We start from the raw sequence: 52,913 nt of genomic DNA, 5'->3' as shown, positions 1-52,913 counted from the left end.
GGGGGATGCCGTCCGTGAGCGTGAGGCCGCGGCGGACCTGCGGCACGGCGTCGTCCGCGAGCTCGATGCCGAAGAAGCCCACGCGGGAGGCGTAGCGCTTGGCGAGGGCGTAGACCACGTCGAGGATGCGCTCGCGCGGGACGTGGCAGTCAGCGTTGTCGGGGGCCATGCCGTCGTCCGCGTGCGGGCCGCCGGGATTGATCGCGAGGGCAAAGACCACGTTGAGGCCTATCTCCTCCGCCCACTCGAGCGCCTGGTCCACGAGCTCGATGCAGCCCACGTAGGGCCCGGGCTCCGGTCCCTCGTCACCGTAGACGTACCAGGGTATGGGAAGGCGCACGGCGTTGAAGCCGCGGGCGGCGATCTTGACGAAGTCGTCCCGCGTCACGAACTCCTCGCGGTGGGCGCGCACGAACTCGGCGTAGCGGTCCGGCCCGAGGGCGCTCACGAGGGCGTGCTCGTCCAGGGCGCCCGCCTCGGCAAAGAGTTCGGGAGTGACCCACGACTCAAGCGTGAGCCAGCCCGTCAGATTGACTCCGTGCAGGGGATGGTTGGCCATGGCGCACCTCCGCTCTCTCGCTGTGCCCCTCAGAAAGAGTATAGCCACCGGAGGCGCATATCTCTTGCGCAATAACATCGAGGTGGCGGACGGCAACCGGGCGGCGCCCGGCGGCTAGGGGCCAGCGGGGCGTCAGGTTGCTGCAAGCGCGGCGTCAGGCTGGCGCAGGCGGGGCGGGAGCGCGGCGTCGGCCGGGCGTCAGTCCGCCAGGTACGTGGCGCAGTTGAGAGGCGTCTCGTAGACGTCCACCTGCGAGCACGGCATCCCCTGCGCGCGCAGGCGCTCGCAGAAGTGGCGCGCGAGGTTCTCCGCCGTGGTGCGGAAGGGCAGGACGGTGAGGGAGAAGCCCTCGCCCTCGAGCGCGGCCACGGTCTCGGGCCTGAGCGTCCCCCCCTCCACGAGGAAGGTGTGGTCGAACTCCTCCGCGAGCGCCCGGACCGCGCGCTTGAAGACGCCGAAGTCGCAGACCATGTCGCGCTCCGTGCCGGCGGCGCCGAGCTCGTCCGTGCGCAGGTACGCGACCACGCGCCAGCGGTGCCCGTGGAGGTTCTCGCACTTGCCGTGGTAGTCCGCCAGGAAGTGGGCCGAGTCGAAGCTCGCCTCTGTCTTGAGTCCGTACATGCCTTCCCTCTCTCGCGCGGTCGCGCGGGCCGTTCGTGACCACCATGGTAGCGCGACGGCCACGCCGGGGCGAGGCGGCGCCTGCGGGCGCAGCGTGGTGAGGCGGAGCCGGGGGATAGTATGCCCTCTGCGCCACGTTCTTCTCGCCAACTGCGGCTTTTCGATCGAACGCGGACGGCGGGCATGCTACGGGCGCCCGCGAGCCCCGGCAGCGGCCGCGAGCCCCGACTACGCGGTGAGGTACACCATCGCGATGATCAGGACAAACCCCAGGATGTCCGCGGGCGAGAAGGACGTGCCCAGCCACACGACCGTGGCCACGGTGGCGGTGACGGGCTCGATGGTCCCGAGCAGGCTCGCACGCATGGAGCCGGCGTCCTTCACGCCCTGGAGGTAGAGCGCGTACGCGCCGAAGGTCCCCACCACCACGCAGGCGGCGAGCACCGCCACCGCCACGCCGTCGAGCGCGGGCATGTGCTCCCAGGGCCGGTAGACCGCCGTGAGGATGATGCCGGAGAAGAGGAACGCGAGGCCGTTGACCGTGAAGTTGCCCCACTTTGCCATGGGCGCCGCGGGCAGGATCGAGAGGCAGGCGGCCGCCCCCGCGCAGGCGAGCCCCCAGAAGAGGCCCTGGGGCGGCAGGCTGAGCTGCCCCGGGTTGCCGCCCGTGGCCACGAGGTAGGTCCCGGCGAGCGCCAGGACGACGCCGAGCGCCTCGCGTCGGCGCGGGCGGCGGCGCATCTTGAGGCACACGTAGGCCAGCACGAGCACCATGCCCAGGCTCTGCATGATCGTGGCCGTGGCGGAGTTGGTCCAGTCGATGGCCTCGAGGTAGGCCACCTGGGAGAAGAGGATGGCGCCCAGGCTCACCCCCAGGATGGCCAGGAGGTCGCGCGGGCTTCTCCACACGCCCGCCAGCTGCTCGCGCCCGCGGGACGTGACGGCGGCGGCCGCCAGAAAGAGCCAGCAGGCGGCGAGCTCGCGCAGGCACACGAGCCAGAGCGGGTCGATGGCGTACGTGTCCATGAGCCACTTGGAGACGGTGCCGTTGAGGCCCCAGAACGTGCCTCCCACGAGGGTGGCCATGATGCCGCGCCGGATGCGCCGACGACGCTCGAGGTCCCGCTCGGACGGCGCGCCCCCCTCGGCGCCCGTGCCGCTCTCGACGTTCTTCTCGACCACGAAACCTCCCCCTGCTCGAACGTGCCCGCGATAGCCTACCACCTTCCGGCAAGCGGAGCGAAAGCGCCGAGAAAGAGTTCTTGCCAACAATCCGCCCAAAGAAGGGCCAAATAGTGGCAGAAGCTCTTTCTCGCCGACCGCGCCACGCCTCGCCGCGCGGCGGCGCCCAGCGGAGGGAGGCGGCGGCAGAAACATGCCCGGGCAGGCGACGGGGTAAACTGTCACAGAACTAGTCCGCAAGGAGGAGACCAATGACCCAGCAGAACCGCTTTGCCACCCCCGACCCCGCGCTCGCGGCGGGCACCGTCCACGAGGGCTTCACCGTCATACGCGTGGAGGCGCTCCCCGAGCTCTCCGGCCAGGCGTACCTCATGCGCCACGACGCCACCGGCGCCCGCGCGCTCTGGCTCGCCTGCGCGGACACCAACCGCTCGTTCGCCATCTCCTTCAAGACCCCGCCCGCGGACGACACGGGCGTCTTCCACATCCTGGAGCACTCGGTCCTCTGCGGGTCCGACCGCTACCCCGTGAAGGAGCCCTTCGTCAACCTGCTCAAGACGAGCATGCAGACGTTCCTCAACGCGATGACCTTCCCGGACAAGACCATGTACCCGGTGGCCTCCACCAACGTGGCGGACCTCGAGAACCTCATGGGCGTCTACCTGGACGCCGTGCTCCACCCGGCCATCTACCAACGCCCCCGCATCTTCGAGCAGGAGGGCTGGCACCTGGAGGCCAGCGCCGAGGGCGAGCTCTCCTACAACGGCGTGGTCTTCAACGAGATGAAGGGCGCGCTCTCCGACCCGGACGACGTCCTCTACCAGGAGCTCTCCCGCGCGCTCTTCCCCGACACCTGCTACGGCAAGGAGTCGGGCGGCAACCCGCGCGCGATCCCGCAGCTCACGTACGAGGCCTTCCTGGACACCCACGCGCGCCACTACGCGCTCTCCAACAGCTACACCGTGCTCTACGGGGACCTGGACATAGACCGCGAGCTCGCCTTCATCGACGAGCGCTTCCGCGGGGCCGCCGAGCGCGGTGCAGGCGCGCCCAACGAGCTTGGGCTCCAGGCGCCCGTGAGGCCGGGCCGCCGCGAGGTCACCATGGCCACCGCGCCGAGCAACTCCTCGATCGGCCTCTCCTACGTGCTGGGCACGGCGGCGGACCGCACGCGCGTGCTCGCCGTTGACGTGCTGCTGGACGCCCTCTGCGGCTCCAACGAGGCCCCGCTCAAGCGGCGCGTCCTGGACGCCGGGCTCGCGGACGACTTCTCCGCCATGCTCGTGGACGGCGTGCTCCAGCCCCAGGCGATGTTCGTCCTGCGCGGCCTGCGTGAGGGCGCGGGCGAGAGGTTCCGCGAGCTCGTGGAGGCAACGTGCGCGGAGCTCGCCGAGGGCGGCATCCCGCGCGACAAGCTCGCGGCGGCGCTCGCCCAGGCGGAGTTCAACCTGCGCGAGGGAGACTGGGGCGGCTACCCGGACGGCGTGGCCCTCTCCATGATGGCCATGTCCAGCTGGCTCTACGACGAGGACCGCCCCCTCGACTACCTGCGCTACGAGGACGCCCTCGCCGAGCTCAAGGCCGGCCTCGAGGGGGACTACTTCGAGCGCCTGCTGCGCGAGCTCGTGTGCGAGAGCGCCCACTGCGCCGAGGTCGAGATCGTGCCCGTCGAGGAGGGCGACGCCGCCGAGGAGGAGGCCGAGCTCGCACGCCTGCGCGAGGGCATGACCGAGAAGGACCTCGAGGCCGTGCGCGAGGAGGTCGCCGCGCTGCGCGCGGAGCAGGAGGCGCCGGACGCCCCCGAGGACCTCGCGCGGCTGCCGCGCCTCTCCGTGGCGGACGTGGAGCCGCCCGCGCCGGAGGGCGAGCCCGCGGACGTGGAGGCGCCGCTCCCCTGCATCGCCCACGAGCTGGACACCCACGGCATCGACTACGTCTACCACTACTTTGACCTGCGCCGCCTCGACTTTGCGGACCTCCCCTACGTGGGCGTGCTCACAGACCTCCTGGGCAAGCTCGACACCGACCTCCACGCGGCCTCCGACCTCGACACCCTGGTGGAGACCAACCTCGGCGGGCTCGACTTCTTCACCGAGACCTACGCCCGCGACGCTGACCCCACCTACGCCGCGCCCGCGCTCGTGGTGGGCGCCTCCGCGCTCGGCGAGAAGGTCGGCGCGCTCGCCACGATCCCGCCCGAGGTCTGGGGCAGGACCCGCTTCGACGACCTCGCCCGCATCCGGGACATCCTCACGCAGCGCAGGGTGGCGCTCGAGCAGTACTTTGTGAGCTCGGGCCACACCGCGGCGGCGTCGCGGGCCAACGCGTACTTCTCGTCCGCCGCCGTGGCGTCGAGCGCGATGGCCGGCCTCGAGTACTACCTCTTCCTCCGCGACCTCCTCACCGCGTGGGACGAGCGCTCGCCCGAGCTCCCGGGGCGCCTCTCCGCCCTCGCGGCGCGCGTCTTCACCGCCGACGCCGTGACCGTGAGCTTCACCGGCTCCGCCGAGGACCGCGCGCGCTTCTGGGAGGAGGGCGGCTCGCTCGGGCTCGCGCCGGCGGGAGACGCCGCGCGGCGCCTGGAGGTGCCGGCCCCGACGCCGAGGAACGAGGCCTTCCTCATCCCCTCGGACGTGAGCTACGTGGTCCGCGGCAACGGGAGGAGCGAGGCCGACCACGGGACCATCGGCGCCTGGCAGGTGGCCACGAGGGCCCTCTCCTACGACTACCTCTGGAACGAGGTGCGCGTGAAGGGCGGCGCCTACGGCTGCGGCTTCAGGCGCACGAGCGAGGGGCTGAGCGCCTTCTGGAGCTTCCGCGACCCCGCCGTTGACGCCACGCTCGAGCGCTACGACGGCGCCGCGGCCTGGCTCGCGGCGTGGGACGGCTCGCCCGAGGAGCTCGAGGGCTACGTGGTGGCCACCGTGGCCGCGCACGACGCGCCGGTGAAGCCCCGCCAGATGGCCCGGCGCCAGGACGTGGCGCGCTTCGGCGGCAAGGAGCCCGGCTGGCGCGACGTCGTGCGCGCCCAGGAGCTCGCCACCACGGCCGACGACCTGCGCTCCCTCGCCGCGGCGCTCGCGGACGAGACCGCCGAGCGCGGAATCTGCGTCTTTGGCGGGCGCGACGCCGTCGATGAGTCCGGTGTGCCCTTCGACGCCGTCGTCGAGCTCGTCAGATGATGATGAGGAGGGACGGCCCCCTCGCGTCGCTGCTCGTGACCGCGGGGGTGCTCGCCGCGGCAACGGCCGCGGGGATGCTGCTGCGCGCGGCGGGCCTCCAGGAGGCCACCGTGGTCGTCACCTACGTGCTCGCCGTCATCGGGGTGGCGCTTGCCACCCCGGGCGGCCCGTGGTGCCTCATCGCAGCCGCGCTCTCCGTCCTCTCCTTCAACTTCTTCTTCGCCGCGCCCACGCTCTCGCTCGCCGCGCTCGACCCCGCGATGCCGGGCACCTTTGCGGTGATGTTTGTCGTGGCGCTCGTCGCGGGCCACCTTGCCGCCCGCCTGCGCCTCCAGGCGCGCGAGGCGGAGGCCGCCCGCGCCCGCACGCAGGCGCTGCTCGACCTGAGCGGAAGGCTCCAGGGCTGCCCCGGCCTCGACGCCGTTGTGGGCGTCATGGCGGCCGAGGCGACAGGGCTCGGCCGCTCGCTCGCATGGTACGCCACCCTTCCTGGGGGCGCCTCGCTCGCGCCGCCGCGCACCTACCCGCTCTCGCCCGGAACCAGCGTGGTCGAGGAGCGCGCGGTTGCCGTGCGCGCCCTTGTCAACCGCACCGCGGCGGGTGCCGCGACCTCGTCCTTCTCGTCTGCCTCGGGCCTCTACCTCCCTATCGGAGGCGGCGAGCCGCCCGTCGGCGTGATGGGGCTGGTGCCTGCCGAGGGGGTGGCGGACGACGACCTCGAGCTCTGGCGCTCGGCGTGCGGCCTCGCCGGACTCGCGGCAGATCGCCTGCGTGCGCTCGCCGAGCGCGAGGAGGCCGCCGTGCGCGCCCGCAACGAGCAGACCCGCGCCGACCTGCTCCGCTCCATCTCCCACGACCTGCGCACGCCGCTCACCTCCATCTCGGGCAACGCCGACGTCCTCCTTGCCGCCGGGGACGTCCTCGACTCCGAGCGTCGCAGCACCCTCACGCGCGCCATCCGCGACGACGCCATCTGGCTGCGGGGCACCGTGGAGAACCTCCTCACGGTCACGCGCCTCGAGGACGGCGGCGTCACGCCCCAGGCGGACTGCGAGCTCGTGGACGACCTCGTGGAGGAGGCGCTGCGCCACGTCCCCGCGGACGCGGACCACGAGGTGCGCTTTGATGCGCCCGCGGAGCCCCTGCTGGTCCACGCGGACCCGTCGCTCACGGTGCAGGCGATCGTGAACCTGGTGGCAAACGCGCTTGCGCACACTCCCGCCGGAAGCCACGTCTGCGTCTCTGCCGCGCGCGTGGCGCAGATGGTCGAGATCTGCGTGGCAGACGACGGCCCCGGCATCCCCGATGCCGAGAAGGACCGCGTCTTCGAGGCGTTCCGCACGACCGGGGGCGCCCTTCCCGACGGCACGCGCAGCGTCGGCCTGGGGCTTGCCGTGTGCCGCGCCATCGCCCGCGCCCACGGGGGTACCATTGCGGTGCGCGACCGCGCGCCCCGCGGCTGCGTCTTCGCGCTCTCGCTGCCCGCAGAGGAGGTCCCCCGTGTCTGACCAGCGCCCCGCCCCGCTCATCCTCGTCGTCGAGGACGACCCCGCCATCGCGAGCCTCGTCTCCACCGCGCTCGAGACGCGCGGGTGGGGCCATGCCGTCGCGCAGACGGGAGCCGCCGCCATCGCGTGCGCGGCGGAGCGCTCGCCGAGCGTGATTCTGCTTGACCTGGGGCTGCCCGACATGGACGGCATCGAGGTCGTGCGGCGCGTGCGCACGTGGTCGGAGACGCCCATCATCGTGGTCTCCGCCCGCGGGGAGGACGCCGACAAGATCGGCGCGCTCGACGCCGGCGCGGACGACTACCTCGTGAAGCCCTTCTCGGTGGGGGAGCTGCTCGCGCGCGTGCGCGTGGCGCTGCGGCGCGTTGCCCAGGAGCCGGCCGGCGCCGCCGAGGGGGCCGCCTTCGAGAACGGGGCGCTCTCCATCGACTACGCCTCGGGAATCGTGCGGCTCTCCGGCGAGGAGGTGCACCTCACCCCGATCGAGCACCGGCTGCTTGCCCTTCTTGCCAGAAACGAGGGCAAGGTCCTCACCCACCAGTACCTGCTCGAGCACGCGTGGGGAGAGGGGCAGGTGGGGGACCTCGCGTCGCTTCGCGTGATCATGGCGTCGCTGCGCAAGAAGGTCGGCGCCGGCCTCATCCAGACGCACGTGGGCGTGGGCTACCGCATGGTGCAGGCGGAGTGACCGGCCGCGACGCCGCAACCTGCGGCCTTAATGCGACCTTAATCTCAAGACACCTCTTCTTAACTGCGTCTTTATGCTCAGCGCGTGACGTTTTGTCCAGCTGCCGGACCCACGCCGCGCCCCTCTTCCGCCCTGCCCTACCCTAGCCGCGTACGAGGGCGCGCCGCAGCACGAGGCGCGCCGGGAACACGGGAAGGAGAGGACTATGGACGAGACTCAGACGGCACCCGTTGCCGTCGAGCGCCTCACACCCGACAGGGTCTTCTCGGCACTGGAGACGTCAAGCGCGGGCCTCACGCAGGCCGAGGCCGAGGCGCGCCAGGCCAGGCAGGGCAAGAACCTCATCCAGACCGAGAAGAAGAAGTCCCCGGTGCTGGCGTTTCTGTCAAACTTCACGCACCTCATGGCCATCCTGCTGTGGGCTGCCGGCATCATCGCCTTCGTGGCGGGGCTTCCGGAGCTGGGCGTGGCGGTGTGGCTCGTGAACGTCATCAACGGGTGCTTCAGCTTCTGGCAGGAGTACCGCGCCGGCAAGGCCACCGACGCGCTCAAGAAGATGCTGCCGTCCTACGCGAGCGTCATCCGCGACGGGCAGGAGCAGAAGATCCTGGCGGAGGACCTCGTCCCCGGCGACGTCATGGTGCTTGCCGAGGGCGACAAGATCTCCGCGGACGCCCGCGTGGTGCGCGCCTCGGACCTGCAGGTGAACCAGTCCACGCTCACGGGCGAGTCCAACCCCGTGCGCAAGACGGCCGACGCCGTGCTCGAGGACGACCTCACCCAGGCCGAGACCCCCAACCTCATCTTTGCGGGCACCTCGGTCTCGGAGGGGAACGGCCGCGCCGTGGTCACGCGCATCGGCATGGACACGGAGTTTGGCAAGATCGCCCACCTCACGCAGAACATGGAGGAGGTCCAGAGCCCGCTGCAGCTGCAGCTCAACCGCACCACCAAGCAGATCACCATCTTCGCGGCGTGCATGGGCGTGGGCTTCTTCCTGCTTGACCAGATGTTCGTGGGCAGCGAGTTCGCCGCGGCGTTCATCTTCTCGCTGGGCATGGTGGTGGCCTTCATCCCGGAGGGGCTGCTGCCCACCGTGACGCTCTCGCTTGCCATGGCGGTGCAGCGCATGAGCAAGAGAAACGCGCTCGTGAAGAGGCTCAACTCCGTGGAGACCCTGGGCTCGACCTCGGTCATCTGCACGGACAAGACGGGCACGCTCACGCAGAACGAGATGACCGTGAACCACCTGTGGACCGTGAGCCACGAGTACGAGGTCACCGGCGTCGGATACGCGCCCGTGGGCGAGGTGCGCCTGGGCGAGAAGAGCGTGGACGCCCACATGGACGACGACCTGCGGCTCCTGGTGGCGGGAGGGGCGCTGTGCTCCAACGCGCGGCTGCTGTCGCCCGAGGAGGAGGGCGGGCGCTACACCGTGCTGGGCGACCCAACCGAGGCGTGCCTGCTCGTTGCCGCGCAGAAGGCCGGCATCGAGCCCTCCGAGCAGGAGGCGGCGTGGCCCCGCGTGCGCGAGCTTCCCTTTGAGAGCCGCCGCAAGCGCATGACGACGATTCACCAGCTCTCCGAGCCGCTCGACGGAGCCCGGCGCGTGGCATTTGTGAAGGGCGCCCCCAACGAGGTCGTGCGCCTCTCAACCCGCGTGCGCGCCGACGGCGAGCCCGAGGCCATGACCGACGAGCTCAGAAACAAGATCATGGCGGCCAACGACGCCTACGCCGCCGACGGCCTGCGCGTGCTTGCCGTGGCGTACCGCCCCCTTGCCGCGGACGACCCGAGCGTGCCGCGCTCCATGAGCGAGTACTCGCCCGAGACCATCGAGCGCGACCTCACGTTCGTGGGCCTCGAGGTCATGCAGGACCCGCCGCGCCCGGAGGTCGCCGCGGCCGTGGAGCAGTGCCGCCGCGCCGGCATTCGCGTAATCATGGTCACGGGCGACTACGGCCTCACCGCGGTCTCCATCGCCCGCAAGATCGGCATCGTGCGCGGCGAGCACCCGCGGGTGTTCTCTGGCGTGGAGCTCGAGCGCACGAGCGACGACGAGCTCAAGGAGGCCCTGCGCGGCGAGGTGGTCTTTGCCCGCATGGCGCCCGAGCAGAAGCTGCGCGTGGTGGAGAACCTCCAGCAGATGGGCGAGATCGTGGCCGTCACCGGCGACGGCGTGAACGACTCCCCCGCCCTCAAGAAGGCCGACATCGGCGTCGCGATGGGCATAACGGGCACCGACGTCGCCAAGGAGGCCGCGGACATGGTGCTCACCGACGACAACTTCGCCTCGATCGTGCACGCCATCGAGGAGGGCCGCGCGGTCTACGCCAACATCCGCAAGTTCATGCTCTACATCCTGAACTCCAACATGCCCGAGGCCGTTCCCTCGGCCGTCTACCTGCTCTCGGGGGGCGCCGTACCGCTGCCGCTCACCACGATGCAGATCCTCACGATCGACCTGGGCACCGACATGCTGCCGGCGCTGGGCCTGGGCTGCGAGCCGCCCGAGGACGACGTCATGGACCGCCCGCCGCGCGACCCCAAGGAGCCGCTGCTCACCGGCAGGCTCATGCGCAAGGCCTTCCTCTGGTACGGCCTCATGGGCGGCATCGTCTCCATGGCCGCCTACCTCTTCGCGCAGATCGAGGCCGGCTGGGCACCGGGGCTGGAGATGTTTGGCGTGGGCGCGGACCTCGACCCTGTCTACGTGCGCGCCACGACCATGTGCCTCGCGGCCATCGTGTTTGCCCAGATAGGACAGGTCCTGAACTGCCGCACCGAGACCGCATCGGTCTTCTCGCGAGGGCTCTTCTCCAACCGCCACATCAACGTGGGCATCGTCTTCGAAATCTGCCTTATCGTGTTCATCACGCTCTTCCCGCCGTTCCAGGCGGTCTTCCACACCAGCCCGCTCGGGGTCTGGGACTACGTCTTCCTCTGCTGCCTGCCGCCGCTCGTGCTGGCAGTCGAGGAGGCCCGCAAGGCCCTGTTCCGTCAGATCAGGCGTCGCCGCGCGCCGCGCGCGGTCGCCGAGGGAAGGTAGGTCATCATGAACGTCATCGTTGTGGGCGCCGGCCACATGGGGCGAGGCCTCGCCGAGAGGCTCTGCCGCCAGGGACACGAGGTAACCGTCATCGACCGCGACCCCGAGGAGCTCGAGGCGCTGGGCGAGGACTTTGCCGGGAGGCGCGTGACGGGCGTCGGCTTTGACCGCGACGTCCTCGCGGACGCGGGCATCGACCGCGCGAGCGCCGTCATCGCCTGCACCTCGTCCGACGAGGCCAACATCGTCATCGCCCGCGTGGCGCGCGACACCTACCGCGTCCCCCGCGTCATCGCCCGCCTCTACGACATCAGCAAGGCCGAGGCCTACCGCCGCCTGGGCATCCAGACCATCTCGACCACCGACTGGGGCATCCGCCACGCCTGCGAGTTGCTCACCTACCAGGAGATGGACACGGTCCTAGAGGTGGGCTCCGGGGACGTGCAGCTCGTGCGCAGCGACGTGCCTGCCCTCCTGGAGGGCCGCCCCGTGCGGGAGGTCACGGCCATCGGCGAGGTCGAGGTCGTGGCGGTCTCGCGCAACAACGAGACCTTCATCCCCACGCTGGGGACCGTGCTCGAGCACGGCGACGTGATCTATGCCGCCGTGGCATCGAGCGCCTCGGCCAAGTTCCGCTATATGATCGGCAAGAGCGAGTAGGAGGTCACCATGGACATCATCATAGTTGGCGGCGGCAAGACCGGCACCTACCTCGCGTCTCTGCTCGCCGAGGACGGCTACCGCATCCGCATCATCGAGAGCCGAAAGGACCACGTGGCGCGGCTGCGCGCGCAGTTTGGCGAGCGCGACGTGATCCTGGGCAACGGCGCGGACCCCATCATGCTGGAGCGCGCCGGAATCCTCCACGCAGACGTCGTCGTTGCGGCGACGGGCTCCGACGAGGTCAACCTCGTGGTCTCCACGCTGGCCAAGATGGAGTACAGCGTCGGCCGCGTGGTGGCGCGCGTGAACAACCCGGTCAACGCCTGGATGTTCAACGAGGGCATGGGCGTGGACGTGGGCATCAACCAGGCCGAGCTTCTGGCCCGCTCCGTGCAGGAGGGGCTCGATCTGCGCGACGTCTTCACGATTCTGCGCCTGGGCAAGGACGGCCACGCCGTCGTGCGCGTGGAGGTGCGCCCCGGGTCGCGCGTGGTGGGCGAGGCCCTGCGCGACGTCGAGCTGCCCGGATCGACCATCCTCGTGGCCGTAGACAGGGACGGGGACATCATCGTCCCCAAGGGCGACACACGCTTTGTCGCGGGCGACAAGATCATCGCCTTCACGGACGCCGAGGGGCGCTCGCGCCTGCACCGCGCGTTCGCGTAAGGGCGCACGCCGAGATGATGCGAAGGGGCTGTCCCTTCGCATCACTAGACGAGCAGGTCCTCCAGCCGCAGCTTGGGCACGCAGTGGGTGCCGTCGGCCTCGCGCCAGTACGCGAGGCCGTGCTCGGTGTCGGGCCCCTCCAGGCAGACGCGCTCGCCGCGCCCGCCCACGGCGAGCACGAGCGCGGGGACGAGCCCCTCGGGCAGCGCGAGCTCGGCCGCGAGACCCTCGTCGAAGCTCCTCAGCATGCAGCACCCGAGCCCGCGCGCGCAGGCGGCGAGCGCCATGGTCTGCGCGGCGATGCCAACGTCGATGAGGCGGATGGGGTTGTCGGCCAGGTTGTCGGGAACGCAGATCACCACGTAGCCGTGCGGGCGCTCGCCCTCGGTCGGGCCGTCCCAGTCCTTGTAGAGGGCCGCCCAGCGCAGGTGGCCGAAGACGGCGTCGCACTCGTCCTTCTCGCCCACCACGCGGAAGCGCAGGAGCTGCATGTTGTTGCCGCACGGCGCCAGGCGCGCCGCGTCAACGAGGCCCGTGAGGACGGTGCTCCCCACGCGCTTGTCGCTGAAGCGCCGGTAGGTCCTCGACGCGGCCACCAGGTCCTGGAACTCCATCCCGTTCATGTGACTCCCCTTTCCGGTAGTTAGGCAGTCTGTGAATTGGGGACAGTCCCCAATTTACAGAAGGCCGAGACGGACGCAGGCGTTCCAGACACCGTCCTCGTCTATGTGGTCGGTGACGTAGGTCGCCGCCGCCTTTGCCTCGGCACCTCCGTTGCCCATGGCGACGGAGGTGCCCACCACGCCGAACATGTCGACGTCGTTGCCGCCGTCGCCAAAGGCCACGCACTCCTCGGGCGCGATGCCCAGGGCGTCCAGCAGGATGCGCACGCCCGCGTCCTTCCCGCCCGTGTCCGGCATGACGTCCGCGAAGACGTCGCTCCAGCGGGTCGCCTTGGTGTGGCGCGTGGCGTCGAGGACCACCCGCTCCTCGCCCGGGCCCACCATGACGTTGAGCTGGTAGACGTCGTTCTCGAGCGCCCACGACACGTCGCCGGCCTCGTAGTGGTTGTGCGTGAGGTCCACCATGGCCTGGGCGCGCTCGTCCATCGCGCTCATGTACATGCGGTCGCGCTCCATGAAGAGGCAGGTGTAGAGCCCGGCGCGGACCTGCTCCACCACCGTCTTGACGTCGTCCCTGTCCATGGGGTTGGAGTGGATGACGCGACCGTCTGCCTCGACGAGCTGACCGTTTATGAGCACGGCCCCGCCAAACTCGGAGAGGTCGATCTTCTCCAGCAGGTACGAGGCGCGCCCCGTTGCCAGGAGCGGCACGATCCCCGCCGCCGCGAGCCGGTGGATGGCCTCGCGCGTGGAGGCGGGCTCGCAGTTCTGCGAGAGGCTGAGCGTGGTACCGTCCACGTCAAAGAGGCAGGCGCGCACGCGCGTGGGCGTGGTCCACTCCCCCGGCGTCACGATGCCCGGGACGCGGCCCCTCTCGCCCGTCGCGCCCTTCTCGCCCGTCGCGTTCTTCTCTGCCACGAGCGCCCCCTAGAGCCCGGACGCGGCGATGGCGGCCACGGCCTCGCGCAGGCGCTCCGGCCCCATGACCAGCGCCATGCGCACATAGCCCTCGCCCGAGGGGCCAAAGCTCGCGCCCGGCGTCACGATCACGCCGGCGCGCTCCATGAGCTCGAGCGAGAAGGACACGGAGTCCGTGCGCCCGTGCGGCAGGCGCGCCCAGACGAACATCGAACCGTGCGCGTTGGGGCGCTCCCAGCCTATGGCCTCCAGGCCGTCGCAGAGGGCGTCGCGACGCTCCTGGTAGAGCAGGCGCTGGCGCTCGACGGAGTCGCGCGGGCCCGTGAGCGCGGCGATCGCGGCGTCTTGCTCGGGGTAGAACATGCCAAAGTCCACCTGGCCGCGGAGCTTCCTCGCGGCGGCCACCACGTCCGGGCGGCCCACCAGGAAGGACAGGCGCGCGCCCGTCACGTTGAAGGACTTGGAGAGCGAGAGGAACTCGACGCCCACCTCGAGCGCGCCCGGGTACGAGAGGAACGACCCGCCGGCCTCCCCGTCGAAGACGATGTCCGAGTAGGCGTTGTCGTGGATGACCACGAGGTCGTGCTCGCGGGCGAAGGCGATGGCCTCCTCGTAGACCTCCGGCGTGCCCACCGAGCCCACGGGGTTGGCGGGGAGCGAGAGGATGAGGTACTTGGCCGCGTCCGCCACGTCCGCGGGAACGTCGGCCAGGTGCGGCAGGAAGTCGTGCTCGGCCGTGAGCGGGTAGTAGAACGGCTTGGCCCCGGCGAGCAGCGTCGCGTTCTGGAAGACGGGGTAGCACGGGTCGGGCACGAGGCCCACGTCGCCCGGGTCCGCCAGCGCGGCGCACACGTAGCCCAGGCCCTCCTGGGTGCCGCGGCAGCTCGCCACCATGTCGCGCGTGATGCCGGCCACGCCAAAGCGGCTCTCGTAGTAGCCGCAGACGGCGTCGAGCAGCTCGTCCTTGTCGTGCAGCGAGTACTTCCAGTTGGCCGGGTTCGCCGCGCTCCTGAGCAGCGCGTCCACCACGTGGGCGGGCGGCTCGAAGTCAGGCGTGCCCACCGAGAGGTCAAAGACCTGCCGGCCCGCGGCCTCGAGCTCGCGCCGCTTCACGTTGAGCGCCGCGAACACCTCGTCGCCAAACAGGTCGAGCCGCTTTGAGAAGTCCATGTGCGTCCCCCTTGCATGCCACGCGGCGCGCGGGGCGGCACGCCCCCGCCGCGGTTCTTGTGAGCGACCTCAACTCTACCCCTTGCGGGCGCCGCGCCACCCGCCGAGCCGCTCACGGAAACATCAATGTCAATTTGAGGGAATGCTTTTTCGGACCGCATTTTCCCTACCTGCGGCTATATGGATTATCGACAGCATATCAGCACCTTATCAACAATATCTTGTGTTTTTGTTGACACACGACCACTACCACTTGTGTCATAGTGGTTCTCGCGCACACTATATGGTGTGTGCCGGAACCGCCTTACGAGCAGCTCAGCGCGCCCTTCCGGGCGCTTATTTTACGGGGAGTGAGACAGGCCATGAAGATCATCAAGCGCAACGGCTCGGAGGTCACCTTCGACATCTCCAAAATCGAGAACGCCATCCGCGCCGCCAACGAGGAGGTGCCCCAGAGCGAGCGCCTCACCGAGCGCGAGGTCAAGTTCGCCTCCCTCAACGTCACGGACGAGTGCATGGAGGCCGGCCACACCGTCACGGTGGAGGAGGTCCAGGACCTCGTGGAGGACCAGCTCATGGCCCTCGACCACTTTGAGGTGGCCCGCAAGTACATCATCTACCGCTACGTGCAGAACCAGAAGCGCCACAAGAACACGACGGACGACAAGATCCTCGCGCTCATCGAGTGCAACAACGAGGAGGTCAAGCAGGAGAACTCCAACAAGAACCCCACCGTCGTCTCCGTCCAGCGCGACTACATGGCCGGCGAGGTCTCCAAGGACCTCACCATGCGCGAGCTGCTCCCCGCCGACATCGTGGAGGCCCACAACGAGGGCATCATCCACTTCCACGACTCCGACTACTTCGCGCAGCACATGCACAACTGCGACCTCATCAACCTCGAGGACATGCTGCAGAACGGCACCGTGATCTCCGGCACCCTCATCGAGCGCCCGCACAGCTTCTCCACCGCCTGCAACATCGCCACGCAGATCATCGCCCAGGTGGCCTCCTGCCAGTACGGCGGCCAGTCCATCTCGCTCACGCACCTCGCGCCCTTCGTGGACGTCTCCCGCCAGAAGATCCGCCGCCAGGTGGAGGCCGAGATGGCCGCCATCGACGCCCACCCCGGCGAGGAGAAGATGGCCCAGATCGTCGAGGGGCGCCTGCGCGAGGAGGTCGCCCGCGGCGTGCAGACCATCCAGTACCAGGTGGTCACCCTCATGACCACCAACGGACAGGCCCCCTTCATCACCGTGTTCATGTACCTCAACGAGGCCAAGAACGAGCAGGAGAAGGCCGACCTGGCCATGTGCATCGAGGAGATGCTCAAGCAGCGCTACCAGGGCGTCAAGAACGAGGACGGCGTCTGGATCACCCCCGCCTTCCCCAAGCTCATCTACGTGCTCGAGGAGGACAACGTCCGCGAGGGCACGCCCTACTTCTACCTCACCAAGCTCGCCGCCAAGTGCACGGCCAAGCGCATGGTGCCGGACTACATCTCCGAGAAGAAGATGCGCGAGTACAAGCTCTCCAAGGGCGAGACCGAGGGCAACGGCGACTGCTACACCTGCATGGGCTGCCGCTCCTTCCTCACGCCGGACCGCTCGGGCAACGGCTACGACAACGTGGCCAACGCCGGCAACTACGAGCCGGGCAAGCCCAAGTACTACGGCCGCTTCAACCAGGGCGTCGTGACCATCAACCTCGTTGACGTGGCCCTTTCCGCCAACCGCGACATGGACAAGTTCTGGGAGATCTTCGACGAGCGCCTGGAGCTCTGCCACCGCGGCCTGCGCTGCCGCCACGAGCGCCTGCTCGGCACCACCTCCGACGCCGCGCCGATCCTCTGGCAGTACGGCGCCCTCGCGCGCCTCAAGAAGGGCGAGAAGATCGACAAGCTCCTCTACGGCGGCTACTCCACCATCAGCCTCGGCTACGCCGGCCTCTACGAGTGCGTCAAGGCCATGACCGGCCACAGCCACACGGACAAGGAGGCCACGCCGTTCGCCCTGGCCGTCATGCAGCACATGAACGACAAGTGCGCCGAGTGGAAGGCCGCCGAGAACATCGACTACTCGCTCTACGGCACGCCGATCGAGTCCACCACGTACAAGTTCGCCAAGTGCCTGCAGCGCCGCTTTGGCATCGTCCCGGGCATCACGGACAAGGGCTACATCACCAACAGCTACCACGTCCACGTGACCGAGCCCATCGACGCCTTCACCAAGCTGCGCTTCGAGTCCGAGTTCCAGCGCCTCTCCCCCGGCGGGGCCATCTCCTACGTGGAGGTCCCGGACATGCAGGACAACCTCGAGGCCGTCATCTCCGTCATGCAGTACATCTACGACCACATCATGTACGCCGAGCTCAACACCAAGAGCGACTACTGCCAGGTGTGCGGCTACGACGGCGAGATCCAGATCGTGGAGGACGACGGCAAGCTCGTGTGGGAGTGCCCGCACTGCCACAACCGCGACCAGTCCAAGATGAACGTGGCGAGAAGAACCTGCGGCTACATCGGCACCCAGTTCTGGAACCAGGGCCGCACCGAGGAGATCAAGGACCGCGTGCTGCACCTGTAGGAGCCTTCGCGCGGACCCCAGGCGATGAGGTCCGGCGCTCAGACAGCTTTGCTGCGCAAAGAACTCGCGGCGGACCTCATCGCCTGGGATCCGCCGCGAGTCATCTCAGGGTGCGGCGCGTGGGCCTCGGCCCGGTGGCGGCCCTGCGGTTCTTCTCGGCGTGTCATTACCGGGAAGGGGTATAGTTGGTTGTGCAAGCCCCGTGTGACCGCTGTTCTTCATGTCACCGGGGCATCGTTTTACCTAATCGGTGTGAGGATACGGGGCACACATCGTCAGAGCCCGGAGGCATCCAAATGAACTACGCGAACATCAAGTACTGCGACATCGCAAACGGACCGGGCGTGCGCACCACGCTCTTCGTCTCCGGGTGCCGCCTGCACTGCCCCAACTGCTTCAACGAGGAGGCCTGGGACTTCGAGGCCGGCGAGCCCTTCACCCAGGAGGTGGCCGAGAAGATCATGGACTCGATGGAGGTGCCCTACGTGGGCGGCCTCACCATCCTGGGCGGCGAGCCGATGGAGCCGGAGAACCAGGCCGGGCTCGTGGGCTTTCTCGAGGCGGTGCGCGAGCGCTTTGGGAGCGACAAGTCCATCTGGCTCTTCTCGGGCCACACCTGGGACCAGCTCGCGCCCGGCGGCGCCTGGAACCTGGGGGACGTCACGGACCGGCTGCTGGACACCCTGGACGTCCTCGTGGACGGACCCTTCGTGCAGGACCTCCACGACATCACGCTGCGCTTCCGCGGCTCCTCCAACCAGCGGCTCATCGACGTCCCCGCCACGCTCGAGGCGCCGGGCGACGACGTGGTCTGGTGGGAGGACGATCCGATCTTCTCCACGCACACGATGTAGCGACGGGGCTCGCGTGCGGGAGAGCGACGTTTTTCGGGACGGAAACGTCGCTCTCCCGCACCCCAACGGTTGACGTGCGGCAGAACGACATTCTCGAGCCCGATTGTGTCGCTCAGCCGCACGCCAGCGCGGCTGCGCCCATGACAGTTTGACCTGAGCAAGCTGTCAACCCGTCATCCCTGGTTGTAGAACGCAGGCGAATTGGGCATACTGGCCAGAGAAGAGAGGCGGGCACGCGCCCGGACCGAGGGAGGTGGTTTCCCCATGAGTGACAGTTACAGTCGCACACACGCTACAAGTTGGTCCATGGGAGAGACGCCTGCCGGTCGGGACGGCTGGCGCCGCCGCGCATAGCGCACGCTCAAGAAGCACTCCCACGGGCCGCCACGAGCGGCCCTTTTGTTCCCGGGATTGCGAGGTGGAGCCATGCTGCTGACCACCCTCCTCTCGCGTGCCCTCGCACGCCGCGCCACTGTCACCGCCAACGCGCCCAGGGCGGGCGCCGACTGGCTCCGCCACGTGGCCGCCCTCTCCCCCGACGAGCTCCTCGCGGAGATCGGGACGCGCGCCTCCGGTCTTGCGGAGGACGAGGTCGCGCAGATGCGCGCCTTCTGGGGAGAGAACAGCCTCGGGGGAACCGAGCGCCCGTCGCTCCCGCGGCGCGTGCTCTCCGCGTTCCTCGACCCCTTCACCGGCATCCTCGTGCTCATAGCCATCGTCTCCGTGCTCACGGACTGGGTCTTCGCGCGGCCGGGCGCGCGCGACCTCACCACGCCCGCCATCATCGCCGTCATGGTGGTGGTGTCCGGTACGCTGCGCCTTGTCCAGGACGAGCGGAGCGACAACGCCTCCGCGGCCCTCGCCGAGATGGTCGAGACCACCTGCTGCGTCGAGCGCGCTGGGTCCGGTCGCGTGGAGCTGCCGGTCGACGAGCTCGTCGTGGGCGACGTCGTGCACCTCTCCTCGGGCGACCTCGTCCCGGCGGACCTGCGCCTGATCTTCTCGCGCGACCTCTTTGTGAGCCAGTCCGCGCTCACGGGAGAGTCCGAGAGCGTGGAGAAGCGCCGGGAGCTCGCCGAGGGAGCGGGGGCAGCCGCCAACGTCGCCGTCACCGACCTCGATGACCTCGTCTTCCTGGGCAGCAGCGTTATCTCGGGCGCCGCCACGGGCGTGGTGGTGGCAACGGGCGCCGCAACCCTCATGGGCGAGGCTGCCTCGGGCCTCGCCTCCGCAGAGGGGCGCGGGCGCACGACCGCCTCGGGAGAGGGCGTCGCCCGCACGAGCCGCCTGCTCGTGACCCTCATGCTCGTCATGGTGCCGACGGTGGTCCTCGTGTCCGGCCTCACCAAGGGCAACTGGGTCGACGCCGTGCTCTTCTCGCTCTCCGTGGCCGTGGGGCTCACGCCGGAGATGCTCCCCGTGCTCGTGACGTGCTGCCTCGGCAAGGGCGCGGTCGACCTCTCGCGCGACAGGGTCATCGTGAAGAGGCTCGACGCCGTCTCTGACCTCGGGGCCATCGACGTGCTCTGCTGCGACAAGACGGGGACCCTCACCGAGGACCGCGTGGCCCTCGAGCGCCACCTCGACGTGCGGGGCGCGGAGGACCCGGGCGTGCTTCGCGCCGCCTTCGTGAACAGCTTCTTCGGGACGGGCGTCAAGAACCTCATCGACTCGGCCATCCTGCGCCGGGCGCTCGAGCTCGACCCCTCAGTGGAGGAGCTCTGCGAGCGGTACGACCTCGTCGACGAGCTGCCCTTCGACTTCGAGCGCAGGCGCCTCAGCGTCGTCGTGGGCGACAGGACGGGAGACACGCTCATGATCTGCAAGGGGGCGCTCGAGGAGGTGCTCGACGCCTGCGCGTTCGCCGAGCTCGACGGGCGGACCGTGCCCCTCTCCACGTCGCTGGCAGACGACGTCACCGCCCGCGCCGAGGCCCTTGCGACCCAGGGCATGCGCGTCCTCGGGGTGGCCCTCAGGGAGAACCCGGAGGGCGTCGGCAGGCTCACCGCGGCTGACGAGAAGAACATGACGCTCGTGGGGCTTCTCGCGTTTCTCGACCCGCCCAAGGCGAGCGCGGCCGAGGCGGTGGCGGCACTCGCGGATCACGGCGTCGAGACCAAGGTCCTCACCGGGGACTCCCCGCGCGTGGCGGCACACGTGTGCCGCGCGATCGGCATCCCCGTGGGCGACGTGCTCACGGGCTCCGAGATCGAGGCGCTTGACGATGCGGCGCTCGCACGCCGCCTGAGGGACGTCTCGGTCCTCGCCAAGCTCTCGCCCTCCCAGAAGGCGCGCGTGGTGAGCGCGCTCAGGGGCGAGGGACGCTCCGTGGGCTTCATGGGCGACGGGGTGAACGACGCCGCGGCGATGGCGGCCTCGGACTGCGGCATCTCCGTCGACTCCGCCGTGGACGTGGCCCGCGAGGCGGCCGACCTCATCCTGCTGGAGAAGGACCTTCTCGTGCTCGAGCGCGGAATCGTCTGCGGGCGCCGGACCCTCGCCAACATGACCAAGTACGTGAAGGTGACCGTGAGCTCCAACTTCGGCAACATCTTCTCCGTGCTGGCCGCCTCGCTGCTGCTGCCCTTCCTTCCCATGAGCGCGGTCCAGCTCCTGCTCCTCAACCTGGTGTACGACCTCACCTGCACCGCGATTCCCTGGGACAGCGTCGATGACGAGCTGGTACGCGCCCCGCGCAGGTGGGACAGTGCCTCCATCCGCCGCTTCATGGTTTCCCTGGGCCCCGTGAGCTCGGTCTTCGACCTCCTCACGTTTGCCGCCCTCTTCTTCGTGGTGTGCCCCGGAGCGGCGGGCGGGCCCTGGGGCGCCCTCGACGACGCCGGACGGGCGCTCTTCGTGGCGACGTTTCAGGCGGGCTGGCTCGTCGAGAGCATGTGGACGCAGACGCTGGCGGTCCACCTCGTCCGCACGCAGCGCGCTCCGTTTGTGGAGAGCCGCGCGGCGGCGCCCCTCACAGCGCTCGGCGTCACGGGGGTGGCCCTCGTCACGGCGCTGCCGTTCACGCCGCTTGGCGAGGCGCTCGACCTCGCGCCGCTGCCCCTCCCCTACTTCGCGCTGCTCGCGGGCATCGTGGGACTCTATGCGGCCGTGCTGCTGCTCGCACGCGGGCGCTTCGTCCGTCGCAACGGAACGCTGCTGTAGGGCGCCTGTGTGTGACAATGGGGACAGGGTGAATTGTCATACCTCAAGCGCATGACAATTCACCCTGTCCCCATTGTCATGCGTCACACGAGGAGCCGGACATGACCGTACTCGACACCAGCGTGCCCCACGTCCCCGTGCTCATGGTGCTCGACGACTACGAGCCCGTCGCGGACGTCGAACTGCCGGCGGGCTACCGCTTCGCCGCCTGGGAGCCGCGCTTCTGCGAGCCGTGGGTGCGGCTGCACGTTCTTCTCGGCCAGCTGCCGTCCTACGACGAGGGGCTCGCCTACTTCGAGCGGACCTACGAGTCGGACCCTGCGGCGCTCGAGCGTCAGATGATCCTTGTGGTGGACGAGAAGGACGAGCTCGTCGGCACGAGCTCCCTCTGGCGGGGGGACCACTTTGGGGAGCCGCGCCTGCGCGTGCACTGGGTGGGCGTGAGCCCCGACCACCAGAGGCGGGGCCTCGCCCGCGCGCTCATGCTGGAGACCATCCGCCTCTACGACGAGCTCGTCCCCTCGGGCGAGCCGCCCCTCTACCTCACCACCCAGACGGAGAGCTGGGTTGCCTGCGGCATGTACCTCAAGCTGGGCTTCGTTCCCTACGCTGGCCCCATGCCACCCAGCTTTGACGCGGACCCCGAGACCTTCGAGGAGAAAAACGACGAGGCGTGGGCCATCATCCGCGGCAAGCTCGCCGAGGCACGCCGCTCGCGCTCCTAGAGAAGCCGCTCGCGGATTATTCGCCGGCGGGCGAGAAGGGCGCACGGCCCCTCACCTTGGCCGTCAGCTTCGTGTACGCCTGCATGAAGACAACTCGAGCGCGACTCCTCTAGCCTCCTTCTCACCCGACTGGAGGAGGCAGCATGAGCCCACAGCTCAAGATGGCGCGAGGGACGACGGTGCCCGTTCCCTACTCGCGCATGGACGACGACGATGCAAGGCTGTTCTACACGACGATGAACGCGCTTCTGGTCTACGCCAACGAGCGCTTGGGCATCGTTGACCCCACGACGCTGCGCGAGCGCGAGGGCGCGCCGTGCATGCTCTACGAGCACGGGGGTCAGGTCGCGGACTCCCTCTGGAGAAACCGCGGCCTCGTGGACGACTTCGTGCGCGAGAACCCCCTGCACCTCACGCGGAGGCACCTCGACTGCGCCCGGCCCTGGCGCCACGCCGTTCGTGACATGTTCACGGTGGTGGACGCGGACGCCACGAGCGCGGTCTACATGAACCGGACCCATCTCTTCGTGGTGGGCGCGAGCCAGGACCCGGCGGACAGCCACGTGCACCGCATCCCCTCCCTCATGCTACTCACGCTCCTGCCCTTCAAGGGCGGCATCGTGACGAGCGGCATGACGATCCACCTCTCCCAGGAGCCAGCGCCCTGGGCCGTCCCCCTCATCGCCCAGCAGGCGCGCGAGCTCTCCGAGCGCACGATCATAAGCACCGCCGACCAGCTCGTCTCCTACGGCAGGCGCATCTCCGATGACGAGAACCTCGTGACCCCGCGCTTCCAGAGGGAGGTGGACGAGGCCTTTGCCACGGGCGCGATCGTGTAGGGAGACGCAGCCGCGAAGGCGACACGAGCCTCAGAAGACGTGCTCGGCAAGGCGCCCGAAGGCCTCCTGCACGCGCGCGAGCGGCAGCGCGAGGTTCATGCGGATGTGGCAGGGCCCGTTGAACGCACGGCCGTCCTGCCAGTAGACGCCCACGCGCCAGCCCTCGCGCAGCACCCACTCGATGTCCCGCCCGTTCTTCTCGCACCACTCGGAAAAGTCGAGGAAGAGCATGTAGGTGCCCTGGGGACGGTAGACGCTCACGCCGGGCAGACGGCTCTCGATGAAGTCGCACGCCCAGTCCACGTTGCCGGCGATGACCTGGTTGAGCTCGTCGGCCCAGGCGCGGCCCTCGGGGCCGTAGGCGCCGATCAGCGCGTGCTGGGAGAGGACGTTCATCGAATTGTAGTGCGTCTTCTTGCCCTTGGTGGTCACGCGGTCGCGCAGGTAGTCGCTGTAGATGACGTGGTAGCTTCCGATGAGGCCGGCGAGGTTGAAGGTCTTGCTCGGCGCGTAAAGCGCGATGGTGCGCATGCGCGCGTCCTCGGAGACGGACTGCGTGGGCACGTGCGTGAAGCCGGGGCGCACGATGTCAGACCAGATCTCGTCGGAGATGACCACGCAGTCGTGGGCCGCGTAGAGCTCCATCGCCCGCTCGATCTCCCAGCGCTCCCACACGCGGCCGCACGGGTTGTGCGGGGAGCAGAAGATGGCCACGTGGATGCGCTCCACGGCCAGGCGGCGCTCCATGTCCTCATAGTCCATGCGCCAGATGCCCTCCTCGTCGCGCACGAGCGGCGAGTGGACGATCCTGAAGCCGTTGTCCTCGAGGCTGTGGGTGAAGCCCACGTAGGTGGGGCTGTGCACGAGCACGGGGTCGCCCGGAGCGGCAAAGGAGGTGAGGGCGGAGACCACGCCGCCGAGGAGGCCGTTCTCGTAGCCAATATGGCGGGGCTCGAGGTCGGCCACGCCCTTGCGGTCGCGGTGCCAGTCAATGATTGCCTGGTAATAGGCGTCACTCGCATTGAAGTAGCCGAACGTCGGGTACTTCAGGCGCTCCTGGATGGCGCGCGTGATGGAGGGTGCCACGGGGAAGTTCATGTCCGCGACCCACATGGGAATGGGGTCGAAGCCCTCGTCCGGCGCAGGGTAGCCCGACCCGGGCGCGCCGATGGCGTCGACCGCGATGGCGTCGTGCCCGGCACGGTCGAGAATCGAGGTGAAGTCGTAGGTCATGATTGCCCCTTCCGTCGCGTTTCCACACGCTAGGATACCCGGCAGGGGACAGCGGCGCCAGGGGTCGCGAGCGAGCTGCATGCCACACGAGATCTTCCCCAGATGTCCTGCGTGGGGGAAGCTGCCTCGTCACCAGAAGAGCTCGACCTCCCCCAGCAGGAACTCCTCAAGACCGTGCGAGCCCGCGGCGGAGCCGCCCACGATGATGCGACGCGCCTCTGGATGCCGCTCGAGGAACCTGGCCATGCCGCTCTGTCGTGCCTCCCCGCCGCCTTTTACCTCGATAGCAGCAAGCGCAGAGCCCTTCTGGAGCACGAAATCGACCTCGTCGTTGCCGTCGCGCCACCAGCGCACCTCAAAGCCCTCTTCGGGAGCTCGCGCGAGAAGAAATGCCCCAACCGCCGACTCGACCACGTGCCCGCGAAGGTCCGAATCGCCCATGAGACGATCCCGGCCCTTGTCGGACGGGGCGCACATGAGCGCGGTGTTGTAGACCATCAGACGCGGAGAGCTCTTCCTGCGCTCCAGCTCCTTCGCATGATACTTGGAAAGGGCCGCGATCATTCCCGCCTTGTCCAGCAGCTCAAGATAATGGGCGAGCGTCGTGGTGTTTCCCGCATCCTGCAGCTGCCCGAGCATCTTGTTGTACGAGAGCTCCTGTCCGGAATAAAGCGCGCCGAGCCTAAAGACCGCCCTCATGAGAGCAGGTTTGCGCACGTCCTCGAGGGCAAGCACGTCCTGGGAGATGGTTGGCTCTATCACCGAGTCACGAATGTAGGACGCCCAGCGTCGCTCGTCCCCCGCGAACCGGGCAGCGCCCGGATACCCCCCATAATAGAGGTAGTCGTCAAGCGAGTAGCCAAAGGCGTCGCGGCACTCCCCATACGACCAGTGAGGGGACCGAATGAGCTCAAAGCGCCCCATGAGCGAATCCTCGAGCCCCCTGTGAAGCAACAGGGAAGACGAGCCGCTCAGGAATACCTTGAGCTTCGATCCCGTGCGCCGGTCCTCGTCCCACAGCGATTTCACGGCATTGGGCCAGCTCTTTACCTTTTGGATCTCGTCGATGACGAGAAGAACGGGGCGGGTGTTGCCGCGCGTCATGTTGCGGGCCTGCTGCCACTCCGTGCGCAGCCAAGAGACGGTGGGCTCGATGGGGTCATCGGCACTTACGTAGAGGCTCTCTATCTTTTGGCGTCCGAGAGCCTGACTGATCATGGTGCTCTTCCCCGTCTGGCGCGGCCCAACGACGACCTGCAGGAGCGGATTATCAAACTCCCGCATGCGCTCGTCGATAGTCTCCACCTGGGATCTCTCGTACATGGCTCCCCCTATTGAGTATTTTTACTCAGTATACTGAGTATTCTTACTCAATAGAGCGAGAAAGACAGTAGCGTTACCAGCAGCCCTGCCGGATAGCCGCTACGACGGGAGGCCGAGAAGGTCCGCCGCGAGTTCTTGCCGCAGAGCTCTTTCACCGCCAGCCCTGCCGGATAGCCGCCGCGGCGGGAGGCCCCCGTCCCCGCGCGCAGTTCTGCAGCCGCGCGTCCTTTGCGCGGCGAAGCTGTCTGAGCACGGGGACGGGGGCCTCCCGCCCTAACGAAGCGTCTAGCCCAGGGCCTCCACGATCTTGTCGCCCATCGCGGCGGTGCCGAGGACCTTCTCGGCCGGCGTGCCCTCGTCGGCGATGTCCACGGTGCGCCAGCCCTCGTCGAGCACGCGCGTGACCGCGGCGGCCAGCTTGTCGGCGGCGTCATCCATCCCAAAGCTGTAGCGGAGCATGAGCTCCACGGAAAGGATCTGCGCGATGGGGTTGGCGATGCCCTGTCCCGCGATGTCCGGCGCAGAGCCGTGGCTCGGCTCGTAGAGGGCCGTGCCGTCGCCCAGGCTCGCAGAGGCGAGCATGCCGAGCGAGCCCGTGAGCATGGAGGCCTCGTCGGAGAGGATGTCACCGAAGGTGTTCTCGGTCACGAGGACGTCGAACTGCGCCGGGTTGGCAATGAGCTGCATGGCGGCGTTGTCGACGTACATGTCCTCGAGCTTCACGTCGGGGTACTCGGCGGCGATGTTGTGCGCCACCTCGCGCCACATGCGGGAGGTATCGAGCACGTTGGCCTTGTCCACGGAGTGGACCACGCCGCGACGGCGCCGCGCCGCGTCGAAGGCCCAGCGCACCACGCGGTCGACCTCGTACTCGGAGTACTCCAGGACGTCGCGGGCGTACTCGCCGCGCGTGCCGCCCACGCCCGCGCCCTCGACGCCCATCATGCGCTCGTGGCCGCCAAAGTAGAGGCCGCCCGTGAGCTCGCGCACGATGATGAGGTCGACGCCGTGCAGCACCTCGGGCTTGAGGGAGGAGGCGTCGATCAGCGCGTCGAACATGCGCACCGGGCGCAGGTTGAGGTAGAGGCCGAGCTCCTTGCGGATGGCAAGGAGGCCCTGCTCCGGGCGCACGGCCCCCACCTTGGTGTCGGTCCACTTGGGACCGCCCACCGCGGCGAGAAGAACCGCGTCGGAGGCGCGCGCCGCCTCGAGCGTCTCGGCCGGAAGGGCGGAGACGGGGCCGCCGGCCTCAGTCGTGGCGTCGATGGCGGCGCCGCCGATGAGGTGGTCCTCGCAGACGAACTCGACGTCGTACTTCTCGCCCAGCGCGGCGAGGACCTTCTTGGCCTCGGCGATGATCTCCGGGCCGATGCCGTCACCGGGGAGGGCGCAGATGCGATAGGTCTTGGAGGCCATGGCTAGTTACCGCCCTTCTCCGCCATCACGCGCTTGGTGCGCGCCACCAGGCCGCCGTCGTTGATGATCTCCTGGATGAACGGCGGGAAGGGCTGTGCCTGGAACGTGGCGCCCGTGGTCTCGTCCGTGATGGCGCCGGTGTCCGCGTCAACGGAGACGACGTCGCCGTTGGAGATGGCGTCCACGGCCTCGGGGCACTCGAGGATGGGCAGACCCATGTTGATCGAGTTGCGGTAGAAGATGCGCGCGAAGCTCTTGGCGATCACGCAGGAGACGCCGGCGGCCTTGATGGCCACGGGGGCGTGCTCGCGGGAGGAGCCGCAGCCGAAGTTCTCGTCGGCCACCACGATGTCGCCGGGCTGCACGCGCGTCACGAACGTGGGGTCGAGGTCCTCGAGGCAGTGCTTGGCGAGCTCGGCCGGGTCGGACGTGTTGAGGTAGCGCGCCGGAATGATGACGTCGGTGTCGATGTCGCGCCCGTAGCGGAAGACGGTTCCCTTGAACTGCATCGTGGTCCTTTCTGTACGCAGGGTGGGGCCGGCGGCCATGTCCCGTGCTCAGACAGCTTCGCTGCGCGAAGAACTGCGCGCGGGACATGGCCGCCGGCCCGCGCTGTCGAGAAGAACGTGCTGCCGGGGAGGAGCCGTCTGACGCGGCTCGCGCCATCACGGACCTCCACCGATGGATAGCGTTGGCGCCATTCTAGTCAGTGGGAGGATTGCTGGGAGCTGGGTGTGCGAGCTATTCTCCGAGCCTTAACGTAAGGCCCGGACAGAGGACGCCCCCGACATCGGGGTTGCCGGGGCGCAGGAGACCAAGCGCTCTTGACCATAGGGAGCCTGGCAGTAGTCCTACCCCCCTCATGGGTGTAAGAACGGGACCCAACAGCCCGAAAAACCCGTTTTCGGCCCGATTCTTACACCCCCAGGAGGGTAACAACGACCCCAAGAGGCCCACGCCGGCGACGAGCCGCCGCCGCGGGCCACGCGGCCGAGCGCCCGCCCAAGATGCAGCAGGGAGCCCCCGGTCCTTCTCGCCAAGCGAATCACGAAGTGAGCGAGCGCAGCGAGCGCTGAGCTTGGAGAGAAGGGCCGGGGGCTCCCAGGCAGAACCTACAGGTCGGACGGCAGCGCGATGTGGCCCGCGACGGCCGACGCGGCCGCGACGGCGGGACTCGCCAGGTAGACCTCGGAGGTGGGGTCGCCCATGCGGCCCACGAAGTTGCGGTTGGTGGTGGAGACGCAGCGCTCCCCCGCCGCGAGGATGCCCATGTAGCCGCCCAGGCACGGGCCGCAGGTGGGCGTGGAGACCACGCAGTGGGAGTTGATGAAGATGTCCATCAGGCCCTCGTGGACGCACTGGAGCCAGACGCCCTGGGTGGCCGGGATGACGATGCAGCGCACGCCGTCGGCGACGGTGCGGCCGCACAGGACCTCGGCCGCGGCGCGCATGTCCTCGATGCGGCCGTTGGTGCAGGAGCCGATGACCACCTGGTCAATCTTGATGTCGCGGCTCTCCGCCACGGGGTGCGTGTTGGACGGCAGGTGCGGCCAGGAGACGCACGGGGCGATGTCCGCGGCGTCGATGTGGATGACCTGCTTGTAGTGTGCGTCCTCGTCGGGGTGGTACTCGACGAAGGGGCGCTGGCTGCGGCAGCTCACGTACTCGCGGCACTTGTCGTCGACCTCGAAGAGGCCCGCCTTGCCGCCCGCCTCGATCGCCATGTTGGCGATGGTGAGGCGGCCCTCCACGGAGAGGTCCTCGATCGTGGAGCCGGCGAACTCCATCGCGCAGTAGAGCGCGCCGTCCACGCCGATCTTGCCGATCACGTGGAGGATGATGTCCTTGGCGGAGGCGCCCTCGGGGAGCCTGCCGTCGATGACGATGCGGATGGTCTCGGGCACCTTGAACCAGGCGCGGCCGGTGGCCATGCCCACGCCGGCGTCCGTGGAGCCCACGCCGGTGGAGAAGGCGCCGATGCCACCGTAGGTGCAGGTGTGGGAGTCCGCGCCAATCACCAGGTCGCCGGGGACGACGATGCCGCGCTCGGGGAGAAGGGCGTGCTCGATGCCCATGCAGCCCTGCTCGTAGTAGTGCGTGATCTGGTGCTCGTGGGCAAAGTCGCGCGTGACCTTTGTCTGCTCGGCGCTCTTGATGTCCTTGTTGGGGGCGTAGTGGTCGGGCACGAGGCAGATCTTGTCCTTGTCGAAGACGCCGGCGCCGATCTCGCGGACGGTCTTGATGGCAATGGGCGCCGTGATGTCGTTGGCGAGCACGAGGTCGAGGTCGCACTCGACGAGCTGCCCGGGAACGACCTCCTCGAGCCCGGCGTGGGCCGCGAGGATCTTCTCCGCCATGGTCTGGGCCATGTCTCTCCTTCCGTGAAGCTGGCGGGAGGTTGTCCCCGTGCTCAAACGCTTCGCTTCGCGAAGAACTGCGCGCGGGGACAACCTCCCGGCGGCATCAGATCGATACAGGTTGCCTATGTCTTGATTCTACTTGCAAATCACCGTGGCTCGGACCGTTGTGCCCAGTTGGAAACGCAAGGAGGTCAAGGGTCTCCGGCGTCACCTCTCCTGTGCAGATGGGAATCAGATGAGAGCACTACCTCATGGTAAGATGTACGATATGAGTCATACAAATTGTGATGTGTATCATACGAAAGGGGCGTCCCATGACGAGCTACGCCATTCGCGTCGACGAGGACCTGAAGGCTGGCGCCGCGGAGGTCGCCAAGAGCTTTGGTCTGGACCTCGCCTCGGTGACGCGGGCTTTCTGGACCTACATGGTCCGCACCGGCTCGATCCCCATCACCTTTGACGGCGAGCAGCCCAACGAGGAGTCCCTCGAGGCCATCAGGGAGACCGAGGAGATCTTTGCGGCACACGTGCCCGGGACCGGATACACCTCCGCACACGAACTTCTCGAGGCGGCGATGCGCTGATGTCCCGTCTCGAGGCAAAGTACGACCCGAAGTTCTCCCGCGACCTCAAGCGGCTTGCTAAACGAGATATCGACCCTTCGCCTCTTGAGGAGGTCATCGCGCTCATCCTCGAGAACAGCCTCGAGTCGCGCAGGGAGCTCGTGCGGCACCACAACATGCATCGCCTCGCCGGGGCGTGGGCGGGATCAAACGAGTGCCACGTCTGCAACGTGGGAGACTGGCTGCTCGTCTGGGCGGTGCGAGACGGGCTCGCCGTCCTCCAGCGCACGGGCACGCACCGCGAGATCTTCCGGTAGGCGAAGGCTCGGCCAACGGACCGCCGGCCCCCGGTTCTTCTCGCCCAGCAAGTTCTTGCGAATCAAGCTGCTGGGCTGGCGAGAAGGACCGGGGGCCGGCGGGTCTTTCGAAACGTTACTTGCCCTCGCGCGAACGCGTGGTCTGAATCATGCGGTTGATGGCGTTCACGTACGCCTTGGCGCTGGAGACGATGATGTCGTTGTCCGCGCCGCGGCCGGTGTAGACCTTGCCGTCCTCGGCCGTGATGCGCACCGTGACCTCGCCGATGGCGTCGATGCCGCGGGTGATGGCCTTGACGGAGAACTCCGCGAGGTCGCCGTGGACCGCCACCACCTTGTCGATGGCCTGGTAGGCGGCGTCGACGGGGCCGGTGCCGGTGGCCGCGACAACGTGCTTGACGCCCAGCTCGTCGGTGATGGTGGCCGTGGCCGTGGGGATGAGCGGGTCGCCGCAGGAGACCTGTAGCGCCTCGAGCGTGTAGACCGCCGCGACGTCGCGCTGGCGCTCCTGGACCATGGACTCGAGGTCCTCGTCGTAGACCTCCTTCTTCTGGTCCGCGATCTCGAGGAAGCGCTGGTAGACCTCATCGAACTCGGCGTCCTCGAAGGTGTAGCCGAGCTCAGCCAGGCGGTGGCGCAGCGCGGCGTGGCCGGAGCGGGCGGAGAGGACGATCTCGGAGCCGGCGGCGCCCACGTCCGCGGGGTCGATGATCTCGTAGGTGTTGCGGGCCTTGAGGATGCCGTCCTGGTGGATGCCCGAGGAGTGCGCGAAGGCGTTGGCGCCCACGATGGCCTTGTTGGCCTGGACGCTCATGCCCGTGATGCGGGAGACCAGGTGGCTCGCGCGGGTGAGCTCCTGGGTCACGATGTCGGTGTGGGCGTCCAGCTCCTCGCCGTGCATCTTGATGGCCATGACCACTTCCTCGAGCGCAGTGTTGCCGGCGCGCTCGCCCAGGCCGTTGATCGTGCACTCGATCTGGCGGGCGCCGTTCTTGACGCCCTGGAGGGCAAGGGCCGTGGCCATGCCCAGGTCGTTGTGCGTGTGCACGGAGATGATGACGTCCTCGATGCCGATGACGTTGTCCGCGAGGCCCTTGATGCGGCGACCGAAGTCCTCGGGAAGCTGGTAGCCGGTGGTGTCCGGGATGTTCACGACGGTGGCGCCCGCCTTCACGACGGCCTGGATTACGCGCTCGAGGAACGCCTGGTCCGCACGGCCGGCGTCCTCGGCGTAGAACTCGACGTCCTCCACGTACTTCTTGGCGTACTCGACGCAGTGGATGGCGCGCTCGACGCACTCGTCCTCGGTGATGCGCAGCTTGTCGCGCAGGTGGGAGGGAGAGACGCCCAGGCCGGTGTGGATGCGGGGGCGCTTGGCCGTCTTGAGCGCCTCGGCCGCGCGGTCGATGTCCTTCTCGACGGCACGCGTGAGGCCGCAGACCACGCAGTCGTCGCCAGCCAGCCGTCCGATCTCCTGCACGGAGCGGAAGTCGCCCGGCGAGGAGATGGGGAAGCCCGCCTCGATCACGTCCACGCCCATGCGGATGAGCTGCTGGGCGATGACGAGCTTCTCCTCGGTGTTCATGGACGCGCCGGGGCTCTGCTCGCCGTCGCGCAGGGTGGTGTCAAAGATGTGGATCTTCCTCGTCATGGCTCCTGCCTTTCTCGTGGTCCCGGATGGGGCTGGCGGTGTCCGTCGAAGCTGCCGCTCAAAAGAAAGTGCCCCGTCCCCTACCGGGGGGCGGCGGCACAGCTGCGCGCGCAGGGCATGGGTGAACCCTAGCGCGCGCTCGGTAGCGAGAGTAGGTTTGCGTCGTCCAGCATGAGGTCACGGCTGCCGAGAAGGGCGAGCGCGCAGACGCGCCCACGAACTCGAACGTCAGCAGCCTCGTGCCACACCATGCCGGACCCCCTTGGATGTCGCGCGCCCCCGTCGGGCGCGATTAGTGGACTATCGCACAGAAGCCGCGCCCCTTTCGCAAAGGTTTCTGCCCCGTAACAAACAAATCCGCGGACGGCCGCGAGCGACATGCGGATGGCGGCGAGACTTCGCTACAATTCCCTGGACAGCCCCGCACGACGCGCCTCTTTGATGGGAGCCCCATGTACCGCCTCATCGCCAGCGACCTTGACGAGACCCTGCTCGACAGCGACCACCGCGTCCCCGAGCGCGTCCGGCGGGCGATCGCCGCGGCGCGCGAGCTGGGCGTGAAGTTCGTGCCGGCCACGGGCAGGCCCTATGAGTCCGCCGACGGCACCCTCGAGGAGCTCGGCCTCCTTGGCGCGCCGGGCGAGTACGTGCTCTCCTTCAACGGCGGGGTCATCACGGAGAACGCGGACCGCGCGCCCCTCACATCCTGCGGGCTTCCCGCCAGAACCGCCGAGGCGCTCTACCAGGCAGGGATCGAGCGCGGCCTCTGCATCCACGTCTACACGCTCGAGCACGTCTACCTCTACAACTACTGGCCCGTCGAGCGCTCCTACATCGAGGGCCGCATGAACATCGTGGAGACGGCCGAGAAGAACCTCGGCTTTTTGTCCGAGACCGGGGAGCACGTGGTCAAGCTCCTCTTCATGAGCCTCGACATGGAGGAGCTGCGCCGCACGGAGCGCGAGCTCGCCGAGGCCGGGCTGACCGAGGGACTCGACGTCGTCTACTCCTCCAACCGCTACCTCGAGTTCAACGCGCCCGGCATCAACAAGGGCGCCGGGCTTCTCGCCCTTGCCGAGCGCCTGGGAATAGCCCCCGAGGAGACGATGGCGATTGGCGACAACTCGAACGACGTGCCCATGCTCCGCGCCGCCGGGCTGGGCGTCGCCGTCGCGAACGCGAGCGCTGAGGCGCTGGCCGCCGCCGACTACGTGTGCGAGGCGGACAACAACGCCGGCGGCGTGGCCGAGGCAATCGAACGCTTTGTTTTAGGTTAATTGGGTATTTGTCGAAAATAAAAAGGCTAGCACTTCGTCAGATAGGTCAACGGGATCTCGGCGAGCGGGGATTCCGTCCTCACCGCACGGAGAGATGACGGGACGTTAGCGTGATCGCTGACGCTCAATTCAAGCCGAAACATACCCCGGGGTATATTCATTTTCTTGATGACTCAACAACGATATGAAGACGTAGGCGGCCTCTGGTTTCGGAGATATTGATGGCTCTTGTCTCGGCTACATGTACCTCCCCCATCCCTGAACATAGGATGTCGAATCTCCCTGCGGTCTCAACAATCGATTCAGTTTGTCTTGATTGATGCCATTAACGGATAAATTGACATTCCATAACTTGTTATTGCCTAGCATTCATCACGTGACCTAAAGGGCGACGTGAGAGCGAGTCTGCATGCGTCTGGGAAGTCAATCGGAGCTCTTTTGCCTCGGCGCCATCCCCCTCGTGGGAAACCTGGAGACCGGCGGAATCATCGGGCTTACCAACGAGGGCAATCGTCTCTGCCGCGCCATGAAGGAGCGAGACGTATCGGAAGACGAGGTCCCCGCCAGCTGCCTTGAGCTCGCAGAGCACCTCCGCGCCGGAGGGTACCTGGGCGAGTCGGAGGGCGAGCCTGCGCCTGCCACCCTGCGCTCCGCGTACCTCCACGTGACGCAGCGCTGCAACCTCCGCTGCAGGTTCTGCTACTCGGAGGACGAGGGCAGAAACGTCCTTCCCGACCCCTCGACTGAGGAGCTCGAGACCGCGATTGAGCTGCTCGCGACCATGGGCGCCCGACGGCTGATCATCTCGGGCGGCGAGCCGCTGCTTCGCCCGGACCTACCGAATCTCGCTCGCTTCGCGCGCGAGGCTGGCTTCGCGGAGATCGTGCTGCTCACCAACGGGCTTTTCGTCACCAATGAGAGCGTCCTTCCGCTGCGGGACGTCGTCGACTGCATGGGCATAGCCTTCGACGGCTGCGGACCTGACGACGTCGCTCATCTGAGGGGCTCGCAGAGGTTCGGGAGGCTCGTGGAGGCCGTCCGCACGTGCCTGGACGCCGGCATTGCCGTGCGAATCATGCCCACGCTCCACGCGGGCAACCTCGCAGACCTCGACCGCTACGCCGAGCTCGCCCGGTCCCTCGGGGCCTCCCTGGGGTTCAGCCTCCTCACCGCTCCCCTCTCGGAGCTCGGAGACCTCGCCATTGGCGAGAAGGGCCTTGCCACGCTGGGGAGAAGGGCAGCGACGGGCGGGATCGGAATCGAGGACTCCCTCTCAGGCGGCGGAATCGCCGTCAGGCGCTCGTGCGGCGCGGGCGTGAGGACGCTCAGCGTGGCAGCGGACGGAACCATCTACCCCTGCCACATGCTGCACGACCCGCGCCTCGCGATGGGCAACGCCTTCACGGACGACACCGAGACCGTGCGCTCGAGCAAGGTGGCGCGTACGTTCGCGACGCTCGACGCGGCTGACATCGAGCGCTGCGGGGCCTGTTCTTTCCGTTACCTCTGCGCAGGAGGCTGCCGCGCCAGGGCCTTCCTCGATACGGGGAGCATCACGGCGTGCGACCCCTACTGCGCGCTCTCGCGCTCGTACTACGAGCGCGTGGGAGAGCTGCTGGAAAAACGCTACGGATCGAGAGGAGGTGAGCGCGATGCTGTTCGCACTTGATGGGAGAGGGCTTATCTGCGTTGAGATTCTTGGACTGACCGTTGGATTCTAGGAGTGACCATGCCGGAGAGACTTGTTCGAAACTACAGATACGCCCGCGGAGCCTCCAGGCTGGGAGCGTACGCGCTCTATGGGATAGCGGCGCTGAGCCTGCTGGTTGGCATCGGCTTTTGCTTCCTGCACGCCCCCTTGGAGGGCTTCGAGCCCTTCCGCCTGCTCAGCGTCATTGCGGCGGGGATCTTCTCCGCCTCCGTCGTTCTTCTCGGCGAGTTTCTCCGGCACTTCTGGAGCGACCCGTCGCCCTTTGGGCAGCGGCAGTTCACCAGGCTCGTGGCGGCGGCCGCGCTGCTCGGCCTTCGCGCGGTCTTTGACGCGATGGTGCCCTCCAGCCACGCATTTGGCTCCCTGGGAGAGATCCGGACGATCACGCACGCGGATCTGGATCTCAAGATAATCTCCGTCGTAATCTTTCTTGTGTGTTTGGCTATGGTTGTTCGGTATGGAGATGCACTCAAGGAAGACTCGGACTCGTTTGTCTAGTATGCTCATGGTCGAGTCAACCCACGTCCTGGAGGTGCAGCGTGCCCATTGTTATGCGACTCGACCGCGTCATGGCGGAGAGGAAGATTTCTTCGACCGAGCTTGCCAAGCGCGTCGGAACTTCGACGGTCAACCTGTCCAACATCAAGAACGGCCACATCCGCGGGATGCGCTTCTCCACGCTCGAGGCCCTCTGCCAGGTGCTCAACTGCAAGCCCGGGGATCTGATCGACTACCTGACCCCCGAGGAGAACGCCGCCGAGCGCACCATCGGCGAGATCCGCGAGAGGAACTACGAGTAGCCAGGAGGCACGGGGCCCGCTCGGCGGGCCCTACTCCCAGGCGGCGCGTCCCATGAGGCGGAAGCGCTCGATCATCTCGCCGGTGAGGCTCGCGCGGTCACCCGTGCGCTCGAGGGGAATCTCTGAGCGGCTGAACCAGCGCGCCTCCTTGAGCTCCGAGTGGTCCACGGCGATGGTGGGGTCACCGTCAACCTCGCACCAGAAGCCCACGAGCAGGGTGTCCGTGAAGCTCCAGGGCTGGCTCTTGTAGAAGCGCAGGTTCTTGACGGAGAGCCCCACCTCCTCCATGACCTCCCGGCGCACCGTGTCCTCGAGGGGCTCGCCTATCTCGGTGAATCCGGCCACGAGCGCCCAGAGCGCCGTGGTCCTGCCCGCGTACCTCGTGAGCACGATCTTCTCGTCGTCCCCCTGGCAGCTGGTCACGGCGCAGATGACGCCGGGGCAGATCTTGGGGTACACGATGCTCGCGCACTCGGGGCACACGACCTCGCGGCTTCGCGGGGCGAGCTCCATCTGCGCCCCGCAGCGCCCGCAGAAGCGGTTGGCCCGGTACCAGCGGTCGAGCTGGGAGCCCGTCGCCGCCGCAAAGAGAAGGTGCTGCGGCTCGGCGCGCCTGAGCCAGTTGACGGACTCGTAGGCAAAGCCCGCGGGCACGAGCACCCGCTCATCCAGCGCCAGGAAGAAGCGCTCCTCCCCCAGACAGAAGAGATAGGTCACGCTGCCCGGCCGGCGGGGGTAGTCCGCCAGGCGCGGGAGCTCCATCACCTCGCCCGAGTCCCCCGCGTCGGCGTCCGCGCGCCCTACGTGCGTCACGCGCGCCAGGCAGCCCGCCGGTGAGTAGTGCAGAACGTAGTCGCCCTCGGCCGGCTCGTGCGGCTCGAAGTGGTTGTCATAGGCGTACTCGGCGCCAAACTCCTGGATCATGGCTCCTCCTTGGGACTGGTGGGCGCTACGCGCGCCCCCGCTCGCCACCCGCCTTTCGGACGCAGAGCTCGCTCACGAGCACGGCGACGAAGATCGTGCCAAAGCCGAGGGCGATCCTGGGCGTAACGAGCTCGTTGTAGAAGACCACGCTCGCCACGACGGCAAAGACGCTCTCGAGCGAGAGCAGCAGCGACGCCTGGGCGGGGGGCACGTGCGCCTGACCGAGGTTCTGCACGACCATGCACACGCACGACGAGAGCAGCACGAGGTAGCCGAGCGAGAACCACACGTCCGGGGACGAGAAGATCGCGGGGTCGGGCGGCTGCTCGGTGAGAAGCGCCGTGCCCAGGGCTACGACGGCGCTCATGGCGAGCTGCACCACCGTGAGCGTCATGACGTCGTGGGCGGAGGAGAACCGCGCCACGAGCACGATGTGCACCGCAAAGAGCACCGCGGCCACGAGGGTGAGCCAGTCCCCGCCCGTCATGATGAGGGAGAGGTCGTCCCCCAGGGCCACGAGGCCCACGCCCACGATGGCGAGAAACGCGGCCACGAGGTTGTTGGTCGCCGGGCGCCGGCGCGTCACGAGCCAGTTGATGAAGGGCACCATCACGCAGTAGGTGGCGGTGAGGAAGGCGTTTCTGCCCGGCGTGGTGTCGTCGAGCCCGATGTTCTGGACGACGAAGGCCGAGCCCGATGCCACGCCCAGGATGGCGCCCATCACGAGGTGGCTCGCGTCGAGGTTGTCGCGCAGCGTGCGCCAGAAGAGGGCTCCCACGATGACGGCGGACGCCAGGAAGCGGATGCCCATGAGCCATGCGGGGGGTATGACATCCAGGGTGTCCTTCATCACCACGAAGGAGCCGCCCCAGATGGCGGCGCAGGCGGCGAGGGAGACCTTCCAGACCCACGTGGGGACGGGACGGCGCGCGGCCCGCGCGTTCTTCTCGCCCTTGACAGTTTGCTCAGGTCCATCTGTCAACTTGACAGTTTGCTCAGGGCCATCTGTCAACCCAGGGCCATCTGTCAACCCACGGGCGTCCTTCTCTGTTGCGTTGTTCCCGGTCATGTCCCCTCTTTCCGTCACGGGGCGCGATTATAGCAGGCCTCTCGCGGCACCCAGGCACACGACCGCCCGAAAAACGCCTCCGTCGGGACTCATGCGCGGCCCGTTTTGCCGTAAACTAAACGATGGCCGGCCTCTGGCCGCCGCATGGCTCTGACCGGTCCGACGTGACCGGTTCGTTCGCGCCGGAGCATGGCCCGGCAGGAGATTCAGGAGAGGAGCATTACATGCAGTATTCCGCAGAAGTCGAGAATATGTGCCCTGTCGCCAAGGGCGCATATCACGGCCCCGCGCCCATCCCCGAGGAGGGCAAGTGGGTTCAGGCCAAGGAGATCAAGGACATCTCCGGCCTCACGCACGGCGTGGGCTGGTGCGCGCCCCAGCAGGGTGCCTGCAAGCTCACCCTCAACGTCAAGGAGGGCGTCATCGAGGAGTGCCTCGTCGAGACCCTCGGCTGCTCGGGCATGACCCACTCCGCGGCCATGGCCTCCGAGATCCTTCCGGGCAAGACCATCCTCGAGGCCCTGAACACCGACCTCGTCTGCGACGCCATCAACGTCGCGATGCGTGAGCTCTTCCTCCAGATCGTCTACGGCCGCAGCCAGACCGCCTTCTCCGAGGACGGCCTGCCCGTCGGCGCCTCCCTCGACGACCTTGGCAAGGGCCTCCGCTCCCAGGTGGGCACCATGTTCGGCACCAAGCTCAAGGGCGCCCGCTACCTCGAGCTCGCCCAGGGCTACGTCACCCGCATGGCGCTCAACGACAAGGACGAGATCATCGCCTTCGAGTTCCTGAACCTCGGCAAGTTCACCGACGCCCTCAAGAACGGCAAGTCTCCTGAGGACGCCATCGCCGGCGCCATGGGCCACTACGGCCAGTGGGACAACGCCGCCAAGTACATCGACCCGCGCACCGACGAGGAGACCCACACCGTCGCGTCCGTGTTCCCGGTTCACGAGTAGAAAGGGAGGGAAGACCAAATGGCAGTTTCGTTTGAGGGCTATGAGCGCCGCATCGACAAGATCAACAAGGTGCTCGCTGAGAACGGCATCTCCTCCCTCGAGGAGGCCGAGCAGATCTGCCTCGACAAGGGCGTCAACCCGCGCGAGATCGTCGAGGGCGTCCAGTCCATCGCGTTCGAGAACGCCAAGTGGGCCTACGTCTGCGGCTGCGCCATCGCCATCAAGAAGGGCGCCAAGAGCGCCTCTGAGGCCGCGGCCATGATCGGCGAGGGCCTCCAGGCCTTCTGCGTCCCCGGCTCCGTGGCCGAGGATCGCAAGGTCGGCAAGGGCCACGGCGACCTGGGCGCCATGCTCCTCGGTGACGACACCGAGTGCTTCGCGTTCCTGGCCGGCCACGAGTCCTTCGCCGCCGCCGAGGGCGCCATCGGCATCGCGCTCAACGCCAACAAGGCCCGCAAGAAGCCGCTGCGCGTCATCCTGAACGGCCTTGGCAAGGACGCCGCCCAGATCATCGCCCGCATCAACGGCTTCACCTACGTGAAGACCCAGTTCGACTACTTCACCAGCGAGCTCAAGGTCGTGGAGACCATCCCGTACTCCGACGGCCCGCGTGCCGCCGTCAACTGCTACGGCGCCGACGACGTCCGCGAGGGCGTTGCCATCATGTGGCACGAGAACGTCGACATCTCCATCACCGGCAACTCCACCAACCCCACGCGCTTCCAGCACCCCGTCGCTGGCACCTACTTCAAGGAGCGCGTGCTCGCCGGCAAGAAGTACTTCTCCGTGGCCTCTGGCGGCGGCACCGGCCGCACGCTGCACCCGGACAACATGGCTGCCGGCCCCGCCTCCTACGGCATGACCGACACCATGGGCCGCATGCACTCCAGCGCCCAGTTCGCCGGCTCCTCCTCGGTGCCCGCGCACGTCGACATGATGGGCCTCATCGGCATGGGCAACAACCCCATGGTCGGTGCGACCGTCGCCTGCGCCGTCGCCGTGAACGCCGCTCTCAACGAGTAGCGTGACAAAAGGGACAGGGTAGTTTGTCACATTCGGGCCGTCACCCTCGGGTGGCGGCCCTTCTTCGTGGCGGGCGTGACAAAAGGGACAGGGTAGTTCGTCACGATTCCGTCCCTCGCTCCCCCGCCCCTGTAACGCGATGGACCGTGCCTCGCCCCACGCCCGTCATTCGCTCGATTCTCCGTATCGAGAAGCCAGTTCTTCTCAGCAGGCGAAGCGCGTCGTCCCTCTGCTCTCGTGGCAGGTTGCCCACCTCGCTCGCCTTGCCCAAGCCCGCACCCCTCAGGATGTCGTTTGCGATACCCAGCAGCTCCCCCTCGTCATCGCATCGGCGGGTCATGGGAAGACCCGGCTCGGCGTCATCCTCGCAGAGCCTCCGGAAGCCCTCCGCTCCCTGGACGATGTCGAGCACTGTTTCCGTCCTTGACAGCACCACCGCCCCCGGCCTCCCCACGTATTCACCGAAGCTGCTCCACGCGTAGTCCCCCGCCCTGCAGATGCCCGCGCGCTCCGGGTTGAGGTGGACGTAGCGAACGACCGCCAGAAGGTAGCGGTCGCTCTCTATGGGCTCGCTGAAGAACCGTTCCTGGAACACGTGGCCGGCATGACCAGACCTCGAGTTGAAATATGCCGCGTAGCGCGTCAGAAGCGAGTGCATGAGCTCGCTGAGGCAATCGGTGCAATCCTCGAGAACGAGGTGCACGTGGTTGTCCATGAGGCACCACGCGATGACGCTCACTCCCGTCGCGCCCGCGCGCTCCCCGAGCAGACGGAGGAACCTCGTTCAATCTGCATCGCTCTCGAAGATGATCTGACGCCCGTTCCCCCTTGCCACGACGTGGTAGTAGCCGGACTCCGACTTGGCTCTCGCTGCGCGCAATGCTGGCCCCCTCTCCCGCTGGTAGGGATCCGGGCCGGAGCCTGTTGGACTACGCCCCTGACCCGGCGTCCGCTGGTCGACACCCGTTGAGAAATCATTCCCCTTTTGTAGATGATATATTCGTTTTTCTTTTGTGTTTTAGTTTTTTGCTTTGTATTCTACGTGGCAGTTTTGTGCCAGCGTACTGTCAGGTTCCTGTCACAGGCGTGACAGATAACCCAGCGTGACAAACAGCCCTGTCCCTTTTGTCACAACACTGGCACACGTACCATTGGGCAACCAAACGGGACGTCATAGCATTCAGGTATCGCTACCCGAACAATCCAGGAGGCTGCCATGAAGGTCACCAAGGGCGGTACCGTATCCAAGCTGCTCGCGGGCGTGGAGATTCCCGAGATGTTCCATGCGCGTCAGACGTTCCCGCGCGAGAGCATCTCTGCCGAGGAGATCCCGGGCGTCGTCGAGGCGCAGATCGCGCAGCCGCAGTTCTCCGAGAAGATCAAGCCGGGCATGAGCATCGCCATCACCGCCGGCAGCCGCGGCATCCGCAACGTCGACGTCATCACCAAGGCCGTGGTCGACGCCGTCAGGAGGCGCGGGGCCAGCCCCTTCGTCGTCCCCGCCATGGGAAGCCACGGCGGCGCCACCGCCGAGGGCCAGAAGGAGATGCTCGCGAGCTTTGGCATCACCGAGGAGGCCATGGGCTGCCCCATCAAGAGCTCGATGGAGGTCGTCGAGCTCGGCACCTCGAGCCTGGGCAAGCGCGTGGTTCTCGACAAGAACGCGTACGAGTCCGACGGCATCATCGTCTCCTGCCGCCTGAAGCCGCACAACGCCTTCCGCGGCACGCACGAGTCCGGCCCGTGCAAGATGATGACCGTCGGCCTGGGCAAGCAGGTGGGCGCGCAGACCGTCCACTCCGACGGCATGGGCAAGATCGGCCAGAACATCCCCACCATGGCCGAAGTGGTGCTCGAGAAGGCACCGATCCTCTTTGCCATCCCCTGCATCGAGAACGCCTATGACGAGACGGCGATGATCGAGGCCATCCTCCCCGAGAACATCCTCGAGCGCGAGGCCGAGCTCCTGGAGATCGCCAAGTCCAACATGCCGTCGCTCATCGTGGGCGAGGGCGACGTCCTCGTGGTGGACGAGATCGGCAAAAACTACTCCGGCACCGGCGTCGACCCCAACATCACCGGCACGTTCTCCACCGAGTACGCGCACGGCGGCATCCAGGTGCAGCGCACCGCGTTCCTGAACCTCTCCGAGATCTCCCACGGCAACGCGCTGGGCGTGGGCCTGGCGAGCGCCATCACCTCCAAGATCTTCGACGTGATGGACATCGAGGCCATGTACCCCAACTGCCTCACCTCCACCGTCCTCAAGAGCGCGTGCATCCCCTGCGTCGTGGCCACCGACAAGGAGGCCATCCAGCTCTGCATCCGCACCTGCAACGGCATCGAGGGAAAGCCCGTGCGCATGGTGCGCATCGCCAACAGCCTGCACATCGGCCAGATCATGCTTTCGGCCGCGTACTACGAGGACGTCAAGGCCGGCAAGTACCCCGGCGTGGAGGCGCTCGACGAGCCCGCGCCGCTCGAGTTTGACGAGCGGGACAACGTGGTGACGCCCGTCACGATCTAGCGCTCGGGGCACCCTCATCGCACGACATCGCGGGGCGCGTCTGGCAGCAGGCCGGGCGCGCCCCGTTCTTGACAGTTGACAGTTTGCTCGACAGTTTGCTCAGGTCAAACTGTCACCGTACGAGCTGAAAGGGTTGACAGTTTGACCTGAACAGATTGTCAATGTGCGCCGTGATATCGATTTCGGCGAGCGGTATTGTGGCGCACGGGGGTTGTGGTAGAGTACCCGCTGACTGAAATTCACCCCGGGAGCTGGGAGGATTGAAGACATGGACGCCACCGACCTCGACCTCGCCCGTGCCCTGCTCATCGCTAACAGGGACGCCACGCTCGTTGCCGTGCGCGGAGACGAGATTCACGTCTGTCACGAGCGCGGAGTGAAGCCCCTCCTCAAGATGATCAAGGAGGGCCGCAGCCTCCGCGGCTTCGCGGTCGCCGACAAGGTCGTGGGCAAGGCGCCGGCGCTCCTCTACGCCGTGCTCGGACCCGAGGCCGTCTTCTCCCCCGTCATGTCCTGGACCGGGCGCGCCGTTCTTCTCGCCTCTGGCATCGCCACGAGCTACGACACGCTCGTCCGCCACATCCAGAACAGGGCCAAGACCGGCCAGTGCCCCATGGACTCCTCCGTCACCAACGTCTGGGAGCCCTACGAGGCCGTGGGCGTCCTGATGGACCGCGCGCAGCAGATGGCACTCGGCGTCTAGCACGTGCGCCTCGCCGCACCCGAATCGTCCAGAATCACCCAATAAGAGCTTCTGCCAGAAAACGCCGCCCGGCTTCGCGGTCGCGTTTTCTGGCAGAAGCTCTTTCTCGGCATGCCGGCCGTCAGCTGGGTTGACAGTTTGACCTGAGCAATCTGTCATGTCGGCCGGGTTGACAGTTTGACCTGAGCAATCTGTCATGTCGGCCGGGTTGACAGTTTGACCTGAGCAATCTGTCAAACGAGGTTGAGGCACGGAGGGCCCGCATCGCCGGAGCAAGCCGAAATCGGGCATACTTAACAGCAGGCAAAGAAGCGAGAAGGGCGTGACATGGGTAGATCTGGCGGAGGCGGTGGAGGCTTCTCGGGCGGCGGCCGCAGCGGCGGGTTCTCCGGCGGCGGCAGGCGCTCGGGCGGCTTCTCGGGCGGCGGGCGTCCCAGTGGCGGACGTTCCGGCGGCCTTTTTGGGGGCTTTGGCGGCAGACCTGCCGGCAGGCCCGCAGGCGGCCCTCCCCCGGGAGGCGGTTTCGCCCCTCCGCGCCCGCACGTGCACGTCCCCTTCTTCGGAGGGTTCGGGGGCTTCGGCGGCTTTGGACGTCCCGTCGCCGCTGGCCCGGGCTACGCGGGCGGCAGCGGCTGCGGGTGCGGCGGGTGCCTCGGCGGCCTTATGGCCATCGTCGTGGTGGCGCTCATCTTCGCGCTGCTCTCCACCTCGCTCAGCACCTGCAGCGGTCCGGCGTACGGCGACACGGCCTACGTCACCTCGGGCACCCAGAGCTCGGACACCGTTCGCGAGAAGCTCCCCGCCGACGCGGTGACCAAGACGGACTACTACACGGACGCCGACGGCGACTGGATTCACGACGCGGGCAGGCTCACCCAGGGCCTCGAGGAGTTCTATGACAAGACGGGCGTCCAGCCCTATGTCTACATCCTGCCCAACGGCGAGTCCACCTCAACCACCGAGCTCACCGCCCTCGCCGAGCGCCTCTATCCCGAGCTCTTCACGGACGAGGGGCACTTCCTCCTGGTCTTCTGCGATGACGGCAACGGCACGTTCAACTGCGGCTACACCGTGGGCACCGCCGCCTCCGCCGTCATGGACTCCGAGGCTGTGAGCATCCTCGCGGACGAGCTCGACTATGCCTACAACAATGCCGACACCGACGAGGAGGTCTTCTCCGACGCCTTCTCCGAGACCGCGGGGCGCATCATGGCCGCGGCCGAGGACGAGCAGCGCGGGCAGACGACCATGCTCGTCGTGGGAGGAGTGGTCCTCGTCATAGCCGTGGGCGGCGCCATCGCCTACGTCGTCAAGCGCCGCAAGGCCAAGCAGGACGAGGAGCGGCAGAGGATGGAGGACATCCTCAACACCCCGCTCGAGAAGTTCGGGGACAAGGACGTGGAAGACCTCGCAGGCAAGTACGAGGACAAGGACTAGAAAGGGATCTGACATGGGAATTCTTGACCGCTTCACCACCATCGTGAAGGCCAACATCAACGAGCTCCTCGAGAAGGCCGAGGACCCGGCGAAGATGGTCGACCAGTACCTCGTGGACCTCACGGAGTCGCTCGCCGAGGTCAAGCGCGAGACCGCCGGCGTCATGGCCGAGGAGGCCCGCACCAAGCGCGCAGCCGACGCCAACGCCGAGGAGGTCTCCCGCATGGAGGACCTCGCCAAGAAGGCGCTCCAGGCCGGCAACGAGGGCGACGCCCGCATCTTCCTGGCCAAGAAGCAGAAGCTCGAGACCACCGGCGCCGAGCTCACCAAGGCCGCCGACTCCGCCAAGGCCAACGCCGACAAGATGCGCCAGATGCACGACAAGCTCGTGAGCGACATCGAGGACCTCAAGAGCCGTCGCGAGACGATCAAGGCCAAGATGGCCGTCGCCAAGACGCAGGAGAAGGTCGCCGGCTTCACCTCCGGCGCCGACAAGGCCGAGAACGCCATCGAGGCGTTCAACCGCATGGAGGAGAAGGCGGACCGCATGCTCGACACCGCCGACGCCATGGCCGAGCTCTCCACCGAGCCCGTCGACGACGCCGAGACGCTTGCCGAGAAGTACTCCGGCGCCGCCAACAGCGCCGCCGTCGACGACGAGCTCGCCCGCCTCAAGGCCGAGATGGGCCTGTAGGGCACTCACAGCCTCCGTCACTGCGAGCGGGTCGGGCGCATGCCCGGCCCGCTCTTGCACAAAAGGGGACGTGCCTGAAACGTGCAATTTTTAGCACGTTTCAGGCACGTCCCCTTTTGTGCAAGAAGCTAGGCAGAGAGGGCGGTCCAGAGGGCGATGAGGGCCACGATCACAAAGCCGAGAAACACGACGTAGATGCAGCCCACCGTGAGACCGGCCCTGAGGGCGCCGAGCGCCATCCAGAGGCGCTCCTTGGTGGTGAGCTCCACGCGCGGCCGGAGCGGCGGGCGCGGCTCGGCCTCGGGCCGCCTCTGAGGGGCGTGCCCCAGGAGCGACGGCCGCTCCACCGCCGACATGTCGGCGATGACGCGGCCGTCGTCCTCGAAGTCGTCCGTATGGCGCCTCGCTGCCACGGCTCCCCTACTCGTCGTAGAGGTGGCAGGAGACAAAGTGGCCCGGCTCCAGCTCCTTCTGCTCGGGCGCGATCTCCTTGCAGCAGTCCTTGGCAAACGGGCAGCGGGTGTGGAACTTGCAGCCCTTGGGCGGGTTCGCCGGCGAGGGGATGGAGCCCTCGAGCACGATGCGGTTCTGCTTGGCCTTGGGATCCGGGATGGGAATGGCCGAGAAGAGCGCCTTGGTGTAGGGGTGCAGCGGGTTCCTGAAGATGTCCTCGGTCATGCCGTACTCGACCATGCCGCCGAGGTACATGACGCCCACCGCGTCGGAGATGTGCTCGACGACGGAGAGGTCGTGGCTGATGAAGAGGTACGTGAGCCCGCGCTCCTCCTGCAGGTCGTGCAGGAGGTTGATGATCTGCGCCTGGATGGACACGTCGAGGGCGGAGACCGGCTCGTCGCAGACGATGAACTCGGGGTTCAGCGCGAGGGCGCGCGCGATGCAGATGCGCTGGCGCTGGCCGCCGGAGAACTCGTGCGGGTAGCGCATCTTGTGGTACGGCTGCAGGCCGCACTCCTCCATGACGCGGTCGATGTAGTCGTCGAACTCATCCTTGGGCACGAGGTTGTGCTCGCGCACGGCCTCGCCCACGATCTCGGAGATCGGGAGGCGCGGGGACAGGCTCGAGTACGGGTCCTGGAAGATGATCTGCATCTTGGTGCGCGCGTCGTGGAGCTCCTTGGCGTTGAGGCTGTAGACCTCGCGGCCGTTGAAGAGCACCTCGCCGCCGGTCTTCTCGCCGGCAAGGCGCAGGATGGTGCGGCCGGTGGTGGACTTGCCGCAGCCGGACTCGCCCACGAGGCCCATGGTGTGGCCGCGGCGCAGCTTGAAGGACACGCCGTCGACGGCCTTCACGTAGCCCTGCGTGCGGTTGAACATGCCGCCCTTGATGGGGAAGTACTTCTTGAGGTCGTTGACCTCGAGGATGATGTCCTCGGTGCCGGGGGCCGCGGGGGCCTTGGTGGACGTGACGTCCACAGTCATGTTCGTGGAAGCCATTTACTTGTCCTCCCCCTCGGTGCCGGTGCCGGCGATGAGGTCGTCGAGAACCGCGGCGGTCTCGCTGGCGGCCTCAGCCGTGGCGTTGTCGTAGTAGCGGTAGCAGCTCACCTCGTGCGTGGGCGAGAGGCGAACCATGTGCGGGTACTCGCCGGAGCACGCCTTGACGCAGAGCTCGCAGCGATCCTTGAAGTAGCAGTAGTCGGGCATGTTGACCGGGTTGGGAACCTTGCCCGGGATGGAGTAGAGGCGCTCCACGTGCTTGCCCACGACCGGCTTGGAGGCCATGAGGCCGATGGTGTAGGGGTGCGCGGGGTGGTCGAAGATCTCCTCCGCGGTGCCCTTCTCCACGATGCGGCCGGCGTACATGACCACCACGTAGTCGGCCATCTCGGCCACGACGCCCAGGTCGTGGGTGACGAGGATGATCGAGGAGTTGATCTTGTCCTTGAGCGAGCGGAGAAGGTCGAGGATCTGCGCCTGGATGGTCACGTCGAGGGCCGTGGTGGGCTCGTCGGCGATGATGATGCGCGGGTTGCAGGCGAGCGCGATGGCGATCATGATGCGCTGGCGCATGCCGCCGGAGAGCTCGTGCGGGTACATCCCGTAGACGCCCTCGGAGTTGGCGATGCCCACCGTCTCGATCATCTCGATCGCGCGGGCCTTGATCTGATCGGCGCTCCAGTCCTTGCCGTCGTGGAGGGCGATGACCTCCTCGATCTGCTCGCCCACCTTGAAGACGGGGTTGAGCGAGGTCATGGGCTCCTGGTAGATCATCGAGACCTCGGAGCCGCGGATCTTCTGCATGGCCTCCTCGGGGGCCTTGGTCACGTCGATGGCGTGGTCGCCGAGGTTGAGGCGGATGGAGCCGCCGGTGACCTGGCCCTGCGGGCGCTGCAGGAGCTGGATGAGCGAGAGGCACGTGACGGACTTGCCGCAGCCGGACTCGCCCACGACGCCCACGGTCTTGCCCACGGGCACGTCGTAGGTCACGCCGTCGACGGACTTGACCACGCCGGTGTCGGTGAAGAAGCAGGTGTGCACGTCGTCGAACTCGACGGCATTGGCCGGGTTCTTCATCTCGCACGCGTACTCGGAGGGGTCCACGTTCTTGCGCTTGCGCAGCTTCTCGTAGCCCTCGGTGATCTTGCGGTTCTCCTTGGAGATTCGGCGGGACTCCTTGGCGGAAAGGTAGCCCGCCTCCTTCTTCTTTTCGGATCCAAACATTGGCTACCCCTCCCTAGCGGTTCATCTTCGGGTCGAAGGCGTCACGCAGGCCGTCGCCCACGAAGTTGAAGCCAAGAACCGCGAGCAGCAGGCAGATGCCGGCGGGAATCCAGATGAACCAGTAGTTGGTCATGACGAAGGCGTTGTTGACGTCGGAGATGATGTTGCCCCAGGAGGCAAACGGGAACTTGACGCCCAGGCCGAGGAACGAGAGCGTCGCCTCGGTGATGATCGTGGAGCCCAGGCTCATGGTGCAGGAGACGATGAGCTGCGGCATGACGTTGGGGATGAGGTGACGGATGATGCGGTGCGGGACGGAGATGCCCGTGGCCTCGGTGGCGAGCATGAACTCCTGCTCGCGCAGGGAGAGGATCTGGCCGCGCACCAGGCGCGCGATGGAGGGCCAGGACAGGAAGCCAAGGATGAGCATGAGGTAGATCATGCGGATCCAGGGGTCCAGGCGCATGGCGTCCATCGCCGAGCCGAGGATGATGATGATCGGCATCGAGGGCAGGCAGTAGAAGATGTCGACGATGCGCATGATCAGGTTGTCGACCCAGCCGCCGAAGTAGCCGGAGATGCCGCCCATGATGACGCCCAGGCCCGCGGCGATGAAGACGACGATGAAGCCGATGATGAGCGACACGCGACCGCCGTACATGAGGCGCGTGAGCATGTCCATGCCGTTGCCGTCCGTGCCGAGCCAGTGCTCGAGCGAGGGGCTGGCGTAGCGGTCGTAGACCAGGTTCTCCGTGGTCTCGGTGACGTTGTAGACCTTGGAGTAGGCGTCGTAGGAGATCGAGAAGGTGTGCTCGGCGCCGTCGGCGTCCGTGTAGACGACCTCGGAGGCGTCGGCGTCAACGGCGGTAAGCAGGGCCTCGCGCAGATCGTCGGGGATGACGGTGTTGCCGTCGGAGGCGGAGATGACAAACGGGCTCACCATGGCGACGGTGGCGCCGGAGGCGTCCATGACGTTGCCGGACTCGTCGAAGGTGTAGGAGACGCCGTCGGCCTCGAAGGTGTTGCCGGCGGCCTCGGCCTCGGCGGCCTCCTCGGCGGCATCCTCGGCCTCCTCGGTGCTGTCCACGACCACGGCGCCGGACTCGTCGACCTCCGGCGCGTCAGCGTCGGTATCCCCGGCCGCGGCGGCGTTGGAGATGGCCATGATGGCGGCGATCTGGAAGTCGAAGGAGGGTGCCGTCATGCCGGCGGGCACGCTCACCACGTAGCTGGAGGCGTAGGCCGCGACGGAGCCGCCCGAGGTGAAGGTGTAGAGGTCGGGAGCCGGCTGCTCGATCGTGTAGACCACGCCGTCGCGCTCGAAGGACGTGGCGCCCTCGTTGATGGCGGAGTTGGCGTTGGCCTGGACGAGCGCGCCGAACTCGGCATCGGGCGCCGCGGTGTAGCGGCGTGTGGTGGTCTCGGTGATGCCGGCGTACTGCGTGTTGAGCTTGGTGAGGGTGGAGAAGGTCTGGTCCTGCCCGTAGGGGCTCACGAGGCCGCCCACGAAGGAGAACAGGAACATGGCCACGAGGATGACCAGGCCCACGACGGCCAGGCGGTTGCGGAAGAAGCGCTTGGCGATAAGGGCGCCCGGAGAGAGCACCTTCACGCGACGGTCGTCGTTGAGGGAGTACTGCTGCTGATCGTCGTTCTTCTCGGCGGGCGTGCCGTTCTTGGAATCGCTCATGAGTTACACCCGCCTTCCTAGGAGATGCGAACGCGGGGGTCGACCACCGCGTAGAGGATGTCGGTCAGGAGGTTGGAGAGAAGCGTGATGATGGCGATGAAGGTGAGGAAGAACATCGTGTAGGGGATGTCTCCGGCCGTCATGGCCTGGTAGGACGTGTAGCCCGTGCCCGGGATCATGAAGAGCGTCTCGGTGATGAGGGCGCCCGAGAAGAGGCCGGGGAGAGACCCGCCGATGACGGTCACGAGCGGGATGAGCGTGTTGCGGAAGGCGTGCTTGTAGATGACCTTGTGCTCCGGCAGGCCCTTGGTGCGCGCGGTGCGGATGTAGTCCGCATTGAGCACCTCGAGCATGTTGGTGCGGGTATAGCGCATAAGGGAGCCGATCTGGATCACCGTGAGCGTCACGACGGGCATGACCATGTGGTTCACGATGTCGAGCGCCTGGCCAAGGGCATCGAGCTGCGCATAGTCGCGGCCCATGAGGCCGTAAAGGTCAAACCAGCCAAGGCCAACGGAGAAGACCAGCTTGAGCAGCGTGGCGAAGAAGAACGTGGGCAGGGAGATGCCCGCGAGCGCCACGGCGGAGATGATGTAGTCGGACTTGGAGTACTGGTGCGTGGCGGCCAGGATGCCCAGGGGCACGGCGATGATCGTGGAGAACACGAACGCCAGGCCGCCCATCACGAAGGAGATGCCGATGGTGTTGGTGAACTCGGTGAGCACCGGCACGTTGAACTTCCAGGAGTCACCGAAGTTGCCGGTGAGGAAGTCGCCGAGCCAGGTGATGTAGCCGATGGGCACCGGCAGGTCCAGGCCGTACTGGGCGTTGAGCTGCGCCAGCCACTCCTCGTAGGGCTTGGCGCCGGGCGCCTGGGAGAGCTGCATTGCCATGGTCTCCACGTAGGATGCCGGCAGCGAGCGCATCAGGCCGTAGATGATGAAGGTCACGCAGAACAAGATGATGACCGAGATTCCGATGCGCTTGGCGATATAGGTTCTCACGTCGCAAACGCTCCTCTCACTCATGCCCGCGCGGTCGCGGGAAGAAGAGACCCCTTTTCTGCGCTGGAAGCGCAGACGATCGAACTCCCAGCACGGGAAGGAGGTCTCTCAATCCAACAGGGAAAGCCTCCCCAAGCAACGCGGCGGGGCGCGACGGCTCATCGCCGCCGCGCCCGACGCGATTTAGCTCAGGTTGGAGGACACTACTTGAGCTCGAGCTTCTCGATCTCGTCCTTCCAGGTCCAGTACGGGGTCTGGTCCTGAACGACGGACTCGACGTTCACGCGCTCGCTGGAGACGAGCGTGCACTCGGAGCGCTGGTAGACCGGGAGCTCGACGCCCCAGTCGAGGACGATGTCCATGGCCTCCTTGTAGATGGGCTTGCGGCTCTCGGTGTCGAGGCTCTGGCGGCCAGCCTCGATGAGCTCGTCGAGGTCGGCGTCGTTGATCTGGTAGTAGTTCGTGGAGCCCTGGCTGTGATAGAGCTGGTACATGTCGGGGTCAGCCGTGGACTGCCAGGCGGCGCACCACATCTCGGCGGCGCCGGACTGGTAGGACGCGAAGAGGTCGGCGGAGTTGGCGATGTCGTTCACCGTGAAGGTGATGCCGATGCTCGCGAAGGCGTCCGCGGCCTCCTGCAGGATCATGAAGGTGGGGTGGTCGCCCTGGCCGCCGCCGCCGATGTTGCAGCGGTACTCGAGCTTGGCGCCCGCGGGGGCAGCGGTGACCTTGCCGTCGGCGACGGTGTAGCCCGCGGCCTCGAACCAGGTGAGGGCACCGGCGAGGGCGGCGGCGTGACGGTCGTCGTCGCTCATGTCAGCGGTGTAGAGCTGGTTGCCGGAGGCGTCGGTGGAGTAGCAGACCTCGTAGCCCGGGTCCGTCTCGTTGGGCGAGGCCCAGGAGGAGGTGGAGATCGGGTAGTTGAGGACGGTGGCGGTGTCGCCGTAGTAGGAGGCGACGCCGGAGTCACGGTAGGCGGCGATCACGGTGCAGAGGGCCTTGCGGAGCGCCTTGGAGGCGTCGGAGCCGGCCTCGCCGTTCACGCACACGTTGCCGGCGGCGATGCCGATGTAGCCGTAGCCGCGGAAGTCGTGCAGGAAGGTGGAGAAGACGTCGCCGTTGACGTCATCGTTGCCGTTGATCTCCTTGATCTGGGTCTCGACCTCCATGGAGTAGGACGGCTGGGAGACGTCGAGCGTGCCGGCCTGGACGCCGGTCACCATATCGGCCTCCTGGGTCTCCACGATGTTGAGGTTGGAGACCTTCGGGGCGCCCTTGTAGTAGTCCGGGTTGGCGGACATGAGGACCTGGCCGCCCTCGTAGCTGTCGAACTTGAAGGCGCCGGAGCCCATGGGCTGGCCGTTGAGGCTGCGGGCCTTGGAGAGGTCACCCTTGGTGAAGCCGAAGGAGTTGTTCTCGTAGTCGTAGAGCGACTCGTCGCCGTAGTACTTGTAGGAGCACGGGGCGATGGAGAGCTGGTAGATCATGGTGGCGTCAACACCGTTGGTGGTGACGGTCATGGTGTAGTCGTCAACGCGGACGATGCCGGAGACGTTGGCAGCGGCCTCGCCGGTCTCGACGCCCTGGGTGCCCATGGCGTAGACGTCCTCGGGGATGAGCTCGGAGAGGGCGGTGCCGGCGGTCTCGGCCTCGCAGGCAGAGAAGTTCCAGTCGTAGGCAGCGCCGATGGCCTCGAAGAAGTCGGTGGCGGTGGCGTCAGCGGGCAGGTCGGGGTAGTTCCAGCCGGCGGCGGCGGAGGCGACGTCGGTGGCGCCGTTCTCCATCATGTAGTCGACGATCTCCTGGGCGAACTTGGTGCCGCCGTCGTCGACGGCCGCCCAGAAGGCGTCCTGCTGCTCCTGCGTGAAGTTGGTGAAGTCGGTGTTGTCACGGCCGGCGTTGCCGATGAGGGAGGCAAGCGTAGCCATGCCGGAGCGGTACTCCTGAAGGCCGACGATGTCGTTGGAGTAGATGGTGGCGGAGCCGTCATAGGTGGGGTCGAAGTACGCGTAGAAGGTGAAGATCGCGTCATCGATGGTGACGGGGTTGCCGTCGTGGAACTTGAGGTCGTCGCGCATCTTCACCGTGTAGGTGACGGTGCCGTCGGCGTTCTCCTCCATGGTGATGTCAGCGGGACCGGTGTAGGTGTACTCGGTGCCGTTGTACTCCCTGGTCTCGCCCTCGATGGCGCTGAGGACCGGCTCGGCCATGCGGTCGGTCATGAGCAGCGTGATGTTGTTGAAGCTCACGACGTCCTGGTCAGCCGCGGAAGCGGTGAACAGGGGGCAGAACTTGCCCTCGAGGCCGTTGCCCGCGACGACGAGCGTGCCGGCGTGATCGGAGTCGCCAGAGCCGCCGTTGCCGCCCTGCTCGGTGTTGCCGTTGCACGCGGCGAGCGCGAGGGCGCCCATGGTGGCCGCGGACAGGCCGAGCATCTTCCTTCTAGTAACGAGCATGTTCCCTACCTTTCCTCCCGTAAGTGGGGATGTTGGAGACCGCGCGACGCCGGTCGGCGCCCCGCGGCTGTAAGCACAGCGCCCGATGGATGGGCACAGT

The 52,913-nt window shown here is 67.4% G+C and carries 44 protein-coding genes and 1 pseudogene; 23 read left to right on the top strand and 22 right to left on the bottom strand.

The features are described from left to right. The 3 genes and pseudogenes from B5F79_RS06925 to B5F79_RS06915 all read right to left on the bottom strand — a co-directional run. Positions 1-559: pseudogene (locus B5F79_RS06925) on the bottom strand (glycoside hydrolase family 5 protein); the annotation flags it as partial. A gap of 198 nt (positions 560-757) precedes the next feature. Then, a complete protein-coding gene (locus B5F79_RS06920; protein ID WP_087219334.1) occupies positions 758-1,180 on the bottom strand; it encodes a 6-pyruvoyl trahydropterin synthase family protein in 423 nt (140 codons plus the stop codon). Between the two features lie 228 nt (positions 1,181-1,408). After that, positions 1,409-2,362 (bottom strand): DMT family transporter, encoded by a 954-nt coding sequence (locus B5F79_RS06915; RefSeq protein WP_241147271.1) that lies wholly within the window; start codon positions 2,360-2,362, stop codon positions 1,409-1,411. Positions 2,363-2,613: 251 nt separating this feature from the next. Between B5F79_RS06915 and B5F79_RS06910 the strand changes: the two genes are divergently transcribed. The 6 genes from B5F79_RS06910 (at position 2,614) to B5F79_RS06885 (ending at position 12,118) form a co-directional block, all read left to right on the top strand. Beyond that, positions 2,614-5,544: an insulinase family protein gene (locus B5F79_RS06910; protein WP_087219331.1), complete on the top strand. Its 2,931-nt coding sequence runs from the start codon at positions 2,614-2,616 to the stop codon at positions 5,542-5,544. After that, positions 5,541-7,052 carry a sensor histidine kinase gene (locus B5F79_RS06905; protein WP_087219328.1) on the top strand — a complete coding sequence of 504 codons (1,512 nt, stop codon included), beginning with the start codon at positions 5,541-5,543 and terminating at the stop codon, positions 7,050-7,052. Before B5F79_RS06910 ends, B5F79_RS06905 begins: the two co-directional genes overlap by 4 nt. Continuing rightward, on the top strand, positions 7,045-7,740 hold the full coding sequence (locus B5F79_RS06900; RefSeq protein ID WP_087219325.1) for a response regulator transcription factor: 696 nt from the start codon (positions 7,045-7,047) through the stop codon (positions 7,738-7,740). Before B5F79_RS06905 ends, B5F79_RS06900 begins: the two co-directional genes overlap by 8 nt. 205 nt (positions 7,741-7,945) lie before the next feature. Next, positions 7,946-10,789, top strand: coding sequence for a cation-translocating P-type ATPase (locus B5F79_RS06895; protein WP_087219322.1), 2,844 nt, complete (start codon positions 7,946-7,948; stop codon positions 10,787-10,789). A gap of 6 nt (positions 10,790-10,795) precedes the next feature. Further along, positions 10,796-11,449, top strand: a complete 654-nt coding sequence (locus B5F79_RS06890) for a potassium channel family protein (protein ID WP_087219319.1) — start codon at positions 10,796-10,798, stop codon at positions 11,447-11,449. A 9-nt stretch (positions 11,450-11,458) separates the two neighbouring features. Then, on the top strand, positions 11,459-12,118 hold the full coding sequence (locus B5F79_RS06885) for a potassium channel family protein (protein ID WP_087219313.1): 660 nt from the start codon (positions 11,459-11,461) through the stop codon (positions 12,116-12,118). A gap of 44 nt (positions 12,119-12,162) precedes the next feature. Here the strand turns inward: B5F79_RS06885 and B5F79_RS06880 are convergent, their stop codons facing one another. From B5F79_RS06880 to B5F79_RS06870, 3 genes are read right to left on the bottom strand one after another with little or no spacing between them, the layout of a single operon-like run. Beyond that, positions 12,163-12,741: a nitroreductase family protein gene (locus B5F79_RS06880; protein ID WP_087219309.1), complete on the bottom strand. Its 579-nt coding sequence runs from the start codon at positions 12,739-12,741 to the stop codon at positions 12,163-12,165. A 54-nt stretch (positions 12,742-12,795) separates the two neighbouring features. Next, the gene (locus tag B5F79_RS06875) at positions 12,796-13,659 is read right to left on the bottom strand and encodes a Cof-type HAD-IIB family hydrolase (protein ID WP_241147270.1); all 864 of its coding nucleotides are present in this window, start codon (positions 13,657-13,659) and stop codon (positions 12,796-12,798) included. 9 nt (positions 13,660-13,668) lie between these two features. After that, a complete protein-coding gene (locus B5F79_RS06870) occupies positions 13,669-14,829 on the bottom strand; it encodes an aminotransferase class I/II-fold pyridoxal phosphate-dependent enzyme (protein ID WP_087219306.1) in 1,161 nt (386 codons plus the stop codon). 362 nt (positions 14,830-15,191) lie between these two features. Between B5F79_RS06870 and nrdD the strand changes: the two genes are divergently transcribed. The 5 genes from nrdD (at position 15,192) to B5F79_RS06845 (ending at position 22,994) form a co-directional block, all read left to right on the top strand. Beyond that, on the top strand, positions 15,192-17,414 hold the full coding sequence (gene nrdD, locus B5F79_RS06865; RefSeq protein ID WP_087219303.1) for an anaerobic ribonucleoside-triphosphate reductase: 2,223 nt from the start codon (positions 15,192-15,194) through the stop codon (positions 17,412-17,414). Between the two features lie 296 nt (positions 17,415-17,710). Then, a complete protein-coding gene (gene nrdG, locus B5F79_RS06860; RefSeq protein WP_087219300.1) occupies positions 17,711-18,268 on the top strand; it encodes an anaerobic ribonucleoside-triphosphate reductase activating protein in 558 nt (185 codons plus the stop codon). A gap of 426 nt (positions 18,269-18,694) precedes the next feature. Continuing rightward, on the top strand, positions 18,695-21,430 hold the full coding sequence (gene mgtA, locus B5F79_RS06855; RefSeq protein ID WP_087219297.1) for a magnesium-translocating P-type ATPase: 2,736 nt from the start codon (positions 18,695-18,697) through the stop codon (positions 21,428-21,430). A gap of 101 nt (positions 21,431-21,531) precedes the next feature. Then, positions 21,532-22,155 carry a GNAT family N-acetyltransferase gene (locus B5F79_RS06850; RefSeq protein WP_087219294.1) on the top strand — a complete coding sequence of 208 codons (624 nt, stop codon included), beginning with the start codon at positions 21,532-21,534 and terminating at the stop codon, positions 22,153-22,155. A 143-nt stretch (positions 22,156-22,298) separates the two neighbouring features. After that, positions 22,299-22,994 (top strand): hypothetical protein, encoded by a 696-nt coding sequence (locus B5F79_RS06845; protein WP_087219291.1) that lies wholly within the window; start codon positions 22,299-22,301, stop codon positions 22,992-22,994. 30 nt (positions 22,995-23,024) lie between these two features. Here the strand turns inward: B5F79_RS06845 and B5F79_RS06840 are convergent, their stop codons facing one another. The 5 genes from B5F79_RS06840 to leuC form a co-directional block, all read right to left on the bottom strand. Next, positions 23,025-24,227: a MalY/PatB family protein gene (locus B5F79_RS06840; RefSeq protein WP_087219288.1), complete on the bottom strand. Its 1,203-nt coding sequence runs from the start codon at positions 24,225-24,227 to the stop codon at positions 23,025-23,027. Positions 24,228-24,356: 129 nt separating this feature from the next. Further along, positions 24,357-25,550 carry an ATP-binding protein gene (locus B5F79_RS06835; protein ID WP_087219285.1) on the bottom strand — a complete coding sequence of 398 codons (1,194 nt, stop codon included), beginning with the start codon at positions 25,548-25,550 and terminating at the stop codon, positions 24,357-24,359. 285 nt (positions 25,551-25,835) lie between these two features. Further along, positions 25,836-26,966, bottom strand: a complete 1,131-nt coding sequence (leuB, locus tag B5F79_RS06830; RefSeq protein ID WP_087219282.1) for a 3-isopropylmalate dehydrogenase — start codon at positions 26,964-26,966, stop codon at positions 25,836-25,838. A 2-nt stretch (positions 26,967-26,968) separates the two neighbouring features. Further along, entirely contained in the window at positions 26,969-27,475 is a 507-nt protein-coding gene (gene leuD / locus B5F79_RS06825; RefSeq protein ID WP_087219279.1) for a 3-isopropylmalate dehydratase small subunit, read from the bottom strand. Positions 27,476-28,078: 603 nt separating this feature from the next. Further along, on the bottom strand, positions 28,079-29,335 hold the full coding sequence (leuC, locus tag B5F79_RS06820; RefSeq protein WP_087219276.1) for a 3-isopropylmalate dehydratase large subunit: 1,257 nt from the start codon (positions 29,333-29,335) through the stop codon (positions 28,079-28,081). Positions 29,336-29,640: 305 nt separating this feature from the next. Here leuC and B5F79_RS06815 point away from each other — a divergent pair, with 305 nt between their 5' ends. Together B5F79_RS06815 and B5F79_RS06810 are read left to right on the top strand one after the other, a co-directional pair. Beyond that, positions 29,641-29,910 carry a type II toxin-antitoxin system RelB/DinJ family antitoxin gene (locus B5F79_RS06815; RefSeq protein WP_087219273.1) on the top strand — a complete coding sequence of 90 codons (270 nt, stop codon included), beginning with the start codon at positions 29,641-29,643 and terminating at the stop codon, positions 29,908-29,910. Next, the gene (locus B5F79_RS06810; RefSeq protein WP_087219270.1) at positions 29,910-30,206 is read left to right on the top strand and encodes a type II toxin-antitoxin system RelE/ParE family toxin; all 297 of its coding nucleotides are present in this window, start codon (positions 29,910-29,912) and stop codon (positions 30,204-30,206) included. Before B5F79_RS06815 ends, B5F79_RS06810 begins: the two co-directional genes overlap by 1 nt. 115 nt (positions 30,207-30,321) lie before the next feature. On the opposite strand, the gene B5F79_RS06805 is transcribed toward B5F79_RS06810, so the two are convergent. Together B5F79_RS06805 and B5F79_RS11280 are read right to left on the bottom strand one after the other, a co-directional pair. Continuing rightward, positions 30,322-31,857 carry a 2-isopropylmalate synthase gene (locus B5F79_RS06805; protein WP_087219267.1) on the bottom strand — a complete coding sequence of 512 codons (1,536 nt, stop codon included), beginning with the start codon at positions 31,855-31,857 and terminating at the stop codon, positions 30,322-30,324. 128 nt (positions 31,858-31,985) lie between these two features. Further along, positions 31,986-32,108, bottom strand: coding sequence for a hypothetical protein (locus B5F79_RS11280; RefSeq protein WP_275083893.1), 123 nt, complete (start codon positions 32,106-32,108; stop codon positions 31,986-31,988). 201 nt (positions 32,109-32,309) lie between these two features. On the opposite strand from B5F79_RS11280, the gene B5F79_RS06800 reads away from it, so the two are divergent. From B5F79_RS06800 to B5F79_RS06785, 4 genes are all read left to right on the top strand, one after another. After that, the gene (locus B5F79_RS06800) at positions 32,310-33,134 is read left to right on the top strand and encodes a Cof-type HAD-IIB family hydrolase (protein ID WP_087219264.1); all 825 of its coding nucleotides are present in this window, start codon (positions 32,310-32,312) and stop codon (positions 33,132-33,134) included. Positions 33,135-33,543: 409 nt separating this feature from the next. Next, positions 33,544-34,803, top strand: a complete 1,260-nt coding sequence (locus B5F79_RS06795; protein WP_087219261.1) for a radical SAM/SPASM domain-containing protein — start codon at positions 33,544-33,546, stop codon at positions 34,801-34,803. Between the two features lie 60 nt (positions 34,804-34,863). Beyond that, complete coding sequence (locus B5F79_RS06790; RefSeq protein WP_087219258.1) at positions 34,864-35,343, top strand: hypothetical protein; 480 nt, start codon at positions 34,864-34,866, stop codon at positions 35,341-35,343. A 41-nt stretch (positions 35,344-35,384) separates the two neighbouring features. Next, positions 35,385-35,645 carry a helix-turn-helix domain-containing protein gene (locus tag B5F79_RS06785; RefSeq protein ID WP_087219255.1) on the top strand — a complete coding sequence of 87 codons (261 nt, stop codon included), beginning with the start codon at positions 35,385-35,387 and terminating at the stop codon, positions 35,643-35,645. Between the two features lie 30 nt (positions 35,646-35,675). On the opposite strand, the gene nudC is transcribed toward B5F79_RS06785, so the two are convergent. Both nudC and B5F79_RS06775 read right to left on the bottom strand, forming a co-directional pair. Next, positions 35,676-36,569, bottom strand: a complete 894-nt coding sequence (gene nudC / locus B5F79_RS06780; RefSeq protein WP_087219252.1) for an NAD(+) diphosphatase — start codon at positions 36,567-36,569, stop codon at positions 35,676-35,678. Between the two features lie 25 nt (positions 36,570-36,594). Further along, entirely contained in the window at positions 36,595-37,551 is a 957-nt protein-coding gene (locus tag B5F79_RS06775) for a DMT family transporter (RefSeq protein ID WP_158094861.1), read from the bottom strand. A gap of 311 nt (positions 37,552-37,862) precedes the next feature. Between B5F79_RS06775 and B5F79_RS06770 the strand changes: the two genes are divergently transcribed. Then, on the top strand, positions 37,863-38,597 hold the full coding sequence (locus B5F79_RS06770) for an iron-sulfur cluster assembly scaffold protein (protein ID WP_087219247.1): 735 nt from the start codon (positions 37,863-37,865) through the stop codon (positions 38,595-38,597). 18 nt (positions 38,598-38,615) lie between these two features. Continuing rightward, positions 38,616-39,620 (top strand): GGGtGRT protein, encoded by a 1,005-nt coding sequence (locus tag B5F79_RS06765; RefSeq protein ID WP_087219244.1) that lies wholly within the window; start codon positions 38,616-38,618, stop codon positions 39,618-39,620. A gap of 100 nt (positions 39,621-39,720) precedes the next feature. Here the strand turns inward: B5F79_RS06765 and B5F79_RS06760 are convergent, their stop codons facing one another. Continuing rightward, positions 39,721-40,389, bottom strand: coding sequence for a transposase (locus B5F79_RS06760; protein WP_275083903.1), 669 nt, complete (start codon positions 40,387-40,389; stop codon positions 39,721-39,723). 447 nt (positions 40,390-40,836) lie between these two features. On the opposite strand from B5F79_RS06760, the gene B5F79_RS06755 reads away from it, so the two are divergent. The 4 genes from B5F79_RS06755 (at position 40,837) to B5F79_RS06740 (ending at position 44,981) form a co-directional block, all read left to right on the top strand. Continuing rightward, on the top strand, positions 40,837-42,147 hold the full coding sequence (locus B5F79_RS06755; RefSeq protein ID WP_087219241.1) for a lactate racemase domain-containing protein: 1,311 nt from the start codon (positions 40,837-40,839) through the stop codon (positions 42,145-42,147). Between the two features lie 268 nt (positions 42,148-42,415). Then, the gene (locus B5F79_RS06750) at positions 42,416-42,850 is read left to right on the top strand and encodes a DUF1893 domain-containing protein (protein ID WP_087219238.1); all 435 of its coding nucleotides are present in this window, start codon (positions 42,416-42,418) and stop codon (positions 42,848-42,850) included. A gap of 327 nt (positions 42,851-43,177) precedes the next feature. Then, positions 43,178-44,287: a hypothetical protein gene (locus tag B5F79_RS06745; RefSeq protein ID WP_143786264.1), complete on the top strand. Its 1,110-nt coding sequence runs from the start codon at positions 43,178-43,180 to the stop codon at positions 44,285-44,287. A 13-nt stretch (positions 44,288-44,300) separates the two neighbouring features. Then, positions 44,301-44,981 (top strand): PspA/IM30 family protein, encoded by a 681-nt coding sequence (locus tag B5F79_RS06740; protein WP_087219233.1) that lies wholly within the window; start codon positions 44,301-44,303, stop codon positions 44,979-44,981. Positions 44,982-45,109: 128 nt separating this feature from the next. Here B5F79_RS06740 and B5F79_RS06735 read toward each other — a convergent pair whose 3' ends face one another. The 6 genes from B5F79_RS06735 to B5F79_RS06710 all read right to left on the bottom strand — a co-directional run bounded on the left by B5F79_RS06735 (position 45,110) and on the right by B5F79_RS06710 (position 52,813). After that, positions 45,110-45,394 carry a hypothetical protein gene (locus B5F79_RS06735; RefSeq protein ID WP_087219230.1) on the bottom strand — a complete coding sequence of 95 codons (285 nt, stop codon included), beginning with the start codon at positions 45,392-45,394 and terminating at the stop codon, positions 45,110-45,112. A 7-nt stretch (positions 45,395-45,401) separates the two neighbouring features. Next, entirely contained in the window at positions 45,402-46,436 is a 1,035-nt protein-coding gene (locus tag B5F79_RS06730; protein ID WP_206391066.1) for an ABC transporter ATP-binding protein, read from the bottom strand. Beyond that, complete coding sequence (locus B5F79_RS06725; protein WP_087219227.1) at positions 46,437-47,663, bottom strand: ABC transporter ATP-binding protein; 1,227 nt, start codon at positions 47,661-47,663, stop codon at positions 46,437-46,439. 13 nt (positions 47,664-47,676) lie between these two features. Beyond that, entirely contained in the window at positions 47,677-49,353 is a 1,677-nt protein-coding gene (locus B5F79_RS06720) for an ABC transporter permease (RefSeq protein WP_087219224.1), read from the bottom strand. Positions 49,354-49,370: 17 nt separating this feature from the next. Continuing rightward, entirely contained in the window at positions 49,371-50,357 is a 987-nt protein-coding gene (locus B5F79_RS06715; protein ID WP_087219358.1) for an ABC transporter permease, read from the bottom strand. A 203-nt stretch (positions 50,358-50,560) separates the two neighbouring features. Beyond that, a complete protein-coding gene (locus tag B5F79_RS06710) occupies positions 50,561-52,813 on the bottom strand; it encodes an ABC transporter substrate-binding protein (RefSeq protein ID WP_087219221.1) in 2,253 nt (750 codons plus the stop codon). Positions 52,814-52,913 lie beyond the last annotated feature (100 nt).

It is taken from the genome of Olsenella sp. An285 (genome assembly GCF_002159625.1).
Classification (GTDB): domain Bacteria; phylum Actinomycetota; class Coriobacteriia; order Coriobacteriales; family Atopobiaceae; genus Thermophilibacter; species Thermophilibacter avicola.
Note: the sequence above shows the minus strand (reverse complement) of the source record. Positions and strands in the feature narration are given on the sequence as shown.

Coding starts and splice junctions, on each gene's coding strand:
- B5F79_RS06920 (WP_087219334.1), bottom strand. CDS start 1,180: ATGTACGGACTCAAGACAGAGGCGAGCTTCGACTCGGCCCACTTCCTG.
- B5F79_RS06910 (WP_087219331.1), top strand. CDS start 2,614: ATGACCCAGCAGAACCGCTTTGCCACCCCCGACCCCGCGCTCGCGGCG.
- B5F79_RS06905 (WP_087219328.1), top strand. CDS start 5,541: ATGATGATGAGGAGGGACGGCCCCCTCGCGTCGCTGCTCGTGACCGCG.
- B5F79_RS06895 (WP_087219322.1), top strand. CDS start 7,946: ATGGACGAGACTCAGACGGCACCCGTTGCCGTCGAGCGCCTCACACCC.
- B5F79_RS06890 (WP_087219319.1), top strand. CDS start 10,796: ATGAACGTCATCGTTGTGGGCGCCGGCCACATGGGGCGAGGCCTCGCC.
- B5F79_RS06885 (WP_087219313.1), top strand. CDS start 11,459: ATGGACATCATCATAGTTGGCGGCGGCAAGACCGGCACCTACCTCGCG.
- B5F79_RS06880 (WP_087219309.1), bottom strand. CDS start 12,741: ATGAACGGGATGGAGTTCCAGGACCTGGTGGCCGCGTCGAGGACCTAC.
- B5F79_RS06870 (WP_087219306.1), bottom strand. CDS start 14,829: ATGGACTTCTCAAAGCGGCTCGACCTGTTTGGCGACGAGGTGTTCGCG.
- nrdD (WP_087219303.1), top strand. CDS start 15,192: ATGAAGATCATCAAGCGCAACGGCTCGGAGGTCACCTTCGACATCTCC.
- nrdG (WP_087219300.1), top strand. CDS start 17,711: ATGAACTACGCGAACATCAAGTACTGCGACATCGCAAACGGACCGGGC.
- mgtA (WP_087219297.1), top strand. CDS start 18,695: ATGCTGCTGACCACCCTCCTCTCGCGTGCCCTCGCACGCCGCGCCACT.
- B5F79_RS06850 (WP_087219294.1), top strand. CDS start 21,532: ATGACCGTACTCGACACCAGCGTGCCCCACGTCCCCGTGCTCATGGTG.
- B5F79_RS06845 (WP_087219291.1), top strand. CDS start 22,299: ATGAGCCCACAGCTCAAGATGGCGCGAGGGACGACGGTGCCCGTTCCC.
- B5F79_RS06840 (WP_087219288.1), bottom strand. CDS start 24,227: ATGACCTACGACTTCACCTCGATTCTCGACCGTGCCGGGCACGACGCC.
- B5F79_RS06835 (WP_087219285.1), bottom strand. CDS start 25,550: ATGTACGAGAGATCCCAGGTGGAGACTATCGACGAGCGCATGCGGGAG.
- leuB (WP_087219282.1), bottom strand. CDS start 26,966: ATGGCCTCCAAGACCTATCGCATCTGCGCCCTCCCCGGTGACGGCATC.
- leuD (WP_087219279.1), bottom strand. CDS start 27,475: ATGCAGTTCAAGGGAACCGTCTTCCGCTACGGGCGCGACATCGACACC.
- leuC (WP_087219276.1), bottom strand. CDS start 29,335: ATGGCCCAGACCATGGCGGAGAAGATCCTCGCGGCCCACGCCGGGCTC.
- B5F79_RS06815 (WP_087219273.1), top strand. CDS start 29,641: ATGACGAGCTACGCCATTCGCGTCGACGAGGACCTGAAGGCTGGCGCC.
- B5F79_RS06810 (WP_087219270.1), top strand. CDS start 29,910: ATGTCCCGTCTCGAGGCAAAGTACGACCCGAAGTTCTCCCGCGACCTC.
- B5F79_RS06805 (WP_087219267.1), bottom strand. CDS start 31,857: ATGACGAGGAAGATCCACATCTTTGACACCACCCTGCGCGACGGCGAG.
- B5F79_RS11280 (WP_275083893.1), bottom strand. CDS start 32,108: ATGGTGTGGCACGAGGCTGCTGACGTTCGAGTTCGTGGGCGCGTCTGC.
- B5F79_RS06800 (WP_087219264.1), top strand. CDS start 32,310: ATGTACCGCCTCATCGCCAGCGACCTTGACGAGACCCTGCTCGACAGC.
- B5F79_RS06795 (WP_087219261.1), top strand. CDS start 33,544: ATGCGTCTGGGAAGTCAATCGGAGCTCTTTTGCCTCGGCGCCATCCCC.
- B5F79_RS06790 (WP_087219258.1), top strand. CDS start 34,864: ATGCCGGAGAGACTTGTTCGAAACTACAGATACGCCCGCGGAGCCTCC.
- nudC (WP_087219252.1), bottom strand. CDS start 36,569: ATGATCCAGGAGTTTGGCGCCGAGTACGCCTATGACAACCACTTCGAG.
- B5F79_RS06770 (WP_087219247.1), top strand. CDS start 37,863: ATGCAGTATTCCGCAGAAGTCGAGAATATGTGCCCTGTCGCCAAGGGC.
- B5F79_RS06765 (WP_087219244.1), top strand. CDS start 38,616: ATGGCAGTTTCGTTTGAGGGCTATGAGCGCCGCATCGACAAGATCAAC.
- B5F79_RS06755 (WP_087219241.1), top strand. CDS start 40,837: ATGAAGGTCACCAAGGGCGGTACCGTATCCAAGCTGCTCGCGGGCGTG.
- B5F79_RS06750 (WP_087219238.1), top strand. CDS start 42,416: ATGGACGCCACCGACCTCGACCTCGCCCGTGCCCTGCTCATCGCTAAC.
- B5F79_RS06745 (WP_143786264.1), top strand. CDS start 43,178: ATGGGTAGATCTGGCGGAGGCGGTGGAGGCTTCTCGGGCGGCGGCCGC.
- B5F79_RS06740 (WP_087219233.1), top strand. CDS start 44,301: ATGGGAATTCTTGACCGCTTCACCACCATCGTGAAGGCCAACATCAAC.
- B5F79_RS06730 (WP_206391066.1), bottom strand. CDS start 46,436: ATGGCTTCCACGAACATGACTGTGGACGTCACGTCCACCAAGGCCCCC.
- B5F79_RS06725 (WP_087219227.1), bottom strand. CDS start 47,663: ATGTTTGGATCCGAAAAGAAGAAGGAGGCGGGCTACCTTTCCGCCAAG.
- B5F79_RS06720 (WP_087219224.1), bottom strand. CDS start 49,353: ATGAGCGATTCCAAGAACGGCACGCCCGCCGAGAAGAACGACGATCAG.
- B5F79_RS06710 (WP_087219221.1), bottom strand. CDS start 52,813: ATGCTCGTTACTAGAAGGAAGATGCTCGGCCTGTCCGCGGCCACCATG.